This window comes from Variovorax sp. dw_308, from assembly GCF_019207085.1.
Classification (GTDB): Bacteria; Pseudomonadota; Gammaproteobacteria; order Burkholderiales; family Burkholderiaceae_C; genus Variovorax.
The window spans coordinates 1-56,068 of sequence record NZ_JAATOM010000016.1 but is presented as its reverse complement, the minus strand read 5'-3'; the positions used below and the strand labels follow the sequence as shown (position 1 = coordinate 56,068).

General features: G+C 65.7%; 54 protein-coding genes and 1 pseudogene. 29 read left to right on the top strand and 26 right to left on the bottom strand.

Features of this window, described 5'->3' with window-relative positions; genetic code table 11:
- Positions 1-9: 9 nt before the first annotated feature.
- Together HCU76_RS25335 and HCU76_RS25330 are read left to right on the top strand one after the other, a co-directional pair.
- Entirely contained in the window at positions 10-870 is an 861-nt protein-coding gene (locus HCU76_RS25335; RefSeq protein ID WP_213952797.1) for a hypothetical protein, read from the top strand.
- Positions 867-1,547 carry a hypothetical protein gene (locus tag HCU76_RS25330; protein ID WP_213952798.1) on the top strand — a complete coding sequence of 227 codons (681 nt, stop codon included), beginning with the start codon at positions 867-869 and terminating at the stop codon, positions 1,545-1,547. Before HCU76_RS25335 ends, HCU76_RS25330 begins: the two co-directional genes overlap by 4 nt.
- 24 nt (positions 1,548-1,571) lie before the next feature.
- On the opposite strand, the gene HCU76_RS25325 is transcribed toward HCU76_RS25330, so the two are convergent.
- On the bottom strand, positions 1,572-2,741 hold the full coding sequence (locus tag HCU76_RS25325; protein ID WP_218510958.1) for a cytochrome P450: 1,170 nt from the start codon (positions 2,739-2,741) through the stop codon (positions 1,572-1,574).
- A gap of 108 nt (positions 2,742-2,849) precedes the next feature.
- Here HCU76_RS25325 and HCU76_RS25320 point away from each other — a divergent pair, with 108 nt between their 5' ends.
- The 3 genes from HCU76_RS25320 to HCU76_RS25310 all read left to right on the top strand — a co-directional run bounded on the left by HCU76_RS25320 (position 2,850) and on the right by HCU76_RS25310 (position 5,429).
- Entirely contained in the window at positions 2,850-3,548 is a 699-nt protein-coding gene (locus tag HCU76_RS25320; protein WP_213952800.1) for a helix-turn-helix transcriptional regulator, read from the top strand.
- A gap of 121 nt (positions 3,549-3,669) precedes the next feature.
- Entirely contained in the window at positions 3,670-4,935 is a 1,266-nt protein-coding gene (locus tag HCU76_RS25315) for a D-amino acid dehydrogenase (protein WP_218510957.1), read from the top strand.
- Positions 4,932-5,429: a hypothetical protein gene (locus tag HCU76_RS25310; protein ID WP_218510956.1), complete on the top strand. Its 498-nt coding sequence runs from the start codon at positions 4,932-4,934 to the stop codon at positions 5,427-5,429. Before HCU76_RS25315 ends, HCU76_RS25310 begins: the two co-directional genes overlap by 4 nt.
- Before the next feature lie 14 nt (positions 5,430-5,443).
- Here HCU76_RS25310 and HCU76_RS25305 read toward each other — a convergent pair whose 3' ends face one another.
- Genes HCU76_RS25305 through HCU76_RS25295 form a run of 3 tightly spaced genes read right to left on the bottom strand, consistent with a single transcriptional unit; the run spans position 5,444 to position 9,507 of the window.
- Positions 5,444-6,781: an energy transducer TonB gene (locus HCU76_RS25305; RefSeq protein ID WP_218510955.1), complete on the bottom strand. Its 1,338-nt coding sequence runs from the start codon at positions 6,779-6,781 to the stop codon at positions 5,444-5,446.
- A gap of 6 nt (positions 6,782-6,787) precedes the next feature.
- Complete coding sequence (locus tag HCU76_RS25300; RefSeq protein WP_218510954.1) at positions 6,788-7,792, bottom strand: J domain-containing protein; 1,005 nt, start codon at positions 7,790-7,792, stop codon at positions 6,788-6,790.
- Positions 7,793-7,794: 2 nt separating this feature from the next.
- Positions 7,795-9,507 carry a molecular chaperone HscC gene (locus HCU76_RS25295; RefSeq protein WP_218510953.1) on the bottom strand — a complete coding sequence of 571 codons (1,713 nt, stop codon included), beginning with the start codon at positions 9,505-9,507 and terminating at the stop codon, positions 7,795-7,797.
- Positions 9,508-9,740: 233 nt separating this feature from the next.
- On the opposite strand from HCU76_RS25295, the gene HCU76_RS25290 reads away from it, so the two are divergent.
- The gene (locus tag HCU76_RS25290; RefSeq protein WP_218510952.1) at positions 9,741-10,463 is read left to right on the top strand and encodes a Sir2 family NAD-dependent protein deacetylase; all 723 of its coding nucleotides are present in this window, start codon (positions 9,741-9,743) and stop codon (positions 10,461-10,463) included.
- A 70-nt stretch (positions 10,464-10,533) separates the two neighbouring features.
- Here the strand turns inward: HCU76_RS25290 and HCU76_RS25285 are convergent, their stop codons facing one another.
- Entirely contained in the window at positions 10,534-10,746 is a 213-nt protein-coding gene (locus HCU76_RS25285; RefSeq protein WP_213952807.1) for a DUF3820 family protein, read from the bottom strand.
- A 192-nt stretch (positions 10,747-10,938) separates the two neighbouring features.
- Positions 10,939-11,307 carry a translation initiation factor Sui1 gene (locus tag HCU76_RS25280; RefSeq protein ID WP_213952808.1) on the bottom strand — a complete coding sequence of 123 codons (369 nt, stop codon included), beginning with the start codon at positions 11,305-11,307 and terminating at the stop codon, positions 10,939-10,941.
- A 12-nt stretch (positions 11,308-11,319) separates the two neighbouring features.
- Here HCU76_RS25280 and HCU76_RS25275 point away from each other — a divergent pair, with 12 nt between their 5' ends.
- Together HCU76_RS25275 and HCU76_RS25270 are read left to right on the top strand one after the other, a co-directional pair.
- Positions 11,320-12,600 (top strand): DEAD/DEAH box helicase, encoded by a 1,281-nt coding sequence (locus HCU76_RS25275; RefSeq protein ID WP_218510951.1) that lies wholly within the window; start codon positions 11,320-11,322, stop codon positions 12,598-12,600.
- Positions 12,597-12,920, top strand: coding sequence for a hypothetical protein (locus HCU76_RS25270; RefSeq protein WP_256354429.1), 324 nt, complete (start codon positions 12,597-12,599; stop codon positions 12,918-12,920). The genes HCU76_RS25275 and HCU76_RS25270 overlap by 4 nt, the downstream gene beginning before the upstream one ends.
- A 361-nt stretch (positions 12,921-13,281) precedes the next feature.
- Here HCU76_RS25270 and HCU76_RS25265 read toward each other — a convergent pair whose 3' ends face one another.
- From HCU76_RS25265 to HCU76_RS25240, 6 genes are all read right to left on the bottom strand, one after another.
- Entirely contained in the window at positions 13,282-14,799 is a 1,518-nt protein-coding gene (locus tag HCU76_RS25265; protein ID WP_213952810.1) for an AMP nucleosidase, read from the bottom strand.
- Positions 14,800-14,824: 25 nt separating this feature from the next.
- On the bottom strand, positions 14,825-15,814 hold the full coding sequence (locus HCU76_RS25260) for a glycosyltransferase domain-containing protein (protein WP_218510950.1): 990 nt from the start codon (positions 15,812-15,814) through the stop codon (positions 14,825-14,827).
- A 78-nt stretch (positions 15,815-15,892) separates the two neighbouring features.
- Positions 15,893-17,266 (bottom strand): glutathione-disulfide reductase, encoded by a 1,374-nt coding sequence (gene gorA, locus HCU76_RS25255; RefSeq protein WP_218510949.1) that lies wholly within the window; start codon positions 17,264-17,266, stop codon positions 15,893-15,895.
- Between the two features lie 54 nt (positions 17,267-17,320).
- The gene (locus tag HCU76_RS25250; protein WP_256354427.1) at positions 17,321-19,291 is read right to left on the bottom strand and encodes a DUF6600 domain-containing protein; all 1,971 of its coding nucleotides are present in this window, start codon (positions 19,289-19,291) and stop codon (positions 17,321-17,323) included.
- A 161-nt stretch (positions 19,292-19,452) separates the two neighbouring features.
- Complete coding sequence (locus tag HCU76_RS25245) at positions 19,453-20,631, bottom strand: PHB depolymerase family esterase (RefSeq protein WP_218510947.1); 1,179 nt, start codon at positions 20,629-20,631, stop codon at positions 19,453-19,455.
- Positions 20,632-20,645: 14 nt separating this feature from the next.
- On the bottom strand, positions 20,646-21,074 hold the full coding sequence (locus HCU76_RS25240) for a CopG family transcriptional regulator (RefSeq protein WP_218510946.1): 429 nt from the start codon (positions 21,072-21,074) through the stop codon (positions 20,646-20,648).
- 97 nt (positions 21,075-21,171) lie between these two features.
- Between HCU76_RS25240 and HCU76_RS25235 the strand changes: the two genes are divergently transcribed.
- Positions 21,172-21,624: a rhodanese-like domain-containing protein gene (locus HCU76_RS25235; protein WP_213953287.1), complete on the top strand. Its 453-nt coding sequence runs from the start codon at positions 21,172-21,174 to the stop codon at positions 21,622-21,624.
- Between the two features lie 277 nt (positions 21,625-21,901).
- On the opposite strand, the gene HCU76_RS25230 is transcribed toward HCU76_RS25235, so the two are convergent.
- Positions 21,902-22,882, bottom strand: a complete 981-nt coding sequence (locus HCU76_RS25230; RefSeq protein WP_218510945.1) for a zinc-binding dehydrogenase — start codon at positions 22,880-22,882, stop codon at positions 21,902-21,904.
- 47 nt (positions 22,883-22,929) lie between these two features.
- On the opposite strand from HCU76_RS25230, the gene HCU76_RS25225 reads away from it, so the two are divergent.
- Positions 22,930-23,703, top strand: coding sequence for a type III pantothenate kinase (locus tag HCU76_RS25225; protein WP_218510944.1), 774 nt, complete (start codon positions 22,930-22,932; stop codon positions 23,701-23,703).
- A 3-nt stretch (positions 23,704-23,706) separates the two neighbouring features.
- Here the strand turns inward: HCU76_RS25225 and HCU76_RS25220 are convergent, their stop codons facing one another.
- The 4 genes from HCU76_RS25220 to argE form a co-directional block, all read right to left on the bottom strand.
- On the bottom strand, positions 23,707-24,057 hold the full coding sequence (locus HCU76_RS25220; RefSeq protein ID WP_371319899.1) for a nuclear transport factor 2 family protein: 351 nt from the start codon (positions 24,055-24,057) through the stop codon (positions 23,707-23,709).
- Between the two features lie 112 nt (positions 24,058-24,169).
- Positions 24,170-24,511 (bottom strand): hypothetical protein, encoded by a 342-nt coding sequence (locus HCU76_RS25215; protein WP_218510942.1) that lies wholly within the window; start codon positions 24,509-24,511, stop codon positions 24,170-24,172.
- A gap of 216 nt (positions 24,512-24,727) precedes the next feature.
- Positions 24,728-25,966: a DUF445 domain-containing protein gene (locus tag HCU76_RS25210; protein WP_218510941.1), complete on the bottom strand. Its 1,239-nt coding sequence runs from the start codon at positions 25,964-25,966 to the stop codon at positions 24,728-24,730.
- Positions 25,967-25,993: 27 nt separating this feature from the next.
- Entirely contained in the window at positions 25,994-27,211 is a 1,218-nt protein-coding gene (argE, locus tag HCU76_RS25205; RefSeq protein WP_218510940.1) for an acetylornithine deacetylase, read from the bottom strand.
- 268 nt (positions 27,212-27,479) lie between these two features.
- On the opposite strand from argE, the gene HCU76_RS25200 reads away from it, so the two are divergent.
- From HCU76_RS25200 to HCU76_RS25190, 3 genes are all read left to right on the top strand, one after another.
- Positions 27,480-28,655 (top strand): glycerophosphodiester phosphodiesterase, encoded by a 1,176-nt coding sequence (locus HCU76_RS25200; RefSeq protein ID WP_371319903.1) that lies wholly within the window; start codon positions 27,480-27,482, stop codon positions 28,653-28,655.
- Positions 28,656-28,722: 67 nt separating this feature from the next.
- Complete coding sequence (locus tag HCU76_RS25195) at positions 28,723-29,922, top strand: M20 aminoacylase family protein (protein WP_218510938.1); 1,200 nt, start codon at positions 28,723-28,725, stop codon at positions 29,920-29,922.
- Entirely contained in the window at positions 29,919-31,019 is a 1,101-nt protein-coding gene (locus tag HCU76_RS25190) for a M14 family metallopeptidase (RefSeq protein ID WP_218510937.1), read from the top strand. The genes HCU76_RS25195 and HCU76_RS25190 overlap by 4 nt, the downstream gene beginning before the upstream one ends.
- Positions 31,020-31,665: 646 nt before the next feature.
- On the opposite strand, the gene HCU76_RS25185 is transcribed toward HCU76_RS25190, so the two are convergent.
- Positions 31,666-32,790 (bottom strand): ABC transporter substrate-binding protein, encoded by a 1,125-nt coding sequence (locus HCU76_RS25185; RefSeq protein ID WP_218510936.1) that lies wholly within the window; start codon positions 32,788-32,790, stop codon positions 31,666-31,668.
- Positions 32,791-32,842: 52 nt separating this feature from the next.
- On the opposite strand from HCU76_RS25185, the gene HCU76_RS25180 reads away from it, so the two are divergent.
- Genes HCU76_RS25180 through HCU76_RS25170 form a run of 3 tightly spaced genes read left to right on the top strand, consistent with a single transcriptional unit; the run spans position 32,843 to position 36,340 of the window.
- Complete coding sequence (locus HCU76_RS25180) at positions 32,843-34,912, top strand: molybdopterin-dependent oxidoreductase (protein WP_218510935.1); 2,070 nt, start codon at positions 32,843-32,845, stop codon at positions 34,910-34,912.
- Positions 34,909-36,042, top strand: coding sequence for an aminopeptidase (locus HCU76_RS25175; RefSeq protein WP_218510934.1), 1,134 nt, complete (start codon positions 34,909-34,911; stop codon positions 36,040-36,042). Before HCU76_RS25180 ends, HCU76_RS25175 begins: the two co-directional genes overlap by 4 nt.
- The gene (locus HCU76_RS25170; protein WP_213952826.1) at positions 36,035-36,340 is read left to right on the top strand and encodes a polyhydroxyalkanoic acid system family protein; all 306 of its coding nucleotides are present in this window, start codon (positions 36,035-36,037) and stop codon (positions 36,338-36,340) included. The genes HCU76_RS25175 and HCU76_RS25170 overlap by 8 nt, the downstream gene beginning before the upstream one ends.
- Before the next feature lie 121 nt (positions 36,341-36,461).
- Here HCU76_RS25170 and HCU76_RS25165 read toward each other — a convergent pair whose 3' ends face one another.
- Positions 36,462-37,358 (bottom strand): AraC family transcriptional regulator, encoded by an 897-nt coding sequence (locus tag HCU76_RS25165; protein ID WP_218510933.1) that lies wholly within the window; start codon positions 37,356-37,358, stop codon positions 36,462-36,464.
- A gap of 160 nt (positions 37,359-37,518) precedes the next feature.
- Between HCU76_RS25165 and HCU76_RS25160 the strand changes: the two genes are divergently transcribed.
- On the top strand, positions 37,519-38,763 hold the full coding sequence (locus tag HCU76_RS25160) for a CaiB/BaiF CoA-transferase family protein (RefSeq protein ID WP_218510932.1): 1,245 nt from the start codon (positions 37,519-37,521) through the stop codon (positions 38,761-38,763).
- 16 nt (positions 38,764-38,779) lie between these two features.
- Here the strand turns inward: HCU76_RS25160 and HCU76_RS25155 are convergent, their stop codons facing one another.
- The 4 genes from HCU76_RS25155 to HCU76_RS25140 form a co-directional block, all read right to left on the bottom strand.
- Entirely contained in the window at positions 38,780-39,034 is a 255-nt protein-coding gene (locus HCU76_RS25155) for an acyl-CoA-binding protein (protein ID WP_218510931.1), read from the bottom strand.
- Between the two features lie 28 nt (positions 39,035-39,062).
- On the bottom strand, positions 39,063-39,875 hold the full coding sequence (locus HCU76_RS25150) for a hypothetical protein (RefSeq protein ID WP_371319902.1): 813 nt from the start codon (positions 39,873-39,875) through the stop codon (positions 39,063-39,065).
- 17 nt (positions 39,876-39,892) lie between these two features.
- On the bottom strand, positions 39,893-40,570 hold the full coding sequence (locus HCU76_RS25145) for a TetR/AcrR family transcriptional regulator (RefSeq protein WP_218510930.1): 678 nt from the start codon (positions 40,568-40,570) through the stop codon (positions 39,893-39,895).
- Positions 40,571-40,685: 115 nt separating this feature from the next.
- Positions 40,686-41,150, bottom strand: a complete 465-nt coding sequence (locus tag HCU76_RS25140) for a phasin family protein (RefSeq protein ID WP_218510929.1) — start codon at positions 41,148-41,150, stop codon at positions 40,686-40,688.
- Between the two features lie 300 nt (positions 41,151-41,450).
- Between HCU76_RS25140 and rfbB the strand changes: the two genes are divergently transcribed.
- The 11 genes from rfbB (at position 41,451) to HCU76_RS25085 (ending at position 51,049) form a co-directional block, all read left to right on the top strand.
- Positions 41,451-42,521, top strand: a complete 1,071-nt coding sequence (gene rfbB / locus HCU76_RS25135; RefSeq protein ID WP_218510928.1) for a dTDP-glucose 4,6-dehydratase — start codon at positions 41,451-41,453, stop codon at positions 42,519-42,521.
- Positions 42,518-43,408, top strand: coding sequence for a dTDP-4-dehydrorhamnose reductase (gene rfbD / locus HCU76_RS25130; RefSeq protein ID WP_218510927.1), 891 nt, complete (start codon positions 42,518-42,520; stop codon positions 43,406-43,408). Before rfbB ends, rfbD begins: the two co-directional genes overlap by 4 nt.
- Positions 43,409-43,430: 22 nt before the next feature.
- A complete protein-coding gene (gene rfbA / locus HCU76_RS25125; RefSeq protein WP_218510926.1) occupies positions 43,431-44,327 on the top strand; it encodes a glucose-1-phosphate thymidylyltransferase RfbA in 897 nt (298 codons plus the stop codon).
- Positions 44,324-44,872: a dTDP-4-dehydrorhamnose 3,5-epimerase gene (rfbC, locus tag HCU76_RS25120; RefSeq protein WP_218510925.1), complete on the top strand. Its 549-nt coding sequence runs from the start codon at positions 44,324-44,326 to the stop codon at positions 44,870-44,872. Before rfbA ends, rfbC begins: the two co-directional genes overlap by 4 nt.
- Positions 44,869-45,954, top strand: coding sequence for a CDP-glucose 4,6-dehydratase (rfbG, locus tag HCU76_RS25115; protein WP_218510924.1), 1,086 nt, complete (start codon positions 44,869-44,871; stop codon positions 45,952-45,954). The genes rfbC and rfbG overlap by 4 nt, the downstream gene beginning before the upstream one ends.
- Entirely contained in the window at positions 45,951-46,781 is an 831-nt protein-coding gene (locus HCU76_RS25110) for an NAD(P)-dependent oxidoreductase (protein WP_218510923.1), read from the top strand. The genes rfbG and HCU76_RS25110 overlap by 4 nt, the downstream gene beginning before the upstream one ends.
- The gene (locus tag HCU76_RS25105; protein ID WP_218510922.1) at positions 46,778-47,761 is read left to right on the top strand and encodes a glycosyltransferase family 2 protein; all 984 of its coding nucleotides are present in this window, start codon (positions 46,778-46,780) and stop codon (positions 47,759-47,761) included. The genes HCU76_RS25110 and HCU76_RS25105 overlap by 4 nt, the downstream gene beginning before the upstream one ends.
- A 14-nt stretch (positions 47,762-47,775) precedes the next feature.
- Positions 47,776-48,546 (top strand): glucose-1-phosphate cytidylyltransferase, encoded by a 771-nt coding sequence (gene rfbF, locus HCU76_RS25100; RefSeq protein ID WP_218510921.1) that lies wholly within the window; start codon positions 47,776-47,778, stop codon positions 48,544-48,546.
- Positions 48,536-49,285, top strand: coding sequence for a class I SAM-dependent methyltransferase (locus HCU76_RS25095; protein ID WP_218510920.1), 750 nt, complete (start codon positions 48,536-48,538; stop codon positions 49,283-49,285). Before rfbF ends, HCU76_RS25095 begins: the two co-directional genes overlap by 11 nt.
- Positions 49,282-49,650, top strand: a complete 369-nt coding sequence (locus HCU76_RS25090) for a GtrA family protein (RefSeq protein WP_218510919.1) — start codon at positions 49,282-49,284, stop codon at positions 49,648-49,650. Before HCU76_RS25095 ends, HCU76_RS25090 begins: the two co-directional genes overlap by 4 nt.
- Before the next feature lie 361 nt (positions 49,651-50,011).
- Positions 50,012-51,049, top strand: coding sequence for a class I SAM-dependent methyltransferase (locus HCU76_RS25085; RefSeq protein ID WP_218510918.1), 1,038 nt, complete (start codon positions 50,012-50,014; stop codon positions 51,047-51,049).
- A 191-nt stretch (positions 51,050-51,240) separates the two neighbouring features.
- Here HCU76_RS25085 and HCU76_RS25080 read toward each other — a convergent pair.
- The 3 genes and pseudogenes from HCU76_RS25080 to HCU76_RS25070 form a co-directional block, all read right to left on the bottom strand.
- Positions 51,241-51,855, bottom strand: a pseudogene (locus HCU76_RS25080) (IS3 family transposase); the annotation flags it as partial.
- A 159-nt stretch (positions 51,856-52,014) separates the two neighbouring features.
- The gene (locus HCU76_RS25075; protein WP_218510917.1) at positions 52,015-54,243 is read right to left on the bottom strand and encodes a sugar translocase; all 2,229 of its coding nucleotides are present in this window, start codon (positions 54,241-54,243) and stop codon (positions 52,015-52,017) included.
- 98 nt (positions 54,244-54,341) lie between these two features.
- Complete coding sequence (locus HCU76_RS25070; protein WP_218510916.1) at positions 54,342-55,850, bottom strand: hypothetical protein; 1,509 nt, start codon at positions 55,848-55,850, stop codon at positions 54,342-54,344.
- Between the two features lie 12 nt (positions 55,851-55,862).
- Between HCU76_RS25070 and HCU76_RS25065 the strand changes: the two genes are divergently transcribed.
- On the top strand, positions 55,863-56,068 hold a 206-nt coding region (locus HCU76_RS25065; protein ID WP_218510915.1), incomplete at its 3' end, for a hypothetical protein.

The following is a 56,068-nucleotide window of genomic DNA, read 5'->3' as shown; positions in this document are numbered from 1 at the left end:
GAGGAAGTCTTGAGAGTCCAACGTTTGCTGGCGGCGGTCGTGGCCTTGTGCCTGGCCGGCTGTGCCCAGTTCCACAAACCCTTGTCAGCCGAGAACCGCCAGAAGATCAAGGCGGTCGATGTGCGCGTCGTCGTGGCGCAGGACGGGTTCATGTTCAGCGCCACGGCGCCGGGAGCATCCGCCGCGCCGGGCGGGCTGATTGGCGTCCTCATCGACGTCGAGGTCCAGAAGTCCCGCCAGAAGGGCATGGCCGCCGACATCCAGGCAATGGTGGACCCCTTGCTCGACATCGACTTCCGCAAGGAAGCGCGCGTCGCCTTGAAGCAGGCGACGGAAGCCGCCTTCCCATTGCGCCTTCAATCGGCCGAAGTGCTGTCCACGATGCCGGTGCCGCGCGAGCGCGACGAACGCATCGCCGCCACGGCCAAGGGCAATGCCTACATGACCTTGCTGGTGCAGTATTCACTGGAGCCGGGCCTGGGCGCCTTCACCACCCGCACCGGCATCAACCTCTGGCAGGACGGCCAGTCCGAGCGCTCGTACTACGGGAATGCGGTCTACCAGATGCCGCTGCCCGCGGGCACGCGGGCCGAAGTCCTCGGCAAGCTGACGGCGGACGACGGCCGCCTCTTGCGTTCGTACATGCGCGAGTCGATCACCGAGACCCTGCGCATGGTCGCACTCGACATCGATGCGCAAGCCAAGCCAGCCGCCGGCGCGGCGGAGCCGAAGAAGGAGCCGTTCAAGATGGTCGCCAACGGGATGCCGGCCACCTTGTCGGGCGTGCTGGTGGACCGTCGCGGCACGCGCACGATCCGCCGGGTCGACACCGTCGGCATGTATTCGGTCGAGCAGGTGGCCCAACCATGAAGGCGCTGCACTGCCTGACGATGGCTGCCGGAGCAGCCCTCCTGCCGTGCCTCGCGCACGCGTTCGATGCCGCCGAACCGCTCAGCATGGTCTACATGGCGCCGGTCGCGTCCCCGTCCACGCAGCGTCCCAACGGCCCACCGGTTGCGGACGCGCCGCAACCGGCCCGCAATTGCGCGCTCTACCTCGGAAAGATCGAAGACCTTCGATCCAACCCCGCCACGGTGGGCGCGTTGATGTTCGGCATCCACGCGCCGATGTATGTGGAGTCGATCCGCAGCGGTGACGTGGTGAAGTGGACGCACCAGGCACTGGAGTCGACGCGTGCGCTGGGCTTCCAGCCGCAGGACGGGGTCGTGGCTGCGCCCGATGCCGGCAACCAGGTCGGCGCCAGCTTCGGGCTGCGCCTGGCGCATGCCTGGTCCGCCGGCCTGAACCTCGTGTCGCACGTGGTGATCCAGGCCAGTTTCCAGACACCGGACGGCCCCGTCACGCGCCGCTATCACGGCATGGGCACCATCGGCAACTGGAACAACGGCAATGGCGAATACATGAGCGTGTTGAACGCGGCCATGGCCAACGCGGTGCAGAACTTCGCGACCGACGCCGGCAAGCTGTGCACCGACAGGCGCGCGCTCGCCCCGGCGCCGGGGCAGCCGGTGGCGTCGACGAACTGAAGCGTCCTTCGCATGGAGCCAGGCTCAGCGCGCGGCGACGACTGACGCACCGAAGCATGGGATGCGCCCATTGACCGAGACGCGGTAGTTCCATCCCGAAGTGCGGATCGAATTGAGATCGATGCCCTGTTCGATCAGCGCCTGCACGCCGCATGCCGCGAAGGTCTGCGCCAGCGCCTGTCCCGGGCATGCGTGGACGCCCCGCCCGAAGCCGAGGTTGCGTCGCGCGACGCGTTCGAGCCGGAAGGCATCGGGCTCGGCATTCAGCGTGGGATCCCGGTTGGCGGCAGCAAGGATGACGAGCAGCGTATCGCCGGGATGCAGTTCCACGCCGGCTACCGTGCAGCCATCGGCCACGAAGCGGCGCGTGTTCTGCACCGGGGGGTCGTGGCGCGCAACCTCCTGCATGAGCAACTCGAAGCCATCGACCCGCGTGCCGACTTGGGTGGCAAGGCCGGCCTCGCGCGCCAGCGCCACCACGGCCTGGCCGATCAACCCGGCGGTGCTGTCGCAGGTTTGCGAGAAGAGTCCGAGGAGGTTGGCCAGCAGCGTGTCGGCATTCACGCTGGCGTCTTCGTGCGCCTGCGCCAGCACGGCGGCGAACAGGCTGTCGGGGCGAGCCCGCCGGCCGGCCAGCAGCCGGCGGAGGCGATCGCCCAGGGACAAGGCCGCTGCGTCCGCCGCGTCGAACTGCTCGCGCGTCGACAGCGGCGACAGGCAGGCCGAGAAAGCGCGTGCATCGGCCGCGATGCCCGGCCCGTCCTCCCCGGTGAATCCCAGCAGGTGTGCCAACGCGCGCAGCGGCATTGCAAACATCCATTCGTCGAGCGGACCACCGGGCAGGCGACGAGCCACGCGCAGGACTTCGTTGCGTGTGCCTTCCGGGTCCAGCCCTGCCAGCGCCCTTTGCAGCACCCGCCGATGCACGGTGTGCAGCGCGCCATCGTTCATGCGCACCAGTCGCCCGAACACCTCGCCCGCCGGACCGCCGGCGATCCCGCGCGGCACCGGCTCGGTCACCGGGCGTACGCGCAGTGCGGCATGCTCCAGCACCTCGGCCACGACGTCGGCGCGACTCGCGACCCACAGTTGCAGCGTGTCGTCGAAGGCGAGCGGCGGGCCTTGGCGCAGGGTCGTGTAGTACGGGTAGGGATCAGGATGCGTCACCGCATCGATGGCATTGGCAGGACTCATTGGGTAACCTCCGCGCTGCGGTGAGAGCGCCTTCGAAGCGGCCGGGCGGCGCTCACGGCGCGCATGATGCAGTTGTACCGGATTGCATGCTTCGGCTACCATCGAATCATGGATGACGATCCGGACGATCAAGCCGACACCCATCTGGCCCGCGTGGCCGCCGCGATCGCGGAGCCGGCGCGCTCGCGCATGCTGTGCAGCCTGATGGACGGCCATGCCCGCACCGCGACCGAACTGGCCACGGTCGGCGGCGTCGCACCCTCGACAGCGAGCACACACCTTGCGCGGTTGCGCGAGCAGAAGCTGATCGAGTCGGTGGCGCAGGGCAAGCACCGCTACTTCCGCCTGGCCGGTGGCGACGTGGCCGCGGCGCTGGAAGGCCTGCTCGTCGTCGCCGGCGCCACGCGCAGCACCTTCAAGCCCAACACGCCCACGAAGCTGCGCGCCGCGCGCACCTGCTACGACCACATCGCCGGCGCGGCCGGTGTCGCGCTGCACGACCAATTGCTGGCGCAGGGCTGGATCGAGGCGGTAGCGCAGGGCGGCGCCTACGAACTCACCGCCAACGGTGCGCTGGCCCTCGAAAGCCTGGGCCTGGACATCGCCGCCGCGCGCCGGGGGCGTCGCCGCTTTGCCTGCGCCTGCCTCGACTGGAGCGAGCGCCGCCCGCACCTGGGTGGCGCGCTGGCCGCGGCCTGGCTGCAACTGTCGCTGCGACGCGGCTGGGTGCGGCAGGCGCTGGACGGGCGCGAGCTCACGGTCACGGCCAAGGCACATCGGGAGATGCCGGAGTTGTTCGGTGAATGAGCCCCCCTACACTGGGAATGTGTGAACGAATCCGCCACGCCCGCGCATCCCGCCCGGGCACGCCGGCCTCATTCACACCTTCCGACCCAACGCCCTCCCCGAGGCGCACCAAAGGAATCGAATGAAGGTTGTCGTCCTCGGCAGCGGCGTCATCGGCGTGACCGCGGCCTACCAACTCGCAGTAGCGGGGCACGAGGTGACGGTGATCGACCGCCAGCCCGCCGCCGCGCTTGAAACCAGCTATGGCAATGCCGGCGAGGTGTCGCCCGGCTATTCGGCGCCCTGGGCCGGGCCCGGCGTGCCGGTCAAGGCGATCAAGTGGCTGCTGATGCATCACCGTCCGCTGGTGGTGCGGCCGCACCTGGATCTCGGCATGGTGCGCTGGGGCATGTCGATGTTGCGCAATTGCACGGCCGCGCGCTACGAGGTCAACAAGGGCCGCATGGTGCGGCTGGCCGAATACAGCCGCCAGTGCCTGGAAGAACTGCGCGACCAGACCGGCATCCAGTACGACCAGCGCATGCAGGGCACGCTGCAACTGTTCCGCACGCAAGCCCAGCTCGATCACACCGGCGCCGACATCGAGGTGCTCAAGCGCTACGGCGTTCGCTTCGAATTGCTCGACCGCGACGGCTGCGTGCGCCAGGAGCCCGCGTTGCACGGCGTGCGCGACAAGTTCGCGGGCGGCCTGCTGCTGCCGGGCGATGAAACCGGCGATTGCTTCAAGTTCACGCAGGCGCTGGCCGCGATGGCCGTCCAGCAGGGCGTGCAGTTCCGCTATGGCACGCGCATCCAGCGGCTCAAGTTCGCGGCGCAGCAGATCGATGGCGTGGTCACCGATGTCGGCACCGTCAAGGCCGACGCCTATCTGGTCGCGCTGGGCAGCCACTCCCCGTTGCTGCTCGCGCCGTTGGGCATCCGCATCCCGGTGTACCCGGTCAAGGGTTACTCGATCACCGTGCCGATCACCGACGCCACCGGCGCCCCTGAATCCACCGTGATGGACGAGACCCACAAGGTCGCCGTCACGCGCCTGGGCGACCGCATCCGCGTCGGCGGCACGGCCGAGCTGGCCGGCTACACCCTCAAGCTGCACGAGGCGCGCCGGCACACGCTGGAGCATGTGGTGACCGACCTGTTCCCGAACGGCGGCGACACCCGGCGCGCCGAGTTCTGGTGCGGCCTGCGTCCCATGACGCCCGACGGCACGCCGGTCATCGGCGCCACGCGCCTGCCCAACCTCTACCTGGCCACCGGCCACGGCACGCTCGGCTGGACCATGGCCGCCGGCACCGGCCGCGTGATGGCCGACGTGATCTCGGGCCGCAAGCCGGGCATCGACATGAAGGGGCTGACCATCGACAGATATCCAGGAGCCTATCGATGAGACGAGGTGAATTGCGGTTGGCGCTGGCCGCGTTGACGCTGGCGGCCACCGGCCTGCTCGGCGCCTGCGCCAGCGCGCCGCCGCAGTTGACGCCGGAACTGGTGGCCCACATCGGCTACCAGTCGCTCGGCCCGGAGATGAAGCTGAGCGACCAGATGCTGACCGTCTGGGTGCCCGCGCCGGCTCCGCCTGCCGACGGCACGCCGCCGCTGTCGCCAGAAGCCTTTGCCGCGCTCGTGGCCGCGTCGTCGCCGATGGTGTCCGACCTCGCCCTGGTCATGGCGCGCGGCGCCAGCGAGCCGATCAACCTCGCCATCGGCGGACCCGACAGCGCACTGGCCGCGCAGATCCTGCTGCGTGCCTTCCGCGCGCTGCCGGCGCCTGTGCCCTACCTGCGCATCGCCTTCGTCGGCAAGCCGGTGGATGTCGGCGAACTGGCCGCGACGGCGTCGATGAAGGGCGCGGCATTGCGCTTCGAGATGGCGCCGCTGTAGCTTGCCGTTGCGCGCTACTTCCTGCCCTGCGTGAAGTTGATCGGCACGATGAACCAGGCGTTGATGGGCTGGCCATCCGGACCGCGCGCGGGAACAAAGCTCGCACCGCGAACGCCGTCGAGCGCGGCGCGATCCAGCTTGTCGTGGCCCGATGTCTGGAACACCTCGACCTCGCCGGGCGCTCCGTCGCGGCGGACCATCACCCGGATCAGCGCCTTGCCCGTTTCACCCGGACGCAGCGAGGCTGCCGGGTAGTCCACGGCCGGGGGACGTTTGTATTGCGCCGGCGCCATCGCAGCCGAGATCGCCTCCATGCCGGCCTTCAGGCCCTGTTCCCGCGCCACGTCCGCCGGGGTCCGAGGCTTGTTCGTGGTGGCAGGGTGCGCCGCGGCCCCGGGCGCTCCGGCGGCTGGCATTCCGGCGGGTGCGCCAGCCACAGGCCGCTCCGGGGCCTTGGGCGCCGTGAACAACAACAGCACGAACGCAAGCGCCAGCATGGCAAGCAGGATCAGCCCGGGCCTGCGATCCACGATGCGCATCAGCCAATGCTGGGGTTTTTCCGGCGCTGGCGCGGGCCGCGCCGCGATCGCCTGCGCCTCCCATTCCCGCCACTGCTGGATGTTCCGCGGGTTGGTGATCACATGGACCAGGTGGGGGTACGCACGCGCGATGTGCTCGACGAACTGCATGTGCGTCATCAGGAACTGCACCTCCGGACGTTCGGTGCTTCGCAGCAGGCGCATCACCTTGTCCAGCGACAGGCGCAGGTCGGGCGCGTGCTGCTCGTACAGGTCGAGCTCGGTGACCACGCCGTCGACGACCTGCCCCGCCCGGCCGAATCCCTGCAGCCGCGAATGCTCCACGCGCCAGCGAAAGATCTCGATCGCGGCCGGCACGAGGAATTGATGCCCGGGCTGCCAGCCTTCGGCGATCAGCACCGCGATGCCGCCTTCGAACATCCAGCGTGCATCGAGGTCCAGCAAGCGCGGGTCGTCCAGCGCGGCATGCAGGCGGTCCTGCGCCATCCGGAGGTTGACCAGCGGCTGCGCGACCATCGAATGCGACAACGCGTGAAGCATCTCCTGCGCCGTGGCCGACGGGTCGGCGCGGGCCACCTCCGGCGCCATGACGGGCGCCATGACCGGCGGCGCGAACGTCGGCTCTTCGCGCGCGCTGCGGACCCAGTTCAACGCGGCTTCATACGCATCGCGCAGGGCCTGGAAGCCGCGCGGGTCCGCCTCCTGGTCGATCTGCTTGAGGCGTTTCGCATAGGAGCGGCGCACGTCGCGCTCCTGCGCGGCCGGCGACAGTTCGAGTGCGGCAAGAAAGGAGGGAAGCGTTTCGCTGCTCATGCAAGCCTACCTGGCGTCTTCACCGCGCGATGCGGGCGGCGTCTCCTGCGGTCCCTGCACCATCCGACCCTGCGCATCGTCGGCTGGAGGCGCGCCGACGCCCTGCGGCCGCGCCTCGCCTTCGGACAGCAAGGCCCATCCCAGCACGCCTGCCACCAGCAGCACGAGCAGGCACAACCCCACGACGCCGGCCCGCTTCCTGAACCTTTGCCAGGCCTCGGTGCGCGAACGGCGCGACGCCGCGAGACCGTCTTCCTGCCACAGCGTCAGGTTTGCGGTGTGCGTCACGACATGGAGCCAGTTCGGATAGCTTGCGACGACCTGCCGCATGAACTCCGTGCTGTAGCTCGCGTCGCCGCGCTTTGGCGGGGTCTCCCTGCGCAGGTCGCGGATCACGTTGCGCTGTTCCTCGCGCTGCGCGGGCGGCTGCGTCTGGTGGATTTCGAGTTCGCCGATGGCCTTGTCGATGATCGTGCCCGAGTGGCCGTAGGCCTTCAGCCGCGGACGGTCGGTGCGCCATTCGAAGCAGAGCACGGCCGGGCCGAACAGGTGCTGGTGGCCCGGCCGCCAGCCGTCCGCGAGCAGGTTGGCAATGCCGCCTTCGAAGGTGAAGCGCGCGTCCAGGTCCTGCAGCCGCGGATCGTCGAGTGCGGCGCGCAGGCGCAGCCGCGCGTCCTCGGTGTCCCGGGGCGGCTGGCCGCCCATGGAGAGTTTGAATTCCTCCAGCATGGCGCGTGCGGTCGACTGCGCATTGGCATGCTGCGACTGGCGGGCGCCCTCCGGCGTGGCGGGTTCCGCGTGTCGCTCGGGCTGCACGTCCTCGGCCACCCAGTGCAATGCGAACTCGTAAGCCTCGCGCAGTTCCTGGAAGGCCTCGGGCTGCGCCGCGGGCTCGATCTGCTTGAGCTGTCGCGCATAGGCGCCGCGGATCTCGCGCGCGCTGGCGTCGTTGTCCAGGCCCAGCACCTGGAGGAATTCCGGTGTCTCGCCCTCCAGGCGTCGAGTGGCCACGGTCAGTCGACGTCCATGATGTAGCCGTCCCGCTCGATGCGGTTCAGGTGTTCCTCGAGCTGCCGTTGCATCGACGCGATGGCGCGCTGCTGCTGGCCGGCGAGGGCATGCTCGAAGGTCGTGATCTGCGCGCCCAGCCATTCGCGCACCTCGCCACGAAGCTGCTGGTAGATGCGCTCGGCCCTCGCCATCAGGGTGCGGTTCTCCAGCGTGTCGCGCGGGTGGATCTTCAGCTGGGCCAGCGAGCGCAGGCGCTCGGCGATCTCCTGTTCGGTGAGCAGCCCGGGGTTGCCCTCGATCACTAGGCTCGATGTCTTCTGCGTCTTGCGCAGCGTGGCTTCCACCTGCAGCAGGCCGTTGACGTCGTAGGTGAAGCGTACCTCGACGCCGGCATCGTCGGTCGCGCCGCGCGGCATCTCCACGCGCAGGCGGCCCAGATGCACGTTGTCCTTCACCATGCGCGCCTCGCCCTGGAACACGTTCAGGTCGACGAACTGCTGGCCCTGGGTCATGGGCAGGTAGGTCTTCACGCGGCTCACCGGCACCGGCGTGTTGCGCTCGATGATCGGGTCGAAATGGCCATGCGCGGCAATGGATTCGGACAGCCGGCGGCTGATCTCGACGCCCAGGGAGTAGGGCGACACATCGGTCATTACCACTTCCTTGAGCGCCGCGTCCCGCGCCTTCAGGCCGGCCTGCACGGCGGCGCCCAGCGCCACCACTTCGTCCGGGTTGAAGTCGATGGCCGGGAAGCGGCCGAACATGGTGGTGACCAGCCGACGGATCATCGGCATGCGCGTCGCGCCGCCGGCCAGCACGATGTTGTCGAGCTGGCCGCCGCGCAGGTTGGCATCGCGCAGCGCCCGCTCGACCGGGGTGCGCAGCCGCTTGAGCAGCGGCGCGCAGGCCTGTTCCAGCAGGGGCTCGTCGAGCGCCAGCGTGATCGTTTCCTCGTCCACCCGAACCGACATCGACGTGCGGGGCTGGCTGCTGAGTTCCCGCTTGGCCGCCTCGGCCTGAGCGACCATGCGCTGCATGAACAGCGCGTCCTTGCGCAGCGCCGCCGGCAGCGACTTGCGTTCGAAGAACAGGTCGACCAGGCAGTGCACGAAGTCCTCCCCGCCGAGGAAGTTGTCGCCGGCCGAGGCGCGCACCTCCATCACGCCCTCGAACAGTTCGAGGATCGACACGTCGAAGGTGCCGCCGCCCAGGTCGAACACCAGGAAGCGCGTTTCCGTGCCCATCCGGTGCATGCCGTAGGCCAGCGCGGCGGCGGTGGGCTCGTTGAGCAGGCGGTCCACGCGCAGGCCTGCCATCTGCCCGGCCGCCCGCGTGGCCTTGCGCTGGGCATCGGAGAAATAGGCCGGCACGGTGATGACCGCCTCGGTCACCGGCTCGCCCAGCATGGCCTCGGCGTCGGCCTTGAGCGACTTGAGCACCAGCGCCGACAGTTCCTCGGGACGGAAGTCGCGCTGGCCCAGGCGCAGCGTCCTGTCGCTGCCCATGTAGCGCTTGAAGACGGCGGCGGTGCGGTCGGGATGGGTCTGCAGCCGCTCGCGCGCGGCGCGGCCCACGAGCACGGTGTCGTCCTCGTCGATGCTGATGCACGACGGCGTCAGCACCTGGCCAAGACTGTTCGGGATCAGGACGGACTGGCCATCGCGCCACGCAGCCACCAGGCTGTTGGTTGTACCCAGGTCAATGCCGACAATCATCCATCCGTCCCCACATGCGCGTCATGACAGCGATCGTAGGTGCTGCCGGGGAAATCCGTACCTAGCCGAAAGTTCAAAAGCAAGTGCAAACGTGTCTTTTGCTTCGGGCCGGCCGAGTACTGCGACGGAGTCGATGCCGGGTCCGTGGCGCCTTGTCGTTCTTGCTTGCTCGCTTGCGGGCCGGCCAGCCCGCCGGATATGCTGGCCGCCCATCATTGGAAGCATACGCAATCATGCCCAGCCACGACCCTCGCCGGATCGTCATCTTCTCAGGTTCCGGCGTGAGCGCCGAGAGCGGGTTGCCCACGTTCCGCGACTCGGGCGGACTCTGGCGGCAATACGCATGGGAGGAGGTGGCCAGCCCGGAGGGCTGGCGCAAGCATCCCGGGGTGGTCCAGGCCTTCTACAACGAGCGCCGCCACCAAGCCGCCGAGGCACAGCCCAACGCAGCGCACCGGGCCATCGCGGAGTTGGAGAAATCCTTCGACGTGGTCGTCGTCACGCAGAACGTGGACGACCTGCATGAGCGCGCCGGCTCGACGAAGGTGGTGCACGTTCATGGCGAGTTGGCCTTTGCCCGGGGCGAGCACAGCGGCCTGCGCCAGCGCGTCGGCGCTGCGCCGATCCACATGGGCCAGCGCTGCGCGCAGGGCAGCCAGCTCAGGCCGGACATCGTCTGGTTCGGCGAGTCGGTGCGGCATCTGGAGGAAGCGAGGGCCTACTTTTCCGAGGCCGGACGCGTGCTCGTGGTGGGCACCTCGCTGTCGGTCTTCCCGGCCGCATCGCTGGTGCATGCCGCGCCGGCCGCGGCCGACAAGGTGGTCGTGGCGCCCGAGCTCGACAGCCCGCCCGCCGGCTTCGACTGGATGCGCGGCAAGGCGACCGAATGCGTGCCGCAGGTGGTGGCCCGCTGGCTGCGCGAGGGCGCTGGCGCGTCGCAGGGCCAGCCGGAGTGAACCGGCCGGCAACTTCCCAACGACCGCGACACGCTCTTCCACCGGCTCGAGCCGCAGTTCGAAGAGGCGCCTATCGCCTGCGCAATGGCGCGAGCAGGCCCTTCAGCCCGTTGTGGTCGATCTCGTGCATCAACTGCAGCAGCCGGCCGATCTCGCCCTTGGGGAAGCCTTCGCGCGCGAACCACGTGAGGTAGTTGCCGGGCAGGTCGGCGATCAGCACGCCCTTGTGCTTGCCGAAGGGCATGGGCATCGAGACGAGCTTCTCGAGGTCTTCGGGGGTCATGTCAGTGGGCTTCGGGTATTGGGTGGGAGCCGGAAATTCGGGCAGCCGAACGCAGAGGGCGCAAAGGTTTCGCAGAAGTCGCAAAAGGAAATCCAGGATTTCTTCCTTGAGAACCTTCTGCGACTTCTGCGTGCTTTTGTCTTTCTTCTGCGTTCGGCAGTCCGCTCCCCGCGCCTTCACGCATGTTGATGGTCAGCCGCCGGCGCGCTTCACCGTCATGCCTTGCTTCTGCAGCGCGGCAATCACGGTATCGCGATGATCGCCCTGGATTTCGATCACGCCGTCCTTGGTCGTGCCGCCCGAACCGCAGGCCGACTTGAGCTGCTTGCCCAGCAGCGCGAGCGCCGCCGCGTCGAGCGCCACGCCCTTGATCACGGTCACGCCCTTGCCTTTGCGGCCCTTGGTGTCCAGCGACACACGCACAATGCCGTCTGTGACGGGAATTGCCGTCTTCAATTTGCACGTGCAGGCCGCAACCGGTTGGCCGCACCCGGGGCAGACCCGGCCGGTCTCGGTGGAGTACACCAGGCGGCTGCCGCTGTCCGATTTGTTCATCGCCATTCATTGCCCTTCATGCCATTTCCATCACTCGGCCTCGCGCCCGCTCTCTCGCAAGCCGCCACTGGCGCGGGCTACCTCGCGCCCACGGAGATCCAGGGCGCCGCCATCCCGGCCATCCTGCGCGGGCAGGACGTGCTGGGACTGGCGCAGACCGGCTCCGGCAAGACGGCCGCATTTTCGCTGCCCTTGCTGCAACGCTGGGCCGAAGCGCCCCGGCACCGATCGCGCCGCACCGTGCACACGCTGGTGCTGGTGCCCACGCGGGAACTGGCGGCGCAGGTGGGCGAGACCCTGCGCATCCTCGGCCAGCACCTGCACGAGCGCCCGAAGATCGCCGTCGTGTTCGGCGGCGTCTCGGTCAATCCGCAGATGATGGCCTTGCGCGGCGGCGCCGACATCGTGGTGGCCACGCCGGGCCGCCTGATCGACCTGCTCGATCACAACGCCTTGAAGATCGGCAATGTCTCCGCCCTGGTGCTCGACGAGGCCGACCGCCTGCTGGACCTGGGTTTCGCGGAGGAACTGCAACGCATCCTCGCGCTGCTGCCGGCCCAACGGCAGAACCTGTTCTTCTCCGCCACCTTCGTGCCCGCCGTCGAGGCGCTGGCGGCGCAGTTGCTGAACGACCCGTTGCGCATCGAGGTCGAGGCCACCGAAGCCACGGTGCCCGACATCGCCCAGCGCGCCATCGAGGTCGACACCAGCCGCCGGACGCAGTTGCTGCGCCATCTGGTGCAGGACCAGAAGTGGACCCGCGTGCTGGCCTTCGTCGCGACCAAGCATGCCGCCGAGATCGTCGCCGACAAGCTGCGCAAGGCCGGCATCGAGGCCGAGCCTTTCCACGGCATGCTGAGCCAGGGCAAGCGCACGCAGGTCGTGGCCGATTTCAAGGCCAGCCGCGTGCAGGTCGTCGTCGCCACGGACCTGGCGGCGCGGGGCATCGACATCGCCCAGTTGCCGGTCGTGGTGAACTTCGATCTGCCGCGTTCCGTCACCGACTACGTGCACCGCATCGGCCGCACCGGCCGCGCGGGAGAAAGCGGACTGGCGGTCAGCTTCGTGCCGGCCAGCAGCGAGGCGCATTTCCGTCTCATCGAGAAGCGCCAGGGCCTGAGCGTGCCGCGCGAGCGCATCGTGGGCTTCGAGCCGGTCGAGGTCGCGATGGCCGCATCGACGACGCCGCTGACGGCGCCCGGCGCGCAGTCGCCCAACGGCGGCATCAAGGGCAAGCGCCCGAGCAAGAAGGACAAGCTGCGCGAAGCCGCCGCACGCGCCGCGGCCGGCAAGCCATGAGCCAGGCGATGCCCTTGCGCTGGCTCGATTTCGACTACAGCGAAGGCTCCGACGAGACGGGGGTGTTCGACGCGATGGCATCGGTCGAGTCGGACAACGCGGCCGAAGTGGAAGCCGAGATCGCCATCGTGCTGGCATGGGCAGAAGCCGCGTTTCCGGGCCAGCGCGCCCCGATGGAAGAGGGCGGCGAGTGGGATTGCGACCTCAGCGTCACGGACGAACCGGGCGCGGTGCCCCGCCGTTGCTTCAGCTTCTCGATCGGCGGCGGCGCGGCCTTCTGCGACGCGTTCCGCGAGCGCTTCGATCCGGAGACCGACTGACCGCAGATGGGGCGAGCAGAAAGCGTCACCGCGCATCGATCACCCCCAAGCCCGGTGTGCGATACCCGACGGCCGCCGCCTCTGTGCCGCCGAGGAGCGCAGCGATTCGCGGATCAGGGCTCGCAGCTGTTTGAGCGGAGTGCAACGCGGCGAGTTCTGCGAGACCCCGCGAATCGTGAGCACCGCAGGGGAGCCGCGCAGCGGCCGGCACAGTGAAGGCGACCGGCGGGTATCGCACACCGGGCGGTCTTCGAAGCGACACCAGCGACCCCTTGAAAGCAGCAACCAGCGCGCCCGTCAAATCGACGACCCGCGCGCCCGTTAAAGGGACGACAAAGCCCGTCGACGCAAGGGCAGCCGGCTACTGAAACGCCACCTCCGCAAAACTGCGCAACTTCCGGCTGTGCAGCCGGCCCGCCCCCTCGCGGCGCAGGATCTCGATGGCCGCCATGCCGATGCGCAGGTGCTGCTCCACCCGCTCGCGATAGAAGTGGTTCGCCATGCCGGGCAGCTTGATCTCGCCATGCAGCGGCTTGTCGCTCACGCACAGCAGCGTTCCATAAGGCACCCGGAAGCGGAAGCCGTTCGCCGCGATGGTCGCGCTCTCCATGTCCAGCGCCACCGCGCGGCTCTGGCTGAAACGGCGTTGCGGGCGGTTGTCCGGCAGCAGCTCCCAGTTGCGGTTGTCCGTGCTGGCCACGGTGCCGGTGCGCATGATGGTCTTGAGTTCGGGCCCGTGGAAACCCGTCACCTCGGCCACCGCCCTCTCCAGTGCCAGCTGGATCTCCGACAGCGCCGGGATCGGCACCCACAGCGGCAACTCCTCGTCCAGCACATGGTCCTCGCGCACATAGGCATGGGCCAGCACATAGTCGCCCAGCTGCTGCGCATTGCGCAGGCCCGCGCAGTGGCCCAGCATCATCCACGCGTGCGGCCGCAGCACCGCGATGTGGTCGGTGATCGTCTTCGCATTGGCCGGCCCCACGCCGATGTTCACCATCGAGATGCCGCTGTTGTCCTCGCGCACCAGGTGGTAGGCCGGCATCTGCGGCAGGCGCGGCGGTGGCGTGCCCTGCGTGCCGTCGAGCAGATGGGCATAGGCGCCGGCTGCTTCCGGCGCCAGCCCGCGCCGGCGCGTGACCACGTTGCCTGGCTCGATGAATGCGATGTACTCGCTGTTCTCGTCCATCATCGCCTCGTGTCCCAGCCGCACGAACTCGTCGATGTAGAACTGGTAGTTGGTGAACAGCACGAAGTTCTGGAACCACTCCGACGCCGTGCCCGTGTAGTGGCGCAGGCGATGCAGCGAATAGTCCACCCGCGCGCCGGTGAACAGCGCCAGCGGTTGCGGCTCGCCGGCGCGCGCCTCGTGCGTGCCGTTGGCGATGCCGTCATCCATCGCGCCCAGGTCGGGCAGGTCGAACACGTCGCGCATCAGGGCGCGGCGCTCGGCGCTCATCGTGCCTTCGATGTGGTCGTTTTCCACGAACGAGAAATGGATCGGTATCGGCTGGCTGCTGGTGCCGACCTCGAGCTCCACCTGGTGGTTCTCCAGCAGCAGGCGGAACTGCTCCGCGTAGTAGCGCGCGAACAGGTCGGGCCGCGTCAGCGTCGTCTCATAGCGGCCGGGGCCAGCCACGAAGCCGTAGCTCAGGCCGGCGTTCTCCGGCGGCGTGTGGCGCGACACCGTGTGCGTGTGCACCCGCACGAAGGGATAGCAGGCGCGCATGCGCCCCGGCAGTGACGCGCCGGCCACGAAGCGCTGCATCGCATCGCGCAGGTGTTCCAGGCCTTCGTCGTAGATGGCGCGCACGCGGGCCAGCGCCTCGGTTGCGTCGCTGAAGCGGGCAGGCGGGGTGAAAGGGGGCATGTAGGGCATGGTTGATTGTGCAGTGCAGGGTGTGTCAGGCAATCCAGCGCTTGATCTGTCGCAGCGGTGCGGCAAGCTTCCAGCTGTTGCTGGAAAGGATCGCGGCGAGCGTTGCATCGGAGGCGCGCCACGTGCTTTCCAGGTTCTGCCGCAGCTGCGAATTGTCGCGTTCGACTTGCGCGCGATGCGCCAGGGCCGCCTCTAGCTCGCGTTGCGCCAAGTCGCGCGCAATCGCTGTCGACTCGGACTCGCTTCGCGCCGCTTGCCTGGCTGCGACCAGTTGTTCTTCCAGCAACCGGATCTGCACGTGCGGCGGCGCGTGCGATGCCAGCGGGCTGCGAGGGCCCGCAAGGCGGTCGCGCCCGGGGACGTGCGGCCAGGTATGGAACCACGACTGCCGGTTGTCGATGTCCCACCGCTGCGGCGTCAGGCCGACGTCGCGAAGGGCGGCGTTGAAGGACAACTGGTCACGCCTCGAATAGCGCAGTACGTGGGACGCCCAGTGATCCATTGCCTTTCGCACCAGCGGGTCCGAGTGATGGCGCAACAGGACGGCCGTCCAGTGCGGCTTTTCGGCCAGGCTCGGTTCGCCCTGCGTCAGGTAGTGGTTGAGCTGCTCGAAGATCCGCGCCTGCTCATCGAGTCCAAGGCGGGCCACCTCGACGAATTCGTCCATCACGCTGTCGCGAAAACTGTGCGTCGGAAGCCCGATGCCTGCCGTGGTTTCGTAGCGGTCGATGATCTCTTCCGGCGTCGCGGTCAGGATGACCGAGTTGTCGATGTAGAGCGAGCGGTCGAAGCCGGCGAGTGCCTCGACCCCGTGCGGACAGATCTTCAGCAGGCGCTGGCTGCGGATGGGGTCCATCGGGAACGCGGTCGGGACGCGCACGACTTTCCAGGTCGTGCTCGAGAGCGTCGGATCGTCCGTCAGGCAAATGAAGGGGATGCGGGACTGCCCGGCAACAGCTTGTTCATTCAGGGCCTCATACCCGCCAACGAGGACGGTGTAAACACAAGTTTTCATTTCGATCGTCGTGGCTGCAAGAGTCATCAATTGCGTCTGTGCATAGTTTGCCCCGACATCGAAAGTGCCTGCGCCGTCCTACCCCGGCGAGGGCTCCCGCATGGTCACGAATTCTTCCGCCGCCGTCGGATGGATGCCGATGGTGCTGTCGAAGCAGGCCTTGGTTGCGCCGGCGCGCATCGCCACGGCAAAGCCCTGGATGATCTCGCCGGCCTCGGCGCCGACCATGTGGATGCCGACCACGCGATCGGTCTTCTTCTCGACGATGAGCTTCATGAACGTGCGCTCGGGGCGGCCCGACAGCGTGTGCCGCAGCGCCTTGAACTCGCTGTTGTAGATCGTGACCTCGCCGAACTTCTGTCGTGCACCGGCCTCGGTGTAGCCGCAGGTGCCGACGTTGGGGTGCGTGAACACGGCGGTGGGCGTGAACTCGTAGTCGACCTTGCGGCGCGACCTGGCGGGCTGCTTCGGGTCGGGGAACAGCGCGTCGACCACCACCATGGCCTCGGCCAGCGCGACCGGCGTGAGCTGCAGGCGCGTCGACACATCGCCCAGCGCGAAGATCGACGGCACCGAGCTGCGGTACTGCGCATCCACCACGATGGCGCCCTTGTCGTCCAGCGCCACGCCGGCGTTCTCCAGCCCCAGCCCCTGCGTGTTGGCCACCCGGCCGGTGGCGCCGAGCACCACGTCGGCCTGCAATTGCATGCCGCGTTCGAGCATCACATCCAGCCCGTCGGCGCCGCGCTTGACCGAACTGATCTGGGTGTTGAAGCGGATGTCGATGCCGGCCTTCTTCATCTCGGCCGCAAGGAAGGCCCGCGCGTCCTCGTCGAATTCGCTGAGGATGTGGGTCTTGCGTTGCAGCAGCGTGACCTGCGCGCCGAGGCCGTTGAAGATCGATGCGAACTCGCACGCGATGTAGCCGCCGCCGATCACGACCAGCCGTTTGGGGAAGGGCTCCAGGTCGAACATCGCATCCGACACCACCACGTGCTCGCGGCCGACGAACGGCGGCACATAGGGCATGCCGCCGGTGGCGATGATGATGTTCTTCGCGCTGTGGCGCTTGCCGTCGACCTCGACCGTGTGCGCATCGACCAGCGTGGCCCAGTCCGGCAGCACGGTGACGCCGGGGCCGTCCAGCAGTGCGCGGTAGGTGTTGTTGAGGCGCTTGATCTCTGTGGAGCGATGCTTCTTCAGTGTTTGCCAATCGAAGCTCGGCTTGGGCACGTTCCAGCCGTAGCCGGGCGCCTCCTCGAATGCCTCTGCATAGCCGGCGGCATAGCTGTAGAGCTTCTTGGGGATGCAGCCGACGTTGACGCAGGTGCCGCCGAGTTCGGCCACCTCGGCCAGCGCCACGCGGGCGCCGCGGGCCGCCGCCATGCGGGCGGCGCGGACACCGCCGCTGCCGCCGCCGATCACGAAGAGATCGAAGTCAAAAGTGCGCATCGGGAACCTCCGCTGCCGACTGTAGCCGGCAGCGGGGCTTGCCGTCGCGCACCTTCAGGGACCGTCGCCGCCGGACTGGCCCGGCAAGCGGCGCTGCCGCGACCCATCCCGTATTTCACCGGGCAGGCCCTGCGGCGACCGCTGCTGTTGCTGGTGTTGTTGCTGTTGCGCGGCCTGCTGCTGTTGCATCTGCTGGGCGCGCTGCTGCATCGCCTGCTGTTGCTGCTGCATGGCTTGCGCCTGCTGCTGGGCCAATGCCTGATGCTGGGCGATCGCCTGCTGCTGCGCCAGGGCCTGTTGCTGCGCTTGCGCCTGCACGGCGCGTTGCTGCATCTCCTGCTGCTGGCGCAGCGCCTGTTGTTGCTGCTGCTGTTGCTGCACCTGGAGTTGTTGCTGTTGCACCGCCTGGTTCTGGCTCGCGCGCTGCTGCAACTCCTGTTGCTGGCGGACCGCTTGCTGCTGTTGCACGGCCTGCTGGTATTGCTGCAACTGCAATTGCTGCTGGGCTTGCATCTGCTGCTGCTGCACTTGCTGTTGTTGCAACTGCTGTGGTGCCGGGCCGGCGAGGCCGCGCTGCGGCGCTTGGCCCAGCTGTTGTTGTTGTTGTTGGAACGCCTGCGGCTGGCGCCATTCCTGCGGCGGACGGTAGCCGGACTGTTGTTGCTGCCGATCCCGTTGCTGCCATTGCGGCGGTGGGATGGCGGCAACGGGGCGGCCCATGAAGCCTGAAGGCGCGCTGCCGATGCCCGGTGCGAAATGCTGGGGCGGTGGTGCCACGCCCGGCGCATTGGCCACCGGCACCCCGGCGAACGCGGCCTCCGGCATGCGGATGTGGTCGCGGCGGGCGATCGGGCCGCGGCCGAACACATCACTCGGCACCACGGTCACGGCCTGCTGGCGCTGGTTGGCATAGAAGTCGCTGCGTTGCTGCGCCCGGTTGTAGAGCGCCATGCGATTGGCCTGCTCCACATAGCGCTGGCTGGCCTGGTAGCCGGGCCGCCAGGCCTCCCCGGGCGCCAGCGGGAACCAGCCGATGCCGTTGCGTCCGCCGCCGATGGGAACCTGCGCCGTGCCGCCTCGCCCGCCGCCGACGAAGCCGACCAGCGCCGGCGAATACACCGGCCGCGACTGCTGCCGCCCCGGCACCCAGCCCCAACGCGTGCCGACCTGCGCCCAGCGCCCGTAGTGGAACGGCGCGAAGCCCCACGGCGCGTTGTCGACCCAGGTCCAGCCCCAGGGCGCGACGCTCACCCAGTAGCCATCGCTGTAGGGCGCCCAGTCGGCGGCGACGTTGCGCGGATACCAGACGGGGCCGAAGTCGCTGTCGTTCTGCCAGTCGCCGAAGCTGTCGAGCTGCTGGTAGCCGACGGTCTCGCGCGACACGTAGCGTGCCGAAATCGACGCGTCCTCGGCCCGGCTGCGTTCGGCGACCCAGCGCTCGAATCCGTCGTCGAGCGGCATCGGCCCGGTGCCGGCATTGGCCAGGTTGCGGCCGTTTACGATGATCTGCTGGCGCGCCGACACGCTCGTCGATTCGCCGTTCTCGCCGTAGGCCACGCCAGCGCCGCTGGCCACCATGACCTGCGTGAGGTCGGCTTGCGGATCGACCTGCACGCGGTAGTCGCCCGGTTGCTGGATGACGAAGGCGAGATTCCCGGTGTCGAGCTCGACCTGCTGCCCGCTCAGGTCGTCGCGCACCCGAAGCTGGGCGGTGCCTTGCTGGATGGTGATGCGGATGGCCTGGTCTGTGACCTCGGTGAACTCGACGGCGGTGTTGCCGTCGAGCCGAAGCGCCGCGGAGCCCACGAACAGTTCGGCGCGGGAATTGCGGTCCGCCCAGAGCCGGTCGCCGGTGGTCAGCGGCCGGTTGGGAATGACGTCGTACCAGGAATCGTCGCCAGCCGGGGAGAAGCTCACGGCGCCCTGCTGCGCATTGAGGCGGGCCACCCGGCCGGGCGGATCTTCCTGCGCCATGGCGTGGAGGCCGGTGCAGGCGAGGGCGAGGGCCAGCAGCCAGCGGGCCATTCGGGAAGGGAAAGATGTGTAAGAAAGGGTCATGAAGTGGACGCCGGTCAGCACGGCGTCATGGATCAACGCGCCAGCATCGCATTCGGCTGGCCGCCGGCGCGCAAAGAAATGTCAACCTGCGGCGGTTTGGGTCACAGGATGTAGGGCGCGTGCCGTGCTCAGCGGCGGGGATGGGCCAGGAAGAAGCGCAGCATCTCGGCGCTGGCGTCGACGCCGCTCGGGTCGGTGAAGCTGCCGCTGCGGCTGCCGCCCGACCAGGCGTGGCCGGCCCCGTGAAGCTGCCAGTGCTCGATGTAGGCCCGGCCATTGGCGCTGGCATGGGTGGTCCGGGTGAATCGCTGGTTGCCGGCGGACTGGCCTTGCGTGACCTGCGGTGCCGCACCCGCGCCGTTGTACCCGCCGCTCGCCGCAGCCACGATGGCGGCGCCGTTCCTCGCATTCACGGTGGCGTCGGCGTCGCCATGGAACACGATCACGGGCAGCGCCTTGCCCTCATGGGGCGCCGTCGCTGCGCCGCCGCCGTGCATCGCGGCGAGCGCGGACATCAGGTCGCTCGCCGCGCCCATCGGCAGGCCCGAATGCACGCCGACCGCCGCGAAGATGTCCGGATAGCGGCGACCCAGGATGTCCGCCATCGCGCCGCCGGCCGACAAGCCCGCGACATAGACGCGCGCCGGGTCGATGGCATGGTCGGCCATCACGGATTGCGTCAGCGCGGCGAGCAATGCAGGCTCGCCGCGGCCGCGTTGCTGGTGCTGCGTCTTGAACCAGTTCCAGCAGCCTTGCGCGTTCTCCCGCTGCGTCTGGGCCGGGTAGAGGACGGCGAAGCCCTGGGCACGCGCCAGGTCGTTCATGCGCGTGCCGGCTGCGAAATCGGCCGGGTTCTGGGTGCAGCCGTGCAGCATCAGCACCAGCGGCATCGGCTTGGTCGCCGCGGCTGCCGTGCGGGGCGGCAGGTAGAGCTTGTAGGCCAGGGTGCGCCCGTCATGCGCGAAGTGGCCATCGGTCCATTGCTCGGGCTCCGGTATGTCGCGGACGATCACCGGTTCGTCGATCTCGTCGATCTCGTTGATCTCGACGGGCTGGACGACCTCGGCCGGCTCCGCACGGGCGAACGCGGTTGACGGCTGCGGGTCGATGATCACGCGGACTTCGGCTTCGATGACATCGCCTTCGGCCGCGGAGGGTGTCGGCGGCGGCGTTGTCGTTTCCCCGGCGGCGGGGCGCGCCTTGCCGATGTGTAGCGCGCGCTGGATCGCCGCGGTCGCCGCCTGCAGGTTGCCACTGCGAGTGAGCCGCGTGGCCTCGTTCATCAGGCGTTGGAGTACGGGGTTCATGGAATGGTCCTTGTTCAGTGGATTCGACTGGCCAAAGCGGCCTTCACGGCGGGACTGGCCTGCAGCGCACCGAGCACGGTGATGGATTGAATGGTGGCCAGCGCGAGTTCGACCGACACGTCGGGCGCGATGCTCGCCAGGCCCAGCACGCGAATGTCGAGCTTCTGGCCGGCCGCGCGCGCCGCCTCGAGTTCCGCCACGCCAAAGTTCTGCAGCCCCAGCACCAGCGTCTTGCGCGCCACCACCTGCTTGACCGCATCACCGTGGGTGGTGAGCTGGTTGCGGATGGCGGTGCGGATGAAGTCGCTGCGATTCGAATAGAAGCCCTCGGCCACCAGCAGGTCGACCTGGCCCAAGTCGATGTAGCCGAGGTTGATGGTGATCTTTTCGGATTCGGAGGGCGGCTTGGCGCGGAGTTGCGTGGAAAGGCTGGAAGAAGGCATGGACGCATCGTACACCATCCATATGGATGGCGAACGGATGTTAAGTGGATGGTTTTTTGTCGAATCACAATTTGCCGGCGAGTGGCAAAATTTGTGCATGACTGCCCCGACCTCTCCTTCAAGTGCAAATTCCACGCCCCTGGGCGACGTCCGGCCCGCGACAGGCTACGCGGGCGACATCAGCCCCATGCTGGCCGCCCAATGGGTGGCCAGCGGGGAAGCCGTATTGGTGGACGTCCGCAGCGACGCCGAGCGCGAATGGGTGGGCTATGTGCCCGGCAGCCTGGGCCTGGCCTGGAAGCAATGGCCCGGCATGGTGCCGAACGCGGATTTCGACGAAGGCCTCCGAGCCGGCGTGCCGCAGGGGCGCAAGGCCGTCATGCTGTGCCGCAGCGGCGTGCGTTCCATTTCCGCAGCGAAGCGCGCGACCGAACTGGGCATCGAGGCGTACAACATCCTCGAAGGCTTCGAGGGCAATCCCGACGAGCATGGCCAGCGCGGGCACGTCGGCGGCTGGCGCTTCCGTGGCCTGCCGTGGAAGCAGAACTGAAGAAGGTGTGAATCTTTCTACTGCGGACGCCGATCTCGGGCCTGCGGTCCTCACCGTACTGGAGTACGGCTCCGGTCCTCGGCCCGACCTCGACGCCCTCGCTACGAAATCTTCACACCTTCTGAGCTTGCGCGGCCTGCCGTGAAAGCAGAACTGAGCAGGCGCTTGGCCGGTCTTCAGCGGGCCGTGAATCCCCTGCCGGGGCGGTCTGCGGCCCGGCGCCCATCTCAAGCGGGGCGCGCCCTCGCGGCGGACTCGAAGCAGTCCGAGGCCGGCTTCAGCCCGCGGTGAGCACGATCTTCCCGGCGCGGCCCGGCACATCGCTCGCGGCGGCGGCCTCGGCAGCCCGCGCAATGTCGAAGGCAGCTTCCACCGGCAATTTCAGGGCGCCGGTCGCCACGGCCTTCATCAACTCGCCAATCAGCCTCGCCAGTTCGGCGGGCGGCGTGCTTTCGCTGCGCTTTGCGCCCCAGAAGCCCTTGACCGTGGCCTGCTTGAAGATCAGGTTGTCCGCGCCGATGACCAGCGGCTTGCCCGACATCGCGCCGAAGGACACCAGCGTGCCGCCAACCGCCATGATCCCGGCGATCTGGTTCGCCGCATCGCCGCCGATTGAATCGACCGCGCGCAGGATCGGCGCATCGCCGGTGATTGCCTTGACGCGCTCCTGCCAGCCGGGTTGCTCGGTGGAGACGGCATTGGCAATGCCGAGTGCTTGCAGTTCGGCGATGCCCGCGTCGCGCCGCACCAGGTTCACGACATGGATGCCGCGCGCCTGGGCCAGCCCCGCGACGGTCTTGCCGACCGCGCCGTTGGCCGTGTTCTGCACCATCCATTCGCCGGGCTTCAACTGCAGGTCTTCCAGCAGCATTGCGGCGCTCAGCGGCATCGCGATGAGCTGGCAAGCTGCCTCGTCGGGCAGGGCGTCGGGCACGGGGATGAGCTTGGCCGCGGGCGCCAGGAAGTACTCGGCCCAGGTCGCCGTGGCGCCGGCCATCATCACGCGCTGGCCCTTGGCCGGTGAGCCGACGCCCTCGCCGAGCGCATCGACGATGCCGACAGCCTCCGTGCCCGGCGTGGCTGGCAGCGGCGGCTTGTAGCCGTACACACCGCGCACAATCGCCAGGTCGTGGTTGTGGATCGGCGACATGGTCATGCGCACGCGAACCTGGCCGGGGCCGGGCTCGGCCAGGGGACGCTCGCCCAGTGTCAGCACCTCGCTGGGGTTGCCGAACTTCTCGATGATCACGCTTCGCATCGCTTGTGTCCCTGTGTGAATCAAAAGGGCTCAGCATAATGCCGCGCATGACATTCCTCGCCATCGACATCGGCAACACGCGCCTCAAGTGGGCCATGTACGATGCGCCGCGTCCCGGCGCCAACCTGCTCGGGCACGGGGCCGAGTTCCTGGACCACATCGAAAGCCTTGCCGAAGGCGCCTGGGCCGACTTGCCCGAGCCGGCCTCGATGCTGGGTTGCGTGGTGGCCGGCGACCAGTTGCGGCGCCGCGCCGAGGAGCAGGTCCACGAGCGCTTCGACTGCGCCGCCCGCTGGGTGGTGTCGAGCTCGGCCGAGGCCGGGATCATCAATGGCTACGACCATCCGACGCGCCTCGGCGCCGACCGCTGGGTGGCGATGATCGGCGCGCGGCATCGCATGCTGGCGGAAGGCCCGGCCCGGCCGATGGTGGTGGTGCTGATCGGCACGGCCGTCACGGTGGAGGCCATCGACACCAACGGCAAGTTCCTGGGCGGGCTGATCCTGCCGGGGCACGGGATCATGCTGAAGGCGCTGGAGTCGGGCACGGCGGGGCTGCACGTGCCGACCGGTGAAGTCACCGATTTCCCCACCAACACGAGCGATGCACTCACCAGCGGCGGCACCTACGCGATTGCCGGCGCCGTCGAGCGCATGGTGGAGCATGTGCGCAAGCACTGCGGCGCGGAGCCGGTGCGCTACATGGCCGGCGGGGCTGGCTGGAAGATGGCGCCGTCGATGGTGTCGCCGTTCGAACTGGTCGAGAGCCTGATCATGGATGGGCTGCTGGTGATTGCGCAGGAGCGGATGCTGGCGAACTGACGGTCAGCCGTCTTGCGCCGACTCGATCCTTTGCTCGCCCATGGCGAAGGTAGCGCGCTGGATGCGACCGTCCGCGACCTCGTAGATGCACAACATCTCGACCGTGCCGCGGCCTTCCGGGAAGTTGCGGGTCACCCGTTCATGGTCCGTGACGAGATTGCCCATCACGATTCTCGATATCAGGCTGGCATGAAGGTCAGTCTCCGATAGCCGTGCGGCGAAGCGCGGGCGCATCTCTTCGTGTCCACGCGCCAGGCACTCGCCATGCAAGGTGAATTGCCCGGCGTCGGGCGCATACGTGTGAAGCAGCGCTTCAAGGTCTTTGGCGTTGTAGGCGTCCAGTTGGGCCTGCACGGTGCTCGCGGCGGTGGCGCTTGGCATTTGTTCTCCCTCGGCAACGGTTGCCGAGAGTGAATGCTAAGGCGTCGAGGCGCTGCCGGCTTCCCTCGGGCTCGCCAAAACCCGCTCAGCCCGCCAGCGAACCGTTGGCCGTGTCGACAGCGGATTGGTCGTTCAGTTGCTGCGATGCCTTGCGCAAGCTCATGACCCAGAGGCGGGCGTGGCGCTGCTCGCGGCTTTCGAAGAACTCGGCGAAGCGCCGGATCGCTGGCTTCTCGATGGCGGCCATCGTCATCCAGTCGGTGCTCCTGAACCCCTCCGATTCCGTGCTGCGGCCGACCAGGGCTGGGCGCAGGGTCACGACCCATTCGGTCGGGATGCGCGGGTCGCCATCCAGCATTCGCAGGGCGATCTTGGCGGCTCGGGGCGTGAGCGCGTCAATCTTCTGAACATGAAAATCCAGGTCCATCGAACAGCCTTTCTCGGACACATAAAGATACACATGTATCTTGTCGTGCGCAATCAGGTCGAAAGTACTGCTTGATCGGGCCGGGTGAGAAGGTGTGAAGATTTCGTAGCGAGGGCGCCTGCCAGGAGGCCGGTTCGCGCAGCGCAGCCGTACACCTGTACGGCGAGCAGCGCAGGGCCGAGATCGGTGGCCGCAGTAGAAAGATTCACACCTTCTTCAGCCGCGCACCCAGTGCGTCACTGCATGGATGACCAGCCCCACGAGCCCGCCGACCAGCGTGCCGTTGACGCGGATGAACTGCAGGTCGCGGCCGATGTGCTGTTCCAGTTCGCGGGTCATCTCGTGGGCGTTCCATTGGCCGACGCGCTCGATGATGTAGCGGCGGATGTCTTCGCGGTAGCGCTCGATGGCCAGCGGCGCGGCGGCTTCGATCTGTTCGTTGATCCACTTCCGGATCTCCGTGTCGGACTGCAGGCGTGTGCCGAGCGCCGAGGTCAGTGCGGCAATCCGCTGGCCGATGATGGAGTCGGCGCGGCCGAGGTCTTCGCGCAGCCAGCCGAGCAACTCGTCCCACAGGCCGTGCAGGTACTCGCCGAGGGCAGGGTGCGCCATGAGCTCGGCGCGGATTTCCTCCCCCCGCTCGTGGAACGCGGGATCGTGCTGCAGCCGGGCAATGAAGCTGGCCATGGCGCCGTCGAAGCGCGCGCGCAAAGGGTGGTCCGGCTCGGCCGCGATCTCGGCCAGGCTCCTGGCGACGGCGGACACCACCTTCTTCGTGCCAAGCCGCGCGGCGACCTGGTCCAGACCGACGAAGCGCAACGACTTGACCTCGCGCGCAATGGCCTCGGTGATCTGCGCCTGCGCGGTCTCGCCTTCGAGCAGTTCGGAGATCTGGGCCAGGGCGTCGTTCAGCAGGGTCTGGTGGCGGCCGCCAGCGGTCAGAGCTTCGAGGGCTTGCCCGGCGGCACGGGCGATGTCGAGTTGGGCAATGCCCGCCTTGGCGATGTTGCCGAGGAAGTCGCGCACCCGCGCGTCATCGAAGGCGGACAGCCCGTAGCGTGCGGCCAGCACGCCCCATTCGCCGAGCTTGTCCGCGCTGGCCGGCCGCGCCAGCCAGTCGGCCAGCCGGCCCGCGGCGTCGAACTCGCGCAGCTTTACCAGCACCTGCTCCGTGCCGAGGAAGTTGTTGCAGATGAAGCCGGCCAGCTTGGCGCCGATGCGATCCTTGTTGCTGGGGATGATGGCCGTGTGCGGTATCGGCAGGCCGAGCGGATGGCGGAACAGCGCGACCACCGCAAACCAGTCGGCAATGGCGCCCACCATGGCCGCTTCGGAGAATGCCGCGACGTAGCCCCACGCGCCCCCTGCCGCACCAGGGTAGCGCGCACCCATCACGCTGGACAGCGCATAGAGCAGCGCCGCGCCGCACAGCAGGGCCAGCGCGACGCGCTTCATGTCACCGGAGGCAGAACCACTTTGCACTCACCCGATCGCCTTGGTGGTCGCCAGGCCGCGCAGGAACTCCTCGCAGCGAGCCAACTGGTCCAGCGTCACGAACTCGTCGGGCTGGTGCGCCTGGTGGATGCTGCCGGGGCCGCACACCACCGTCGGGATGCCGGCGCTCTTGAAGAGCCCGGCCTCGGTGCCGAAGGCGATCTGCGTCACGCGCGATTCGCCCGACAGCCGTTGCGCCAGGCGCGTGACCGGGTCGTTGGCCGAGCCCATGAAGCTGGGCACTTCGCAGATCGTCTCGAAGCTGAAGCCGGCCTCCGGCGCGACCTTCTTCATTGCCAGCTCGGTCTTCGCGGCAAAGGCGAGCACCTCTTTCTGCATCTCCTGCGCATCCGCCGTCGGCAGATTGCGGAACTCGTAGCGGAACTCGGCGTCGCGCGGCACCACGTTGTCGGCGATGCCGCCATGGAACTGGCCGACGCTCGCGGTGCTGTAGGGCACGTCGAAGCCTTCGTAGCGCGGCTCGTGCAGTTCGAAGCCTTCGGCCATGTCGCCCAGCTTGCCGATCACGCGGGCGCCCATCTCGATCGCGTTGACCGAGTTCGGCGTGAGCGAGGAGTGCGCTTCCTTGCCGCGCACGCAGCACTTGTAGCGGTACACACCCTTGTGCGCGATCGCGGGCACCATCCCGGTGGGCTCGCCGATGATGCAGGCCAGCGGCTTGATGCCGGCCTCTTTCATGTCGGCGATCAATTCCTTCACGCCGAAGCAGCCGACCTCCTCGTCATAGCTGAAGGCGAAGTGCACCGCGAACGGCGAGTTGCTTTCGACGAAGCGCTCGGCATTGGCCAGCGCGATGGCGATGAAGCTCTTCATGTCGGCCGCGCCGCGGCCATACAGGCGCGGCACCGTGTGCTGCACCTCGCCATCCTCGGCCACGCCTTCGGGCCATGCCTGCACGATGCCCGAGAGCGGATCTACGCTCCAGTCCTGTCCGTCCCAGGGCACCGTGTCGGTGTGGCCCGAGATGATCACGCCGGCCGGCTTGCCCGCGCCCAGCGTGGCGAACAGGTTGGCCTTGCTGCGGTCGGCATTGCGGGTGATGCGGCTGCGCACGCCGATGCCGGCCAGGTGGTCGCGAATGAAGTCGATCAGTTCGAGATTGCTCCTGCTGCTGACGGTGTTCATCCGCACCAGGGTTTGCGCGATGTGCAGGCTGCGGCTGGAGAGGACGTGTGGCGTGGGCATGGGTTCATTCTCACGGATGTGGGGGCGCTTCGGCGCTCGCCTGGAACGCCCGGCAGCCGCGTGTGAGTTCGTTCTCGAATTCAATGTCGTCCATGTGCCATGTCATCCCCCATGCGGTGGAGATGCAACATGAAAACCCACGCAACAGGTGCGTTGTGACAAGTGCTGACACACGAGCCGGGTAGGCTGGAGATCCACTCAACAGCGAGAGAAGGAGAAAACCATGCACGCGATCCTTTCCCCATTCCCCGCCGCACGCGCGGTATCCATGAGCTTGTCCGCCGCGGCGCTTGCTGCGCTGGGCGCCTGCACCATGGGCGGCACCGGCCAGCGACCCTTGCCCACGCTCGACGGTCGCCCGCCGCTGGTGGTGGCGCACCGCGGCGCCTCCGGCTACATCCCGGAGGAAACCATCGAGGGCTACACGCGCGCCATCGAACTCGGCGCCGACGTGATCGAGATGGACCTGATCTCGACGAAGGACGGCGTGCTGATCACGCGTCACGATCCGAACCTCGCGCTGAACACCAACGTGGCCACGAAGCCGGAGTTCGCCTCGCGCAAGAGGACGATGCAGGTCGATGGCGAAACGCAGACCGGCTGGTTCAGCCAGGACTTCACGCTGGCCGAGATCAAGACGCTCGGTGCAATCTCCACCGACCCCGAGCGCCCGCAGCAGTTCAATGGCCTCTACAAGATTCCGACCTTCCAGGATATCCTCGACCTGGCGGCCGCCAGGCAGAAGGAAACCGGCCGCCCCATCGCCATCTACCCCGAGACCAAGAACCCCACCTGGTTCCGCGACATGGGCCTGCCGATGGAGGACAAGCTCATTGCCATGCTCGACAAGGCCGGCCTCAACAGCAAGTCGGCGCCGGTGTTCGTGCAGTCCTTCGAGCCCGGCAGCCTCAAGTACATGAAGAGCAAGGGTCTGAAGACGAAGCTGATCCAGCTCATCGACGGCGACGGCATCGACCCCAGGACCGGCGCGATGACCTACGCCGTGCCGGTGGAGCGCCCCTATGAATGGACCAAGGCCGGCGACAAGCGCAACTTCGACGTGATGGTGACGCCGGCCGGCCTGGCCGAGATCGCCACCTACGCCGACGGCATCGGCCCGTGGAAGCGCTACATCATCAGCACCCGCGGCACCATAGGCGCGGACGGCAAGCAGGTCGACATCAACGGCGACGGCAAGCTCAACGATGCCGATTCGACGTCGATGGCGCCGACCACCCTGGTGGCCGACGCGCACAAGGCCGGCCTGTTCGTGCACCCCTTCACTTTCCGCAACGAGAGCCGGCGCCTGGCCAGCGACTACAAGGGCGACCCGAAGAACGAGTACCTCGCGTACTACCGGCTTGGCGTCGACGGCCTGTTCACCGACTTCACCGACACCGCGCTGGCGGCGCGCGCGGCATGGCTGAAGGACATGGGCCGCTGAGTTCCTGCGGGGGTTCGAGGCAGGGGCTTTGCGAGCAATCGCCGCAAAGCCTAGACTCGTCCTCACCATGAAACTCATCGATTCCCTCGTCACCCAGGCGGCCGGCATTGCCGCGGTCCGACGCGACCTGCATGCCCATCCCGAACTGTGCTTCCAGGAGGTGCGTACGGCCGACGTGGTCGCGGCCAAGCTCACCGAATGGGGCATCCCGATCCATCGCGGCCTCGGCACCACCGGCGTCATCGGCATCGTGAAGAACGGCACCAGCGACCGCGCCGTCGGCCTGCGCGCCGACATGGACGCGCTGCCCGTGACCGAGCTCAACACCTTCGAACATGCCAGCAAGCACCACGGCAAGATGCACGCCTGCGGCCACGACGGCCACACCGCCATGCTGCTCGCCGCCGCGCAGCACCTGGCGAAGAACCGCAACTTCGACGGCACCGTCTACCTGATCTTCCAGCCCGCGGAAGAGGGTGGCGGCGGCGCGCGCGAGATGATCAAGGAAGGCCTGTTCGAGCAGTTTCCGATGGAGGCCGTGTTCGGCATGCACAACTGGCCCGGCATGAAGGCCGGCCAGTTTGCCGTGAGCCCCGGCCCGTGCATGGCGTCGAGCAACGAGTTTCGCATCGTCATCCGCGGCAAGGGCGGCCACGCGGCGCTGCCGCATACCGGCATCGACCCGGTGCCGATCGGCTGCGAGATGGTGCAGGCCTTCCAGACCATCCTCACGCGCAACAAGAAGCCGACCGATGCGGGCGTCGTCTCGGTGACGATGTTCCACGCGGGCGAAGCGGTCAACGTCATCCCGAACAACGTCGAACTGCGCGGCACGGTGCGCACCTTCACGCTCGAGGTGCTGGACCTGATCGAGTCGCGCATGAAGCAGATCGCGGAGGGCCTGTGCGCGGTGCACAACGCGGAATGCGAGTTCGAGTTCGTGCGCAACTACCCGCCCACCATCAACACGGCGGCCGAGGCCGACTTCGCGCGCCGCGTGATGGCCGGCATCGTCGGCGAGGACAACGTGCTGCCGCAAGACCCGGCCATGACCGCCGAGGATTTCTCCTTCATGCTGCAGGCCAAGCCCGGCGCCTATGCCTTCATCGGCAACGGCGACGGTTCGCACCGCGCCATGCACCACGGCGGCGGCCCGTGCACGCTGCACAACGCGAGCTATGACTTCAACGACGACCTGATCCCGCTCGGCGCGACCTGCTGGGTGAGCCTGGCTGAGCAGTTCCTGAAGCCTGGTGGTGCAGCGTGATTGGAGTGGTCGAGGCCTTTTCGCCCAGCTACGCCGAAGCCCGCCGCAAGTTCCTGCAAGGCTGCGTTGCCGCGGGCCTCAAGGTCGATGCGCATCCGCATCCCCTCAAGGGCCGCAACGGCGAGGACCTGTCGATGGATGTGGCGCTCGACGGTTCTCCCGACGCGAAGCACTTGCTGATCGTCAGCAGCGCCTGCCACGGTGTCGAAGGCCATTGCGGCAGCGGTGTGCAGAACTTTGCGCTGCATGACGCCGAATGGCGCGAGAAGGCCGGCAAGGCTGGCGTGGCGGTGTTGTACCTGCATGCGCTCAATCCCCATGGCTTCGCGCACGGCCGGCGTGTCACGCACGAGAACGTGGACCTGAACCGCAATTTCGTCGACTTCAGCCAGGCGCTGCCGGTGAACGCGGGCTATGCCAGGCTGCATCCGCTGTTATTGCCCGCCGAATGGCCGCCTACGCCGAAGAACCAGGCCGAGATCGGCGCATGGATCGAGAAGCACGGCATTCCGGCCTACCAACTTGCCATCAGCGGTGGCCAGCACCAGTTCGACGATGGCTTGTTCTTCGGCGGCAAGGCGCCGACCTGGAGCAACGCCACCTTCCGCCAGGTGCTGCGTTCGCAAGCGCAGGAGGCCCGCAAGATCGCCTGGATCGACCTGCACACGGGCCTGGGTCCGAACGGCATCGGCGAGCGCATCTTTGCCTGCCGCGACGACAAGGTCGCCTACGCCCGCGCCAATGCCTGGTGGGGCACGGACAAGGCGCCGGTCACCTCGATCTACGACGGCTCATCGGCCTCGGCCCTGCTGACCGGCCTGATGATGAACGCGGTCTACGAGGAGTGTCCGCAGGCGGAGTTCACCTCGATCGCGCTGGAGTACGGCACCTTGCCGTTGCTCGACGTCATGGGCGCGTTGCGCGCGGACCATTGGCTGCACGCCCATCCGAAGGCGGCGCCGGACCTGGCCGACGCGATCCGTGCGCGGATGATGGAAGCGTTCTATACCGACACGGACGCGTGGAAGGGGCAGGTCATCAGCCAGGCGCGGCAGGCGATGTTCCAGGCGGTGGATGGGTTGACGGCGGGCGGTTGAACTGCGTCGTTCGCAGCTGATTCGGCAGTCGTGCCTGTTTGCCTAGGAGCGGGTTGGTTGCTGTTTGGTCGCGGCTTGGTTTGCGGCTGGGTTTGTGGCCGGGGCGCGTCGTCGGGCGGCATGCGGTACGGCGCGTGCGACCCTACTGCGCCGGTCGCTGCGCGACTCCCCTGCGCTGCTCGCGTTTGGCGGGGTCCACATGAACTCGCTTCGCTCAAACAGCATGTGGCCCTGATCCGCCAAACGCTGCGCTGCTCGGCGGCGCAGAAGGGTCACCCACCCCGCACCGCATACCACCCGCCGCCGTGGACACGCTCGTGGTGCATCCATCTTCCTCCCTCTCCCCTCGGGGAGAGGGCTGGGGTGAGGGCAGCAGCCTCCCAAGAGTACGAGGCTCTCGATCGCCCCAAAGCCCGGTACGCGGTACGGGTTGGTCGATCCCTTCTGCGGCGCTGAGGAGCGCAGCTTTGGGCGGATCAGGGCCACATGCTGTCTGAGCGAAGCGAGTTCATGTGGACCCCGCCCAAAGCGAGCACCGCAAGGGAGCCGCGAAGCGGCCGCCGCGGTAGGGTCGGCCGGCCCGTACCGCGTGCCGGGCGCTCTCCGCAGAGGGAATGGGACTGAAGCGAACCCGAGCCGAACCCAATCAGGTCCGAACCCGCCCATCCCCCGTAATCATCGACAGCTCGACAAACTTCGAAGCCACATGGTTCTTCGACGAAAACGACACGTCGAACCCACCGAACTGCTGCTTGTCGATCGCTTCCAGCCCGGCGATCAGGCTCTCGCGCGTCGGCTTGCCGCTGCTGCGCTTCAGGCCCTCCGTCAGCACCTTTGCTGCCAGGTAGCCTTCCATGCTCGAGAAGTTGGCCTTGGTGTTGCCGCCGCTCTTGCGCACCGCCTCGGTGAACTCGCGCGTGATCCCGTTGGCCGGGTTGTACGGGGAGGGCACCACCTGCGACACCACCACGCCCGCACCTTCCTTGCCCAACTCGTCCGCCAAGGCCTGCGTGCCCACGAACGACACGTTGAAGAACGTGCCGCCATAACCCGCCTTGCGCGCTTGCCGGATGAACGCCGCACACGCCTTGTACGCGCCGATCTGCACGATCGCATCGGGCTGTGCCGCGACGATATTCTTCACGGCCGCGGCCACCTCCACCGAATTGCGTTCCACCGTTCCCAGCGCCAGCGGCTTCAACTCCTGCTGCCCCAGCGCCAGCGTGACGCCATCGAGCCCCGCCTTGCCGTACGCGTCGTTTTGGTAGAACACCGCGATCTTCTTCAAGCCCAGGTACGTCAGCTGCCGCACGATCAGCGCCGTCTCGTCGTTGTACGACGCGCGCAGGTGGAACACGTTCTTCTGGAAAGGCTCGCGCAAGGCCATTGCGCCGGTGAACGGCGCGATGAACGGCACCTTGTCCTTCACCGCCATCGGCAGCGCGGCCAGGCTGGTCGGCGTGCCGATGTAGCCGAACAGCGCGAACACGTCGTCCTCGATCAGCTTGCGCGTGTTGGCCGCCGTGCGATCGGGCTCGTAGCCGTCGTCCAGGAAGCGCAACTCCACGTCGCGGCCCGGCTGGGCGTTGTAGATGTCCAGGTACAGCTTGGCGCCCTGGTAGAACTGGATGCCCAGTTGCGCCGCCGGGCCGGTGAACGGCGCCGACTGGCCCAGCAGGATCGGCGTCTCGCCCTGCGCCCGCGCGATCTGGAAATTGCCCAACGCTGCCGCGCCGGCTGCCGCCATGGAAAACTGTCTGCGATTCAACATTCCGGAACCCCTCTGCACGCAGGGTGCGCGCACAAATCACTAGACTCGCCCGATGCTTGATGCCCCGGCGACCACCGAAAAAACCACCAACACCGCCACCGTGCTCGGCGCCTGCCCGCACGACTGCCCCGACACCTGCGCGCTGGTCACCACCGTGCGGGACGGTGTCGCCGTCAAGCTGCAGGGCAACCCGGACCACCGCCACACCGCCGGCGTCCTCTGCACCAAGGTCTCGCGCTACATCGAACGCAACGACCATCCCGAACGCCTGACGACTCCGCTGCGCCGGACCGGCCCCAAGGGCTCCGGCCAATTCGTCCCTGTCTCGTGGGACGAAGCGCTCGACGCCATCACCGCGCGCCTGCAACAGGTGAAACAATTAGAAACTATTCTGCCCTACAGTTACGCGGGAACGATGGGCTTGGTGCAGGGCGAGTCGATGGACCGTCGTTTTTTTCACAAGCTCGGCGCGTCGCTGCTGGACCGCACGATCTGCTCGACGGCAGGAGGCGAAGCCTTAAGTTTTACTTTGGGCGGCAAGGTCGGCATGCGGGTCGAATGCTTTGCCGAAGCCAAGCTGATCCTGATCTGGGGCAGCAACTCGATCGGCAGCAACCTGCATTTCTGGCGTCACGCGCAGGCGGCCAAACGCAACGGCGCGCGCCTTGTCTGCATCGACCCGCGCAAGACCGAGACCGCCGACAAGTGCGACGAGCACATCGCGCTGCTGCCGGGCACCGATGCCGCGCTGGCGCTCGCGCTGATGCACGAACTCATCGTGCACGACTGGCTCGACCACGACTACATCGCCAACCACACCTTGGGCTGGGCGCAGTTGCGCGAACGCGCGCTGCAGTGGCCGCCGTCGCGTGCAGCCGCGGTCTGCGGCGTGCCGGAGGCGCAGATCGTTGCGCTGGCGCAGGCCTACGGCACCACCCGGCCGGCGGCGATCCGCATGAACTACGGCATGCAGCGCGTGCGCGGCGGCGGCAACGCGGCCCGCGCCATCGCCTGCCTGCCGGCGCTGACGGGCGCCTGGCGCCATCGTGCGGGCGGCGTGCTGCTGAGCGCGACAGGTTTCTTCCCGGTCGATCGGGCCGCGCTGCAACGCCCCGACCTGCTCGCGGGGCGCACCCCGCGCACCATCAACATGTCAGCCATCGGCGATGCCCTGCTGGACGCGGCGAGGCCGGTCGACGTGCTCGTGGTCTATAACAGCAACCCCGTGGCCGTCGCGCCCGATTCCGGCAAGGTGGTCGCCGGCTTCGCGCGCGAAGACCTGTTCACCGTCGTGCTCGAACAGTTCCAGACCGACACGGCCGACTACGCCGACTACGTGCTGCCCGCCACCACGCAACTCGAGCACTGGGACATTCACACCAGCTACGGCCACACCGACGTGTTGTTGAATCGCCCGGCCGTGGCGCCGCGCGGCGAGGCGCGCAGCAATGCCTGGGTGTTCCGCGAACTGGCGCGCCGAATGGGTTTCACCGAGCCATGTTTTGCCGATGACGACGAAGCGCTTTGCCGGCAGGCCTTCGCGGCTGGCGTGATCGACTTCGGCGAACTGGAGACGCAAGGCTTCACCAGCCTGAAGCTGCCCGAGGCGCCGTTTGCCGACGGCGGCTTTCCCACGCCCTCGGGCCGCTGCGAATTCTTCAGCGCGCGCCTTGCCGCGATGGGGCAGGACGGCTTGCCCGACCATGTGCCGAACTACGAGCCCGCCGGCAGCTCGCGCGATTTCCCGTTGGCGATGATCTCCCCGCCAGCGCGCAACTTCCTCAATTCGAGCTTCGTCAACGTGCGCAGCTTGCGGGCGATCGAGGTCGAGCCGCTGCTCGAGATCCATGCCGACGATGCGGCCGCGCGTGGCATCGAGGACGGCGCGACGGTACGCGTCTTCAATGCGCGCGGCGAATACCGCTGCCGGGCCGAGGTGTCGCGGCGCGCCCGTGCCGGCGTCGTGCACGGGCTGGGCATCTGGTGGCGCAAGCTCGGCATGGACGGCACCAACGTCAACCAGCTCACCAGCCAGCGCCTCACCGACATCGGCCGCGGACCGACCTTCTACGATTGCCTGGTGCAGGTCGAGCGCGACGACAGGCACGCCGCCGCATCATGACGCGCCGCCGCAAGGCCGCGTGGCTGCTGCTGGCCGTGGTGGCTGCCGGCACGGTGTCGTCGCTCTCGGGTTGCAGCAACCTGGGCTACTACTGGCAGTCGGCCAACGGCCACCTCGACCTGATGCGTTCGGCCAGGCCGGTGCCGCAATGGCTGGCCGACCCGGCCACCTCCGCCGCGCTGCGCGACAAGCTGGCGCTCACGCAACGGATGCGGCGCTTCGCCGTGACGCAGCTCGGGCTGCCCGACAACGCCAGCTACACCGAATACGCCGACCTGCATCGAGGCGCCGCCGTCTGGAACGTGGTGGCCGCACCGCCTTATTCGCTCAAGCTGAAGACCTGGTGCTTTCCCGTGGCGGGCTGCGTCGGCTATCGCGGCTACTACCGCGACGCCGATGCGTTGGCGGAAGCCGAGGTGCAGCGCGCCGAAGGCCTCGAAGCCGGCGTGTACCCGGTCCCGGCCTACTCGACGCTGGGCTGGCTCAACTGGGCCGGCGGCGACCCGTTGCTGTCTACTTTCATCGGCTACCCCGAGGGCGAATTGGCCCGCCTCATGTTCCACGAACTGGCGCACCAGGTGCTCTACGTGCCGGGCGATACGGCCTTCAACGAGTCCTATGCCACGGCGGTGGAGCGGATCGGCGGCGCCCGCTGGCTCGCCACCGAGGCCAATGACGCGGCGCGCAGTGAATACGCGCAGTTCGACCAGCGCCGCCAGCAGTTCCGCCAGCTCACCCTGGAAACCCGCCAGCAACTGGAAGCCATCTACGACGCCGGCGATGCGATCGACGCCAACCCCGCCGGCGACCGCGACAGGCAGGCGCTGGACGCGCGCAAGAAGGCCGCGCTGGACGACTTTCGCGCGCGTTATGCCTCTCTGCGCGCCGGTTGGAGCGGCCCGCAGCAGGGCGCATACGATCGCTGGGTGGCGCGCGCCAATAATGCAATGTTCGGCGCGCAGGCGGTTTACGATGACCTTGTGCCGGCATTCGAGGCGTTATTCGAACGCGAAGGGCGTGACTGGCGGCGCTTCCATGCCGCTGCCGCAAAGCTCGCAGCGCTGCCGAGGAACGAACGCGAGGAGGCCCTTAAAAACATGACTCAACAGAACGGAAAGCCCGGTGTCTGACATCCACATTGAACGCAATCACACCTTGGGGCTGGAACAGGCGCGCGAGGTTGCGCGAGGCTGGCTCGAGAAGGTCGAGAGCGAATACGGCATGGACTGCAAGTACTCCGAAGGCTGGGTGAGCGACATCGCCAGGTTCTCGCGTCCTGGCGCGGAAGGCTCGCTGCGCGTGACGGAGGACAACTTCACCCTGCGCATGACGCTGGGCTTCCTGATGGATTCCTACGCCCGGCAGATCGAGGAGCAGATCACGCGCAACCTCGACGAGCTGCTCGGCGACGCCGACAAGTCCGGCTAAAAAGGTGTGAATATTTCTACTGCGGACGCCGATCTCGGGCCTGCGGTGCTCACCGCACGGGAGTGCGGTTCCGGTCCTCGACCCGAACTCGGCGCCCTCGCTACGAAATCTTCACACCTTTTTACGCAGCGGAGTAGCCGCCCTCGGAAGACGCAGCCGCCTGCATCCTGTGATGCCGCCGGAACTTCGATGGCGGCATGCTTTTCTGCAGGAGGAACTGGCGGTTGAAGTTCGACAGGTTGTTGAAGCCGACGTCGAGGCACACGTCCAGCACCGGTCGCTCGCTGTGGGCCAGCAGTTCGCAGGCGCGGCTGATGCGCAACTCGTTCACATAGCGCACGAAGGACTGGCCGGTGTGCTTGCGGAAGGCCCGCGAGAACGCGCTCGGGCTGCGTCCCACGAGCCCGGCGAGCACCGGCTCGCGCAGTTCGGTGTGCAGGTTCTGCCCGATGTGCGCCAGCACATGGTTGATGGCGTGCGACATGAAGGACCGGGCTTCCGGCTTGTAGTTGGCGCTGGCCAGGCGTCGTCGCTGGGTGTCGGCGTACAGCAGTTCGAACAGCGACAGCAGCAACGCCACCCGGCGCAGGCCGGTCGCGCCGACCAGTTCCTCCATGACCGGCCTGGCCGCCGCCGCGGTTGACGGGCTGAACGCGAGGCCGGCGTTGGCCTCGCCGAGCAGCGGGGCCAGCTTGCGGAACTCCGGAAAGGTGCGCACCATGCCGTCGGCGAGCGAAGCGCCGAACTGCACCATGATGCCGCGCTGCTCCGCGGTGCCTTCCGCGGGCAGGTCGCTGATCCAGTTGTGCGGCAGGTCGGGGCCCATCATCACCAGGTGGCCGGGCTGGAAGCGGCCGATGTGATCGCCTACGAAGTAGACCCCCTCGGTCTCGGCGACCAGGTGGATCTCGAATTCAGGATGAAAGTGCCAGCGCGCGGCTGGACTCGGGTAGTCCACCACCTTCGCGGTGAAAGACTCCTCCCGGGACAAATTCACGATTTCTCTGTCTGGCAGCATGCCGATGTCCTCCCTAAGTGCCTCCGCGTGCGAGCGCGGTATCAAGGAACTGTAGGGATGAGTGCGAAACGTCACAAGCCAGACCTCGCTAGGTGTTTTCCCTTCATGACGACTTTGGGGCTACACGCCGGGGGACTTGCCCGCATGCACACTCTCGACCATGCAAGGTATTGCCACTTTCCCCGTCCCTGTTCCCGCCGCCGGCCCCCTGGCGGGGCTGCGCGTGATCGAACTGGGCCAGCTCATCGCCGGACCTTTCGCTGCCCGCACGCTGGCCGACTTCGGCGCCGAGGTCGTCAAGATCGAACCCCCCGGCACCGGCGATCCGCTGCGCCAGTGGCGCATGCTGAAGGACGGCACTTCCGTCTGGTGGCAGGTGCAGTCGCGCAACAAGCGCTCGCTGGCACTCGATCTGCGCGAGCCGGAGGCGCAAGCCATCGTGCGGCAGCTCGCGACCGAGGCCGATGTCTTGATCGAGAACTTCCGGCCGGGCGCGATGGAGGGCTGGGGGCTGGGCCCGGAATCGCTGCATGCGTTGAACCCCTCGCTGGTCATGCTGCGCATCAGCGGCTATGGGCAGACCGGGCCCTATCGCGATCGACCCGGCTTCGGCGTGGTGGCCGAAGCCATGGGCGGCCTGCGCCATCTGACCGGCGAGCCGGGCCGTGTGCCGGTGCGCGTGGGCGTGTCGATCGGCGACACGCTGGCATCGCTGCATGGCGTGATCGGCGTGTTGCTGGCCTTGCAGCATCGCCACGCGACGACGAGCCCCGCGATGCCGAAGGGCCAGGGCCAGGTCATCGACGTGGCGCTCTACGAGGCCGTGTTCAATTGCATGGAAAGCCTGTTGCCTGAATACAGCGCATTCGGCGCGGTGCGTGAGGCGGCCGGCAGCGCATTGCCGGGCATCGCGCCAACCAACGCCTACCGCTGCAGCGACGGCTATGCCATCGTCGCCGGCAACGGGGACAGCATCTTCCGCCGCCTGATGCAGTGCATCGGCCGCGCCGACCTCGCGGCCGATCCGGCGCTGGCCAGCAATGCCGGACGCGTGGCACAGGTGCAGATGATCGACGCGGCCATTGGCGATTGGGCCGCATCACGGACTGTGGCGGAGGTGCTCGCCGCACTCGAGGCAGCACATGTGCCGGCCGGCCGCATCTACACCGTGGCCGACATCGCGGCCGATCCGCACTACGCCGCGCGCGGCATGCTGCAGCCGACGCCGCAAGCGGATGGCAGCGCGCTCATGCTGCCGGGCTTCGTGCCGAAGTTGTCGGCCACGCCCGCGAGCCATCGGCGCGCCGCGCCGGCCCTGGGCGAGGACTCCGATGCCGTGCTGCGCGAGATGGGGTTGAACGACGAGCAGATCGCGAGCTTGCGGTCGCGTGGCATCGTCGGTTGACAGGAGCCGAGGCCCTTCAGCGCAGCGACTCGATCAGGTCGATGTAGCCCTGCTTCGCGTCGTCCGCGCTCATGCCCTTGCGGGTGGTCCATGCCTCCCACTTGGCGCGGGCCACGAAGTCGCTGAAGGCCGGCTTCTTCTCGACGTTGTCGCCGGCGGTGGCCTGCTTGTACAGGCCGTAGATCTTCAACAAGGTGGGGTTGTCCGGACGTTCGGAGAGCAGTTTGGAGTTGGCGTGGGCGGATTCGAAGCGGGTCTGGAGATCGGTCATGCGGCGCATTCTCTCAGCGGGCCGTGCATCAATCTTCCAGCCCCGCGCGCGCCAGTTCCACTTCCAGCCGCTCGCGCGCATCGATCGGTTCGATCGCGGCGGCCTTTTCGTAAAGGCGAGTCGCCTCAGGCAACTGGTGGTCGCCTTCCAGCATGAGCAGCCCGCGCGCGTACTCCATCAGCCCGACGGCGGAGCCGGGGTGCAGTTCCAGGCCGCGCTCGAACAGCCGGAGGGCAGCGTCGGCACGCACGCCGTAGGTCATGCGCGCGACGAGCGGGCCGACCTTGTCGATGACCTCCGAATGAAAGACCCCGAGCTGGATGTGCGCGTCGGCATGCTCGGGCTGCAGTTCGATCACGCGCTCCAGCATGTGCTTGACCTTGCTGCCCAGTCCCTGGGCCAGGGCCCTGGCCACGCTGATGCCCTGGCTGTAGTGGGCCAGGGCGTAGGCCTGCCAATAGAGCGCCTGGCAGCTGTCGGGCTCCTGCGCCAACTGGGCCGCGGCACGGTCGGCGACTTCGCGGAACAGGGCCAGTCGGGTGCCTTCGCGTGGCTCGACGTAGTTGGCATAGATGGCCGTGGCCTGGTTGGCCAGCGCATGGCCTTCCACGCCATGCGCCAGGCCCACCGCGGCCGCGCGCTCGAAATCACCGCTGTGGTACAGCGCCCAGCCTTCGGCCAGCGGCCCTGGCGCGGGCGGCGGCAAGCCCTGGCCGGCGTGCAGCCGTGACCAGTGCAGGTGCAGGTCGCCGGCCTCGAAGCGCGCGACATCGCTGTAGGGCAATGGCGCCCACGGTCGCGCCGTGGGCCCGGGAGGCGTCAACAACGGTTGGGCGCGGATGTTGGCGGGAGGAGTGGTCAAGCTGTTACAGCCTCGTCTTCGTCGGGGGCATAGGCATCACTCAAGCTCAGAAGATAGCTGCGCTGCAACGGCGCCAGGTAGGGCGCCAGCAGGTGCAGTGTGTGCAGGGCGCCGCGCAGCAGGGCGGCCTGGGCGTGCGCCGGTTCGAGCGCCTCGCGCGGATTGCGCACGTACTCGTAGCTGAGCCAGTACGTCAGCACCACCACCATGCTGCTCGACAGCGCTTCCACCTCGCGCAGGTCGATCTCCAGGTTGTCGGCGCGCGCCATGCCGGCCAGCAGCGTGCGGATGGCACGGGCCTTGTTGTCGAGCACGAGCTGGAAGCGCGTTTCCAGCAGGCGGTTCTTGCTGAGCAGGTCGTTCAGGTCGCGGTACAGGAAGCGATAGCGCCAGATCAGTTCGAACAGGCTGTGCATGAAGAACCATGCGTCCTCCACGTCGTTCACGCCTTCACTGGCATGCAGCAACTCGTTCAGTTCAAGCTCGTAGTCCTCGTACAGGCGGTTGATCAGCGCGTCCTTGGCCGGGTAGTGGTAGTACAGGTTGCCGGGGCTGATGCCGAGTTCGGCCGCGACAAGCGTGGTCGACACATTCGGTTCGCCGAAGCGGTTGAACAGGTCGAGCGACGCCTCCAGGATGCGTTGCGCAGTGCGGCGTGGCGCCTTCTTGGCCATGTCGTAGCCCCGGTTTTTGACTCTGAGGCGACTCTAGCGCAATCCGCCTCGCGCGCGGCACCGGCGCGCCGGGGGAATCCCGGATGCGCCCCGCGCCCGTCCCGTCAGGTGGCGATCAGCGATCGGCAGGACCGCTGCGCTTGACGCGCCGGCGCGGGACTTTCTTCGCGGCCGCCGTGGACGTGCTGGCCGGCGCCTTGCGGCTGGCCAGTTGTGCTTCGAGTTCGGCCACGCGCGCCTTCAGAGCCGTCAACTCGCTGGCCGAGGGCATGCCGAGCTTTTCGAGCGCGCGCGCCACGCGCTCTTCAAAGATGTTCTCGAGCTTGCCCCACTGGCCCACCGCCTTGGCGCCGAATTCGCTGGCAAAGCCGGCCATGCGGGTCTGCGCCTGCGCGAGCGTTTCCTCGGCCGCTTGCTGCGTCTTCTTCTGCAGGCCGGTGCCGTCCTTCACCAGCGCCTCGAACGCCTTGGCGCCTTCCTGCTGGGCCTTGGCAAAGGCGCCCAGGCCAGCCAGCCAGATCTGCTGGGCGGATTCCTTGATACGGTCGGCTGCCTTGTCGTCGTCTTTGGGGGTCGCCATTTGTCCAATTTCCTTCAGGGGCGGTTGTTGCAATACTCAATGAGTTCCGGGCCGCCAGCGCGAGGCCAAGCCATCGTACGCATGCAGCTTGCGCAAGTGGTGGTCGATTGTGCTTGTGCAGTCGTTGTCCAGGGGCGTTTCCTGCCGGCCGATCGGGCTCAGGGGAACGCGAAACATTGTGTTCTCGAACGCATGAACCGGCGGCGATGTGCCGCGAGGAAGCGCATGAAGGGCAGGGATAATCCCCTGCTCGACGGCCGGGAGACGGCCGCTTTCAATTTCTTGCACCCAGGGGATCACATGATTCTGGTTACCGGCGGCGCCGGCTTCATCGGCGCCAATTTCGTTCTCGACTGGGTCGGGCAGGGCGACGAACCCGTCGTCAATCTGGACAAGCTGACCTATGCCGGCAATCCCGAGACGCTCGCCTCACTCGCAGGCAATCCGCGGCACGTGTTCGTGCAGGGCGACATCGGCGACAGCGCCCTGGTCGACCGGCTGCTGGCCGAACACAAGCCGCGCGCGGTCGTGAACTTCGCGGCCGAGTCCCATGTGGACCGCTCGATCCACGGCCCGGAAGATTTCGTGCAGACCAACGTGCTCGGGACCTTCCGCCTGCTTGAGTCGGTGCGCGGGTACTGGTCGGCATTGCCGGCGGAGCAGCAGGCGGCCTTCCGCTTCCTCCACGTGTCCACCGACGAGGTCTACGGCTCCCTCTCGGCCACCGACCCCGCCTTCACCGAAGACAACAAGTACGAGCCCAACAGCCCCTACTCCGCCAGCAAGGCTGCGAGCGACCACCTGGTGCGCGCCTGGCATCACACCTACAAGCTGCCGGTGGTCACCACCAACTGCTCCAACAACTACGGCCCCTTCCACTTCCCGGAAAAGCTCATCCCGCTGATGATCGTGAACGCGCTCGCCGGCAAGCCGCTGCCGGTGTATGGCGACGGCATGCAGGTGCGCGACTGGCTCTACGTCAAGGATCATTGCAGCGCCATCCGCCGCGTACTCGAAGCGGGCCGGCTGGGCGAGACCTACAACGTCGGCGGCTGGAACGAGAAGCCCAACATCGAGATCGTCAACACCGTTTGCGCGCTGCTGGACGAGTTGCAGCCGCGCGCGGACAGCAAGCCCTATGCTGCGCAGATCAGCTACGTGACCGACCGTCCCGGCCACGATCGCCGCTACGCCATCGACGCACGCAAGCTCGAACGCGAACTCGGATGGAAGCCCGCAGAGACTTTCGACACCGGCATCCGCAAGACCGTCGAGTGGTACCTGGCCAATGGCGAATGGGTGCGCAACGTGCAAAGCGGCGCCTACCGCGAATGGGTGCAGAAGCAGTACGACACCAAGGCATCGGCATGAAGGTGTTGCTGCTGGGCAAGGGCGGGCAGGTGGGCTGGGAGTTGCAACGCAGCCTCGCGCCCCTGGGTGAACTGGTGGCCCTGGGCACCGGCAGTACCGGATTTCACGCCGACTTCAGCCGCCCCGACGAACTCGCCGAGACGGTGCGCGCGGTGCGCCCCGACGTCATCGTCAATGCCGCCGCGCACACGGCGGTCGACAGGGCCGAGAGCGAGCCCGAGCTTGCGCGCAAGCTCAACGCGACCTCGCCTGGCGTGCTGGCCGAAGCGGCCGTGCAGGTCGGCGCGCTGATGGTCCACTTCTCCACCGACTACGTCTTCGACGGCAGCGGCACGGCGCCATGGCGCGAGGACAACGCCACCGGTCCGCTGAGCGTCTACGGTAAGACCAAGCTCGAAGGCGAGCAACTCGTCGCCCGGCACTGCGGCCGGCACCTGATCTTCCGCACGAGCTGGGTCTATGCCGCGCGCGGCGGCAACTTCGCCAAGACCATGCTGCGGCTCGCGAAGGAGCGAGAGCGCCTCACCGTCATCGACGACCAGGTCGGCGCGCCGACCGGGGCGGAACTGCTGGCCGACGTCACCGCACACGCCATCCGCGACACCCTGCGCGACGCGTCCAAGGCCGGCCTCTATCACGTTGTGGCCGGCGGCGAGACGACCTGGAACGGTTATGCGCGCTTCGTGCTGGCGCAGGCCTTGGCCGCGGGCGTCGAGTTGAAGGCATCGCCCGAGGCGGTCGACCGCGTGCCGACCAGCGCCTTTCCCACACCGGCGACGCGGCCGCACAATTCCCGGCTGGACACCACCAAGATTCAAGACACATTTGGGATCCGCTTGCCAAACTGGCAGGCTGGCGTGGCGAGAATGCTGCAAGAGACGCTCTGACAAAAAGGAATCGATTCCACCCATGACTTCACAACCACGACGCAAGGGCATCATCCTGGCCGGCGGCTCCGGCACGCGTCTGCACCCGGCCACCTTGGCCGTCAGCAAGCAATTGCTGCCGGTGTACGACAAGCCGATGATCTACTACCCGCTGAGCACGCTGATGCTGAGCGGCATGCGCGACATCCTGGTCATCAGCACGCCGCAGGACACGCCGCGCTTCCAGCAACTGCTGGGCGACGGCAGCCAGTGGGGCATCAACCTGCAGTACGCGGTGCAGCCCAGCCCCGACGGCCTGGCCCAGGCGTTCATCATCGGCGACCAGTTCATCGGCAATTCGCCGAGCGCGTTGGTGCTAGGCGACAACCTGTTCTATGGACATGACTTCGCCCACCTGCTGGACGATGCCAATGCCAACCAGGACGGCGCCACTGTCTTTGCCTACCATGTGCACGACCCCGAGCGCTATGGCGTAGTGGCTTTCGATGCCGACGGCAAGGCAAGCAGCATCGAGGAGAAGCCGAGCCAGCCCAAGAGCAGCTACGCGGTGACCGGCCTTTACTTCTATGACAACCAGGTCGTGGACATTGCAAAGGCCGTGAAGCCCAGCGCGCGAGGCGAGTTGGAGATCACGGCCGTAAATCAGGCTTATCTGGACGCGGGCCAGCTGAGCGTGCAGATCATGAAGCGGGGCTACGCCTGGCTGGATACCGGCACGCACGAAAGCCTGCTGGAAGCGGGACAGTTCATCGCCACGCTGGAGCATCGGCAGGGGCTGAAGATTGCGTGCCCGGAAGAGATCGCCTGGCGCAGTGGGTTCATCGACGATGATCAGCTTGCCAAGCTGGCCGTGCCGTTGCAGAAGAACGAGTACGGCAAGTACCTGACGCGCCTGCTGAACGAAGAGCTGTACTCGTGAAGATTACGCCCACCACCATACCCGAGGTGCTGATCATCGAGCCGAAGGTCTTCGGCGACGAGCGAGGCTTCTTCATGGAGAGCTTCAATCAAAGGGTCTTTGATGAAGCGGTGGGTCGGCACGTCGAGTTCGTGCAAGACAACCATTCGCGCTCGGCGAAAGGGGTGTTGCGGGGCTTGCACTATCAGATTCAGCAGCCGCAGGGGAAGCTAGTGCGGGTGACGGGTGGGGCGGTGTTTGATGTGGCGGTGGATATTCGGAGGTCGTCGCAGACGGTTGGGAAATGGGTTGGGGTGGAGCTCTCCCAAGAAAACCACAAGCAATTGTGGGTGCCCGAGGGATTTGCGCATGGCTTCGTCGTGATGAGCGAGTCCGCCGACTTCCTCTATAAGACGACGGACTACTATGCCCCTGAATACGAACGGGCAATTCGGTGGGACGATCCAGCACTTCGCATCCGCTGGCCCGAGATTGGCATGAAGCCCCAGCTATCGGCAAAGGATCTGAAGGCGCTGATGCTTGAGGAGGCGGAGTTGTTCGGATGACTCAGAGGAAGGACTTTGAAGAAGCGCTCGAGGGCCGCAAGGTCTTTGTCACTGGCCACACCGGATTCACAGGTGGATGGACATGCCTTTGGCTGCGTTCTATAGGCGCCACAGTTGCGGGCTTCTCACTGCCTGCCGACACTACGCCGTCTCTCTTCGCCGCCGCACGCATAGCGGATGAGATGCATGCCAGCACGCTCGGCGACATCTGCCACTACGAATCCCTGTTCGACGCGATGCGCAAGTTCGAACCGGACCTCGTGCTGCATCTGGCGGCCCAGCCCCTCGTGCGTCGTTCGTACCGCGAGCCGCTATGGACCTTCCAGGTCAATGCCCAGGGCACGGCACATGTGCTTGAAGCAGCGCGCAGCACAGCCAGCGTCCGTGGTGTGGTGTGCGTGACCACCGACAAGGTGTACCGCAACAAGGAATGGCCGTGGCCCTATCGCGAGAACGATCCGCTCGGAGGCAAGGATCCCTACAGCGCCTCGAAAGCGGCAGCCGAAATGGTGATCCAGAGCTACGCCGCTTCCTACCCTTTCACCGAGGGGAAAGGACCAGCCATTGCGACGGCGCGGGGCGGCAACATCGTCGGTGGTGGAGACTGGTCGGAAGATCGACTCATTCCCGACTTCGTCCGCAGTGTGGTCAGCGGCACGCAACTCGCGCTGCGCTATCCGGGCGCTACCCGACCATGGCAGCACGTGTTGGCGCTGGTGCACGGCTATCTGCTTCTCATGGCGCAACTGCTGAGCCCGCGGCCGCAGGATTTTGCGCGCGCTTGGAATCTCGGGCCGCAGGAGCTCAGGCATTACTCGGTTCGCGAGGTTCTCGAGCTCTTGAGCAACGAGTGGCAGCGGCCGCAGTTCGAGTTCATGGACAACCCGTTTCCTGAGGCCGGTGCGCTTGCTCTCGACAGCTCGCTGGCGCGCAACCAACTGGGCTGGCAACCTGCCTGGGACACGCAGCGCGTGATTCGAGAGACGGCGGCTTGGTACCGGAACTACTACGCCGCTCCCGAGACGGCAAGGGCGTTCACGCTCGGGCAAATTGACGCTTGGCGCAAGGACATCGCCGCATGATGTACGTCATCGGCGCGCGCGGTCGACTCGGACGCGCGATCCGCGATTCCAGATCCACCGGAGAGATCGTCCCACTGGATCGCTCGATCTACGAGGATTGGTGGAAAGTCGATGCAAGTGCGGCGGTCGCGAGATTTTTTGAGGCCGCGCCTCCGGGCTCGGTGGTCTTGGTCGTGGCGGGCCTGCTCGATCCTGCGTTGCCGCGTAGCGAGCATCAGCGCATAAACGTCGAGCTGCCGGCTCGAATCATCGAAGGGGCCTGCGCAGCAGGTCTGCGTGTGGTTACCTTCGGGACAGTGATGGAACGGCTGCGCGAGCATTCCAACGCCTACATCTCCTCCAAGGCTGAACTGGGTCGACTCGTGGCGGAGCGCGCCGCCGCAGGTGATCCAGTGATGCACTTGCAGTTGCATACGCTCTATGGCGTCGGTGAGCCTGTGCCCTTCATGTTTCTTGGCCAGCTCTGCAACGCGCTGCGCAACGGGCGCCCGTTCGAGATGTCGCCGGGCCGCCAGCTACGCGAATACCATCACGTCCATGACGATGTTGACGCGATTCATGCTTTGCTCGAAATCCGTGCGGCCGGTGTCATGGCATTGAGTCATGGAGCGCCCTGCACGTTGCGCGAGCTGGCGTCGCACGTCTTCACTTCGGTGCAGCGTCCCAATCTGCTGCATATAGGCGCTCGCCCCGAGCCGCCTGACGACAACTACGCCACCGTACTGGAGCGGCCGCCCACGCTCGGTCACATCCACTTTCGTCCGGCCCTGCAGGGTGTGTCCTCCTATGTGCAAGCCGTGTTGGCCGGCCTACCGAAGAAAGAATGAACGACGCTCCGACGCTGGCGCCCGCGCGCCGACCGCTGATCTCGATCGCCATTCCGGTCCTCAACGAGGCCGGCAACATCGACGCCCTTTACATGCGCCTTTCCGCGTTGGCTGATCGCATGGCTGACCGTTGCGATCTGGAATTCGTCTTCACCGACAACCATTCGGAGGACGAGACGTGGCCCATTCTGACCAGACTCGCCGCTGCCGATCCGCGCGTGCGGGCGATGCGGTTCTCGCGCAATTTCGGATTCCAGAGTTCGATTCTCGCCAACTACCTGCATGCGAGAGGCGATGCGGTCATGCAGATCGATGCCGACCTGCAGGACCCGCCGGAGATGCTGGAGCAGTTCTTCGCACTGTGGCAGCAGGGCTTTCACGTGGTCTACGGCATCCGGCGCAAGCGGCCCGAAGGGCGGCTGCTCTACCTGCTCCGCAAGTGCGGCTACTGGGCAATCGACAAGGTCAGCGAGCACCCCATTCCACGCGACGTCGGCGACTTTCGGCTGGTTGATCGCGTCGTGATCGAGGCCATCGCCCGGTTCCGTACGACCAACCCGTACCTGCGCGGAATGATTGCCGGGCTCGGCTTCAACCAGACCGGCATCCCCTACGACCGCGATGCCCGGACGATCGGCGAGAGCAAGTTCAATGTGATGCGGCTGATGCACCTCGGGTTGACCGCGGTGTTCAACCACTCGACGGCGCCGCTGCGCATGGCGTCCTTTCTAGGTATCGTCATTTTGCTGGCAAGTCTGATCGGCGCGCTGTACTACGTAATCCTGCGGCTGGTGCGACCGGACCTGCCTCCAGGCTTCGTGAGCATTCAGTTGCTGATTCTTTTCGGCATCGGGCTCAATGCCTTCCTGCTGGGCGTCATTGGCGAGTACATCCTCCGTATCCATCGAGTTCTCAGATCTGACCCGATCGCCATCGTCGAGCGTAGTCTTAACATGCGACCGGATGATCTCAAGCTTTAGGAGAAGAGAAGCACATGAAGGCAGTAATTCTTGCCGGTGGGCTTGGTACGCGCATCGCCGAAGAGTCCGACACGAAACCCAAGCCGATGGTCGAGATTGGCGGGCGTCCGCTCCTATGGCACATCATGAAGATCTACGCCCACCACGGAATCAACGATTTCGTGATTTGCCTCGGCTACAAGGGCTATGTGATCAAGGAGTTTTTCTTCAACTACTACCGGCACATGTCAGACGTGCGCATCGACCTCAGTACTGGCGATCACCACATCCTCAACACTCATTCGGAGGACTGGCGTATCACGCTGGTGGATACGGGAGCCGAGACCATGACCGGCGGGCGTCTCAAGCGGGCCGCAAAGCATCTCGACGATGAAACGTTTTGCCTGACTTACGGCGACGGGTTGTCCGATGTCGACATCGGCAGCGAGATCGAGTATCATCGTCGACGCGGCAGGCTTGCGACGGTGCTCGCCGTCCAACCTCCCGGACGCTTCGGGGTACTCAACCTGAATGCGGAGCAGGACGTATCCAGCTTCGAGGAAAAGCCTAGCGACGAGATCGGTTGGATAAACGGGGGCTTCTTCGTCCTCGAGCCTCCCGCAATCGACTACGTCGCCGATGACAAGACGTCCTGGGAGCGCGCACCTCTGATGAACCTCGCGCGGGACGGCCAACTTGCCGCCTTTCAGCACACTGGCTTTTGGCAGCCCTGCGACACCCTGCGCGACAAGCGGGAACTCGAAGCCCTCTGGCATGGTGGAAAGGCGCCTTGGCGTGTCTGGTAGCGAAACTCCGGCGAACAAGCCCGCCACTGCCTCGCCCTCGACCCTGGGTGTGTCGTCGGCATCTGACAAGGTCGACTTCGACGACTACTCAGCGAGCTACGACGACTTGCTACGTGAGAGCACGAAGCTCTATGCCGAAGATTCCGAATACTTCGCGCGGTACAAGATCGATCTGATTCGCGATGCGATTCGCGATCCTGTTGCCCGCGTGCTCGAGTATGGCTGCGGCACCGGCCGCAATATTGGACATCTCCAAAAGGCGTTCCCCGATGCCGAAATCGTAGGTAGCGACCTTTCGGCAGCAAGCTTGCGGATCGCATCCGAAAACAATCCCGAAGTACGTTTCGAGGTCGAGCGTACGGATCTTGACCTTGGCCGTTTTGATCTCATTTTTGTCGCCAGCGTTTTTCACCACATTCCACCGGCCGAACGGCCAAGCGTGATGGAGACCCTCGCGCGTCGGCTATCAACGGGTGGATCAATCAACATCTTTGAACACAACCCGTTCAATCCCATAACGCGCCGCATCGTAAACACGTGCCCCTTTGACGCGGACGCAATCTTGCTCAAACCGAGCGAACTGCGCTCCCTGTTTCGTGGCGCTGGCCTGCAAACGCAGCGCCAGACATATTGCCTTTTTGTTCCGCCGCGACTTTCGTGGTTCCTTCCGATCGAAAGGTTTCTTGGCTGGCTCCCACTTGGAGGCCAGTATTGGGTCGGTGCTGGCCATTACCGATGAGGCAGTTGCTCAAGTTCGCCGTGGTAGGGGTGGTCAATACAGCCCTCGGATACGCGGTGATTTTCGCGTGCATGTACTTGGCCGGCCTCGGCCCAGCGACAAGTAATGTGATCGGATACGCGGTAGGATTGATCATTTCTTATTCGCTGAACCGCAGTTTCACATTTCGCAGTGCCGCGCCGCCACGGCGGGAGATTGTTCGGTTTGTTGCGATATTCCTGCTGGCATACCTAGCCAATTTTCTCACGCTCGTTCTACTGATTCGCCACGGTGTTCACGAAGGACTGGCACAGGTGTTGGCAGGTGTCGTGTACTTCTCGTTGTCGTTTGTCTTGAACAAGTACTACGTATTTGTAGGGTCGTAGCAGGCCGCTGAAATACTCCCTTCCGAAGCGAGCCATCTTCGCTGAGCGGGCGGGTCGCATTTCATATGGTGCGTCGACGGTTTTCATGCGTATTTCGTTAATTTGCAATCAGGGAGCGCTCGCCTAGATGCCCTTGCGGACTTGTTCGTGATTGAGTCGCAGTAGCGCCTTGCGGTCCGTGGGCCGCTTCAACCGGGCGCCCCTGTAGATCGGCTTGATGCGAAGCTGGCATGCCTCCGGGGTGCTGGCCGTCCTTTCTGTGGCAAAGTCGCGGCGGCCCGCATGGTTATCCAATGTCATGGTGCGGGGACGCGCGACGCACAGTTACTTTTGACCTGACCTAATCCTAAAGGAGCACACTTTGGGCGGAATAGCACGGATCCTCAATGGAGCGCTCGCTCCAGCAGATGTCGCTTTCACGCGCCGTACCACTCTCGACCGAACACGCGCGCAACTCGCTGATGCAAATTCACAGATTCAGGCCCTGAACGAAGCGCTGGTCGCTGCCAAATCGCAAGGGTCGGGCCTAGAGGCCACCCTGGCCGAAATGCACTCTTCCGTGTTGGCGCTTCAAGGGCGATCTGCCGACCGGTTGCAGGCCGAGCTTGCGCAAACCAAGCGATTGCTTATCCAGCACCAGATCGCATCCAAATGGAGCACCGTTGATGCTCTGGAACGCCTTGTAGCAACACCTCCGTCGGAGAGAACCTGTCCGCTATGCAATTGTCGCGCACAAGAGACACTGTTCAAATTGTTCATCAGCCAATGCAGCTTTGGTGGAGGAGTGCTCAAGCGACACCAATGTCCGAAATGTGATGTCATCTTTGGGGCCGACAAGATGTTCGCGCTTAATGCGAAAGAATTATCGCAGGAATACGAGTGGCACTACATGGTGTACGAGGAGGGTGACTCAACTGCTGCGGAAGTCTTGGCTTTTCATTCACTAGCGCCCCGTAAAGATGGCCGGTATGTCAACTTCGGAGCTGGAGCTTGGTCGAAAAGCGTACAAGTTCTCAGGGCAGAGGGCTGGGATGTATACGCGTATGAGCCGCACAGTTCAGCTGCCTCAAAGGCCGATTGGCTAATCACGAGCGAAGCCGAACTCGCTGCGCGCCCATTCGATGGCCTGTACTCCAACAATGTGCTCGAGCACTTTCGCTATCCCGTAGAGGCGCTCGTCGACATGAAGCGATACCTGAAACCCGGCGCCCTGATGGCGCACGCGACGCCCTGCTACGAATATCTCTATGAGTACACGCGGTTCCACCTCTTTTTCTTTCTGGGCCGATCTAGGCAACTCCTCGCGCGGCTAGCCGGCCTTTCAATAGAAAGTTTTGAAGTAGAGGGGCACTACATGAACTGCGTCTTTTCCAGCGCAGTCGAATGGCCTACTGGCTGAGACGGTGCCTGCGGCAGCCAAGGCGATCTTCGGATGACGGAGCGAACGCTGCCGCTTGGCTCACCGCGCTATTTCCCGTTGTGCACGAACAGTTAGACAGAGCGCTGATTTTTGTCGGTATACAGTGGCTGCCCCTTAAAGTCGGGTCGCGCGCGCAGAGTGTCCAGCAGCCGCCTGACCCTGTACCCGAATTAGGACCGTTCAGAAGTAGAGACTTCCGGCTCCTTTGACATCGCCGTTGCTGCCTGCAGGCAGCAACGGCGGGCGAATTCGGCTGGCGTGGCCCAGTCCAGCGCGGAGTGGGGGCGACTCTCGTTGTAGTCCTCGCGCCAAGCTGCGATCTTGTCCCTGGCGTCAGTCAATGACAAGAACCAGTTCGCGTTCAGGCATTCCTGGCGCAGCCGGCCGTTGAAGCTCTCCACCGCTGCGTTGTCGGTCGGCTTGCCTGGCCGGCTGAAGTCCAGCTCGATGCCGCGTTCGTATGCCCATTTGTCCATCACCTTTGAAATGAACTCGCTGCCGTTGTCAGTCTTGATCGTCTGGGGCAGCCCGCGACGCCCAGCGATGTCATTCAACGTGCGAACGACGTCTTCTCCTTTGAGGCTTTGACCGACATCGATGGCCAGGCACTCGCGCGTGAACAGATCGACCACGGTCAACATGCGCAGCTTCCTGCCGTCAAACAGGTTGTCGGCCACAAAGTCCATGCTCCAGATCTCGTTCATGGCGTGGGTCAGTTGTTTTGGCTGGCGAAGCTTGGCGGCCTTGTTGCGCCGAGGCCGCTTCAGTCGCAGGGACAGGCCTTCTCGTGATTTCATCTGTTGAGGGGGCAGGGCAACGCCACAACGGGGACAAGACCCCTTCAAATGGGTGGCCACCGCTGATCAATACTGTGGAGGTCGAGCGAATCGCGAAACGTATTTTTGCGACAGGACGCTAGGGGCGCTTTTTGCCTTCAGCACCAACTACTCGACGATGGAAAGGGATCGTAGGCCCAGTCCGAGACTTCTATAGTCGTTGCTTTTGCTGACGTCCCTTGGTCTAGTCGGCGCTGGCACCGTCAGTTCGATCAGGTCAGCCGTGTCGGAAAGATCAAAAGGAATTCGGACTCTCGTCATCTCGGTCGTTCCCACGAAGGTCTTGACTTGAGAGCCGACGCGCACGCTGATCTCACGTCCAACGTTCGGCCCAAAGGCGTTCGTCACGAGTTCCAGGGTGAAGCGACGAGGAAGAGGCTTCTTGAGTCGCAGCTTCACGGTCTTGCCGTCTGTCCACGTTCCCCATTCCTCAGGTCCCGATAGTCCGGACGCCGCTTGCACTTGACTGCCTAGCATTGTTGGTGACTCGAAATCGATGTCAAAGGGAGATCTGGTGACCAGCATGCTTCCGCTCTTGGATAACTTCCAGCGATCGAGCCATGCCTTCGCAGCGGGCGACAAGTGCTCCAGCGAATCGGCCTCGGGAAGGGCTTGGAGCGAATAGAAGGCCAGATCCTTGCCCTGATCTTCGATCGGCGAAACACTGCCCAGAAACTCGGATACCTCTGCATCAATTGCTTGGCCGTTGTCGGCGTAGCCTCGCCGGTCTATTAATAACCCGGAAAACCCAAGGAAGTGCGCCACCTCGAGTTGTGTGGCGATCGGCTGATTCGAAAGGTTATCCATGAAGTCCGCGCCTAATCGGCCCACAGCGACTCCGTAGCTCCATTTGAGCGAGCGGGAATGCAGAAACCCCTTAGATAGGTCATACGAGCTCAGCCTTCCTTTCATGGGGGACTCTGGGAAACGCATGAATGGCAACTGATAGACCGCCGCGCCCTCGGATAGCGAGGCTTCAAGTGCGCGGTAAAACAGCGAGTCGTTGCGATATTCGGCCTGCGCCATTCTCACGGGAGTCCGGTCGGCGCTCGACGTCTGGTCCCAGATGCCGAAGATTGCAATGGCCGCGAGGCCTAGCGATGCGAAGGCGGCGGCCCTACGGGTGGAGGCGAATCGATGGCGCGCACCATCGACCGCAATAGCTAAGCCTGCGAGCGACAGAAAGGCTACAACAATACTGACCCTGTTCCATCCTCGTATCAGCGGAGTCACCAGCAGGGAAAACAAAGCGGAGAACCCACCAGTGGTAGAAGTGAGAACCAGAAGCAACGTTGTGGCACCTAGCATGAAGAGCAAGCTGCGCCTCTGTTCTTGAACGCGAGGTGAGTAGACGATCGCGCTTGCGAGCAATAGAAAGAAGCCGATGACGCCTACGAATCCCAGCGCCGAATGCACGTTCTCATTCACATTGGGAAACTGCTGCCCGTAGTCCGCGGCGATGGCGGCGAGTCGCTCCAGGCGATGATCTGGTCTCGGCAGCATCAATTGAGTAATCTTCAGACCATAGACTTCCGACCCCGCTGGCATCCTGCGCGCCAACTCGCTGTTCTTACCAAGCTGCTGAATCAAGTACATGTTCGGCAGGATGTTCGCCGTAACTCCTGCCCCCACGATTGCCACGGCGAAAATTCCCGCAAAGAGGGGCTTCGCGGATTGATGTCTGAGCCGTCCGAGCACTGCGCCCATGAAAAGCACCATGCAACCGAACAATGCATAGTAAACACCGAAGCATGCGAGCACCGCCAGCACCGCTGCCTTCAACGGCCCGCGGTTGGCAAACATCTCAGCCCCTCTGTATAGCTCTACGGCAAACCAAACATAGACAGGTATCACAAAGTACCAAGTGAAATAGAGGTGCGAGATCCGGAGAAAGTGGAATGGGATAATCGCGAAGAGGAGCGAGAAAACCGAGCTGGTTGAGTCTGAGACGCCGAGTTTTTTCAAACACCAAAACGCCGCCAGAGCATTTAGTGGGAACCCCGCCAGAAAGTACACGTTGTTCGCCCACGCCGCAGATTCCGAGAGCTTCTGGAGGGCTGCAAGGACGAGCATATTGCCCCAGTCCGAGCCTACGAAATCGAAGAGTTGAGATCCGAGCGGAAACCCCTGTCGCGAGTTGATCAGGTAACCGGTGTGCTCGCCAAGGCGTTGGGTTGTCATCAGATAGAAGATCGAATCGCCAGCGTAGCTCAGCGGCTCGCGGAGATTGAATCGTGCACCTCCCGCCGTCAATGTGCCAACGATGAGCGCTGAAAGCGCCACGGCGATGGTCCATAGAAGCGATGTTCTATTTATTCTGAGATTGAAAAATTGCATCGCTGATCTGTTTTCGCGCGGCTGCGCCGCGTTGTAATGCGTGATTTTGGCTTTTCGTGGTTTGCTTTTGTCAAGCGACCGGCGCCGGACTTGCTGCGCTATTTTCTGTTGCGCACAAAAAGCCAGACCGACCGATTCTTCGCGTCAGTGAAGGCAGGGCGTCCCGTGAAGTCTCCACCCGTGCGTAGTTCGTCAAGCAGGCGAGTTTGATACTTCAAGCTGGGGAATGAATACCCCAAGGACTGCCCGACCATTCCGACTTCGCTAAGAACGATCACGTCGGCAGAAGATGCGTTTTGCTGCACGCGCTCCCAAGAATCCGAGGTGTATCCGGACATGAACGTCCGAACAAGCCCTTGCTGCCTTGACAGGAAGTCGAGCGTTCCAGCATAGGTCGGGCCCGGCACGGTTACGAGAACGACAGCGTTGGGAGTGGCACGCAAGATGTCGGTCAATGCCGGCAGGACCGCCCGATTGGCTGTGTCCGCCGCCAACATCAATGGATCTTCTCGATGGACTTGGCCTGTCCGCGGAACCCACTGAGTTGCAAACACCACGGCTCCGAAGACTAGGACCACACGTCCGCGGAAAGGGATGCGCGTTGTCAAATAGCCCAAGCTCCATACAACAGCGGCAACGACCGTTCCATACAGGATGCTCCCGATCATGAGCGACTTGACGGGGCTTAACGTCGCAATGAGGTAAGCGGTGACCGCAGCAGCCATGACGGCGGCGAAGGCAGGGAGTGCCCGACTGTCCCTAAACCGAACAATGACCGCGGCGCAGATTGCAAAAAGGGGAAGGGCGGCGTACCAAGCCCAACCAAGCACCAGCGTCCCGGTGGCGCGATTCAGGTAGTAAGTCAAATGACCCAACGCCGATGCCTGTGTCCTCCACATGCTTTCGCTGCCCATGACTTCACGGATGTAGCCTAGGATCGCCGCGCCGTTTATCGCCAGATATGGGACGACGATGCACGCGGCACCCAGCGTCACCCATCCGCTCGCGCGAGCAGCGCGGCCGATGTTCCATGCTTGCATAGTCAAAAGAGACACACCGATCTGCGCGATCCACGCAACTGCGAGCACCATCATGGAAGCCAGTGTGGCTGTCGGCTTGGAGACAATTGCCGTACCAAATAGCAGTCCCAGAGCGACAAGCTTGGCAGGGCGCGCCCAGATCACATCAGCGCTGGCCGACACTATGACGGCAAATCCGACCAGCAAGCCCCATACGGGATCGGGGCGGAACTCAGTGAGCACGAAGCCAAACATCGGCATGGCCAACGCAGCCACCAAGATGCCAATCCGCGTCCACTGATTCGCATGGCGCAGCGCAACCCAGCCAAGCAGCAGAACAAGGACTATCCAACCAGCGCTCAGCATATACGGGCCCCAAGGTGCACCAGCACTCAAGAGCAGACCGAGCAAGCTGGTCAACGCAACCAGCGGTGCGTGTGGCGGGTGTGCATAGACATAGTCGAAGAGGCACCTCACGATGCCCTGTCGATCCAACACGGCCAATCGACTCAGACCATCGATCAGATACACCACATCGTCATAGATCGGCACCATCGACAATCGCCCGTCGCGGAGCAAGTAGCTCATGACGCCGATGACATGAAACAGGAAGAAGCCAAGCAGGACGCAGAGCGCAGTACGGTTGGATCGATTTATCGAGAAGTTCATGCGCTCAGGTCACTGGGCAACAACGGGGAAATAGGCTGGCACTGCGACGATCAGGGAGCCAACGATTGGGATGCCAAAGGCAACGATCTTTTTCATTGCGCAATGCTATCTTCCTCCTGTGCGGATATGACCTGCAA

Bases quoted from the DNA above. Each gene is read 5' to 3' on its own strand.
- HCU76_RS25230 (WP_218510945.1), bottom strand. From the start codon at position 22,882: ATGCGAAGCGTGATCATCGAGAAGTTCGGCAACCCCAGCGAGGTGCTG.
- HCU76_RS25180 (WP_218510935.1), top strand. From the start codon at position 32,843: ATGCTTGATGCCCCGGCGACCACCGAAAAAACCACCAACACCGCCACC.
- HCU76_RS25225 (WP_218510944.1), top strand. From the start codon at position 22,930: ATGACATTCCTCGCCATCGACATCGGCAACACGCGCCTCAAGTGGGCC.
- HCU76_RS25160 (WP_218510932.1), top strand. From the start codon at position 37,519: ATGCAAGGTATTGCCACTTTCCCCGTCCCTGTTCCCGCCGCCGGCCCC.
- HCU76_RS25070 (WP_218510916.1), bottom strand. From the start codon at position 55,850: ATGAGCTACTTGCTCCGCGACGGGCGATTGTCGATGGTGCCGATCTAT.
- rfbB (WP_218510928.1), top strand. From the start codon at position 41,451: ATGATTCTGGTTACCGGCGGCGCCGGCTTCATCGGCGCCAATTTCGTT.
- HCU76_RS25155 (WP_218510931.1), bottom strand. From the start codon at position 39,034: ATGACCGATCTCCAGACCCGCTTCGAATCCGCCCACGCCAACTCCAAA.
- HCU76_RS25295 (WP_218510953.1), bottom strand. From the start codon at position 9,507: ATGATTGTCGGCATTGACCTGGGTACAACCAACAGCCTGGTGGCTGCG.
- HCU76_RS25090 (WP_218510919.1), top strand. From the start codon at position 49,282: ATGAGGCAGTTGCTCAAGTTCGCCGTGGTAGGGGTGGTCAATACAGCC.
- HCU76_RS25275 (WP_218510951.1), top strand. From the start codon at position 11,320: ATGCCATTTCCATCACTCGGCCTCGCGCCCGCTCTCTCGCAAGCCGCC.
- HCU76_RS25105 (WP_218510922.1), top strand. From the start codon at position 46,778: ATGAACGACGCTCCGACGCTGGCGCCCGCGCGCCGACCGCTGATCTCG.
- HCU76_RS25210 (WP_218510941.1), bottom strand. From the start codon at position 25,966: ATGAAGCGCGTCGCGCTGGCCCTGCTGTGCGGCGCGGCGCTGCTCTAT.
- HCU76_RS25075 (WP_218510917.1), bottom strand. From the start codon at position 54,243: ATGCAATTTTTCAATCTCAGAATAAATAGAACATCGCTTCTATGGACC.
- HCU76_RS25140 (WP_218510929.1), bottom strand. From the start codon at position 41,150: ATGGCGACCCCCAAAGACGACGACAAGGCAGCCGACCGTATCAAGGAA.
- HCU76_RS25240 (WP_218510946.1), bottom strand. From the start codon at position 21,074: ATGCCTTCTTCCAGCCTTTCCACGCAACTCCGCGCCAAGCCGCCCTCC.
- rfbF (WP_218510921.1), top strand. From the start codon at position 47,776: ATGAAGGCAGTAATTCTTGCCGGTGGGCTTGGTACGCGCATCGCCGAA.
- argE (WP_218510940.1), bottom strand. From the start codon at position 27,211: ATGCCCACGCCACACGTCCTCTCCAGCCGCAGCCTGCACATCGCGCAA.
- HCU76_RS25165 (WP_218510933.1), bottom strand. From the start codon at position 37,358: ATGCTGCCAGACAGAGAAATCGTGAATTTGTCCCGGGAGGAGTCTTTC.
- HCU76_RS25265 (WP_213952810.1), bottom strand. From the start codon at position 14,799: ATGCCCTACATGCCCCCTTTCACCCCGCCTGCCCGCTTCAGCGACGCA.
- HCU76_RS25320 (WP_213952800.1), top strand. From the start codon at position 2,850: ATGGATGACGATCCGGACGATCAAGCCGACACCCATCTGGCCCGCGTG.
- HCU76_RS25245 (WP_218510947.1), bottom strand. From the start codon at position 20,631: ATGAACCCCGTACTCCAACGCCTGATGAACGAGGCCACGCGGCTCACT.
- HCU76_RS25330 (WP_213952798.1), top strand. From the start codon at position 867: ATGAAGGCGCTGCACTGCCTGACGATGGCTGCCGGAGCAGCCCTCCTG.
- HCU76_RS25305 (WP_218510955.1), bottom strand. From the start codon at position 6,781: ATGAGCAGCGAAACGCTTCCCTCCTTTCTTGCCGCACTCGAACTGTCG.
- HCU76_RS25250 (WP_256354427.1), bottom strand. From the start codon at position 19,291: ATGGCCCGCTGGCTGCTGGCCCTCGCCCTCGCCTGCACCGGCCTCCAC.
- HCU76_RS25310 (WP_218510956.1), top strand. From the start codon at position 4,932: ATGAGACGAGGTGAATTGCGGTTGGCGCTGGCCGCGTTGACGCTGGCG.
- HCU76_RS25260 (WP_218510950.1), bottom strand. From the start codon at position 15,814: ATGAAAACTTGTGTTTACACCGTCCTCGTTGGCGGGTATGAGGCCCTG.
- HCU76_RS25215 (WP_218510942.1), bottom strand. From the start codon at position 24,511: ATGGACCTGGATTTTCATGTTCAGAAGATTGACGCGCTCACGCCCCGA.
- HCU76_RS25185 (WP_218510936.1), bottom strand. From the start codon at position 32,790: ATGTTGAATCGCAGACAGTTTTCCATGGCGGCAGCCGGCGCGGCAGCG.
- HCU76_RS25110 (WP_218510923.1), top strand. From the start codon at position 45,951: ATGATGTACGTCATCGGCGCGCGCGGTCGACTCGGACGCGCGATCCGC.
- HCU76_RS25235 (WP_213953287.1), top strand. From the start codon at position 21,172: ATGACTGCCCCGACCTCTCCTTCAAGTGCAAATTCCACGCCCCTGGGC.
- HCU76_RS25315 (WP_218510957.1), top strand. From the start codon at position 3,670: ATGAAGGTTGTCGTCCTCGGCAGCGGCGTCATCGGCGTGACCGCGGCC.
- gorA (WP_218510949.1), bottom strand. From the start codon at position 17,266: ATGCGCACTTTTGACTTCGATCTCTTCGTGATCGGCGGCGGCAGCGGC.
- rfbG (WP_218510924.1), top strand. From the start codon at position 44,869: ATGACTCAGAGGAAGGACTTTGAAGAAGCGCTCGAGGGCCGCAAGGTC.
- HCU76_RS25200 (WP_371319903.1), top strand. From the start codon at position 27,480: ATGAGCTTGTCCGCCGCGGCGCTTGCTGCGCTGGGCGCCTGCACCATG.
- HCU76_RS25195 (WP_218510938.1), top strand. From the start codon at position 28,723: ATGAAACTCATCGATTCCCTCGTCACCCAGGCGGCCGGCATTGCCGCG.
- HCU76_RS25290 (WP_218510952.1), top strand. From the start codon at position 9,741: ATGCCCAGCCACGACCCTCGCCGGATCGTCATCTTCTCAGGTTCCGGC.
- rfbA (WP_218510926.1), top strand. From the start codon at position 43,431: ATGACTTCACAACCACGACGCAAGGGCATCATCCTGGCCGGCGGCTCC.
- HCU76_RS25175 (WP_218510934.1), top strand. From the start codon at position 34,909: ATGACGCGCCGCCGCAAGGCCGCGTGGCTGCTGCTGGCCGTGGTGGCT.
- HCU76_RS25270 (WP_256354429.1), top strand. From the start codon at position 12,597: ATGAGCCAGGCGATGCCCTTGCGCTGGCTCGATTTCGACTACAGCGAA.
- HCU76_RS25280 (WP_213952808.1), bottom strand. From the start codon at position 11,307: ATGGCGATGAACAAATCGGACAGCGGCAGCCGCCTGGTGTACTCCACC.
- HCU76_RS25145 (WP_218510930.1), bottom strand. From the start codon at position 40,570: ATGGCCAAGAAGGCGCCACGCCGCACTGCGCAACGCATCCTGGAGGCG.
- HCU76_RS25285 (WP_213952807.1), bottom strand. From the start codon at position 10,746: ATGACCCCCGAAGACCTCGAGAAGCTCGTCTCGATGCCCATGCCCTTC.
- HCU76_RS25325 (WP_218510958.1), bottom strand. From the start codon at position 2,741: ATGAGTCCTGCCAATGCCATCGATGCGGTGACGCATCCTGATCCCTAC.
- rfbD (WP_218510927.1), top strand. From the start codon at position 42,518: ATGAAGGTGTTGCTGCTGGGCAAGGGCGGGCAGGTGGGCTGGGAGTTG.